This window comes from Nocardiopsis sp. CC223A, assembly GCF_030766825.1.
Classification (GTDB): domain Bacteria; phylum Actinomycetota; class Actinomycetes; order Streptosporangiales; family Streptosporangiaceae; genus Nocardiopsis.
On sequence record NZ_JASFDV010000054.1, the window covers coordinates 1 to 48,824 of the forward strand.

Sequence of the window (48,824 nt, forward strand, 5' to 3'; positions counted from 1 at the left end):
GAGGATCGCGTTGGCCCGCTTGAGCTCGCGGTTCTCGCGTTCGAGCTCGGCGATCCTGTGGGCCTGGTCGGTGGTGGTGCCGGGCCGGGTCCCCTGGTCGATCTCGGCCTGGGTGACCCAGTTGCGCAGCGTTTCGCGGTTGACGCCCAGCTGGTCGGCCACCCGGGCGATGGCCCCATCGCGGGTGGTCGGGTTACGGCGGGCGTCCACGGCCATCCGGATCGCTCGTTCGCGCAGCTCAGGCGGGTACTTCCTCGGTGCTGGCATGACTCTCATCCTTCCCAGGTTTGAGAGCCTCCATCACACCCGGCACGAAACACCAAAAGCGCCGGAACCCGCGGGAAGTCGGAAGTGGATTTTGGTGCTTCAGGGCAGAGCGGGAACCCCGTTCAGACTCGACCATGCCAGGCCATCCGCTCACCCACCGGGTCGCGGGCTCAGACGGACAGTGGCCACCACAGGGACGCGCACGCCCTGCTCGATCGCGGCCTCGCAGACGAAGGCCATCAGCCACCCGATCGCTTCATAGGACCACTCCGCCAGGTGTCCCTCGAAGGTCGCACGGTGCCCCTCCGGCTCCGCAGCAGTGAAGTCGGGAACCCTTGGAGTCAGTCCACGGGCCGCGTCCGGTCCGGGCACGGCGGTGATGTCGGTGAAGACCCGTTGGTGAATCTGGAGCAGTCGGTTCGCCATCGCCGGTGCGGCATCGGCGACCTCTGCGCTGGCGCCGGAGTCCAGGCTCACCACCACCGCGGTACGGGACTGGGCGGGTATCTCGGCGAACCAGGGAAGTGCGCTCACGAGGTCGCCGTAGGCGCCCTCGTCAGGACCGGGAGGCAGGTCCTGCAACGGAACGAGCAGTTGGGCGGCCTCCAGGTCGAGCCGCCCCACGCGGTCGGCGACCGCCCCGGCGCAGTCCAGCATCTGCTGGGCGGGCACCGCCCGGCGAGGTCGGGCGAGCGACTGCTGGGAGACCTGGAACCACAGCCTCCGGCTGCCCTCGCCGAGGGGGTCCAGGCCGGCGTCGTTCATGCCCCACAAACCCGCTTCGGGCCTCCCGTCGTCGGGAGCAGCCAGCCATCGACAGGTCTGGGACCGTGCGTGGAACAGGATGTAGGGGTCGGCGTCGACGGTGGCGGGGTCGTACCAGGGGTGGAGCTCCAGGGTGCCGTGCAGCGCGCAGAACAGCGTCCCGTCGGCCATCGTGCCTCCTCGGCGTCAGTTCCGGCAGGTGAGGGGGATCTCCGTTTCGATGTATCTGCGGAAGGGGTCGTCGAAGATACCCACCAGGTCGACGTCGACGACCGTGCGTCACCGGGTTCGTGTGCTGGCGTTGCAGTCGGCCCGGGCCACAGCGCGGTTGGCCGATCCCCCGCCGGAGTAGACGGTCTTCTTGCCGGTCGAGCCCGCATACGTCCAGGATCCGCCCACGTATTGCTGGAGGCGAACGGTCACCACGGCCTGGTTGGTATCGCAGTCGATGTTCTCCCACCAGGCATGGCCGGAAGCCTGGCCTGAAGACCGGTGGACCCTGTCGGCCAAGGTGTTGAACCTGCAGATGAGCTCACCTTGGGCCTGGCCGGTGGAGGCATGGCGGGCAGTGGAGGGGACCGACCGGACGTCAGGTGCAGGGTCGGTTCGGGCATGGGCCGGTACGGTTAGAGACAGGGTGAGGGAGACGGCCGTGGCCAGGACGATCAGTGCGCTCGCGGGCTTAGGCACGGTCCGGTCCTTTCTGATACGCGACAGGGGGCATGACGCAACGGTCAGAGCCTCGTGGCCGGGGCAGATGTTCTTTGAGTCGCGGAACGACCAGAGAGGTCGATCTCTCTCTGTGATGGATGAGCTACACAAACATATACAGGCTTTCGTCGACCCGAAGGTGACACGCCCAGCGTCGGATCCGGCGCTCGTTCCAACCGTTGGATGCGTATGAATCACCAGACGGGGCAGATCCCCCTTCGCCGGTTCAGGATGGGAGCATCCCTCGACGGTCTTGCGGACTCGGTGCGCCTCGGCGTCGAACATCGAGGCGTCGGGCACTGACGAAACCGGCGACCAGGGGGTGTATTCGCTTCGCGACAAGCTCGCGAGGTGCCATCGGACGCTGTCGGCCACCGGTTCGTGCTCCGTTCGTGCTCCGCGGTTTTGAAACGGGGCGGCACGACATGGCACTGGACGGCACGGTGGATCGGATGGGGTGGCGCGAAACGGTACGTAGCGACACACGACAGCACGCGACCAGGGCACTTCTCATCCGATGGCCGCAGGTTCGAATCCTGCCGGGTGCGCCACAAAACCCCAGTTCAGAGGGGGTACACGAGGACCTCGCAAGAGGTCCTCACCGCGTTCCGGGGCCTGAGGTGCTCCATGTGTGCTCCCCAGTACAAGGTGAGTGCAAGTAGGGGCCGACCTCACGGAGCATTTTGCCGTTCCGTGACCCCGTGGGCCCCGCCCGGGACGTCCCCGTGCCTGCCCACCAGCGCCCCATCGCCGCGCCGGGTCGAACGCCCCGAACCCGCGACGCCGCAGGCCGAACAGCGGCGGCAACGCCCCTGAGACGGCCCGGTGTGGGCCCGTCCGGGCGCGTCAGCGGCCCGCCCCGGACACCCGCCCTGCGCAACAACACCACCGTCATCATCCTGCCAGCGTGCACAGCCGACCCGGTGCCGCGCTCCCCGACCGGGAACACAGCCACCCACGGCGGCGTGACCGGTTCCGGTCAGTGAGGAACACCACCCACCCACCGGCCCGGAACCGACCGCAGCCTCTCTACCGGCGGGAACCCGATCCCGCAGCGCCGCTCTCACCCCATGGGGGGCAATAGAGTCGTTCGCCCCACTTATGCCATGATGCGATCACGCAACGTCAGCGCACGAACCCGCTGCGTCCCCCACACCACCCCGGGAGGCTCCCCGTGTCCGCGTGGAACATCCGTCCCTCCGAGGTCGGCACGATCCTGAGCACCGTTTCCGGACACGTCGGAGACGAAGAAGGAACCGAAGGACTCACCGGCCACCTGACCTCCCTGGAAGGGCACCTGGCCGACGCCGCCTCCGGGGCCCACAGCCCCCCGATCGAGATGGCGCTGGGAGAGTTCGCCGAACACTTCTTCGGCGAGGTCGGCGACATGATCGCCATCACCTCCAGCGCGGTCACCGGAGCAGGCGAGGCCACCACGCACTACGTCAACGGCAACCTCGACATGGCCGCCGACGCCCAGGCCAACGCCGGGAAGGTCGTCACCCCCGTGGACGGCAACGGCAACGGCGGACAGCTCCCCACCGCCTTCTGACCTACCCCCAGCCCCTCTTTCACCGACCCCGTGTGGAGACACCCCCTGTGAGCGACGGCCTCATCGACCCGGAAGCCATCCCCATCCCCGAGGCGAACGTCTACGAACTCCAGACCGCCGCCGCCGGAATGAAGACCGACGGCGACGACATCTCCCAAGCCGGAGCCGACATCTCCACGGCATGGGCCGGCCTCCAAGGGGTCTACAGCGCCCCGGAGGCCGAGACGCTCTTCGCCGCCACAAACCCGGTCCCCACCAAGGGCGAGGACACCGACCAGGCCCTGAACACCGCCGCCCGCGCGCTGGAGGACTTCGCCGAGACCGCCCAGCGCATCCGCGGAGAACTGACCGCCCTGCGGGCCGAGGCCCGCGACCTGGTCACCGAGATCAGAAGCGACGAGGACTGGAACAGCAGCGAGCACCCCTTCGACTTCGTCAGCGAGAAGGGGCAGGAGCACGACGCCCTGCTCGGCAAGGTCAACGCCTTGGTCCAGGAGTACCAGCAGGCCGAACGGGACTGCGCCAACACGATCACCCGGACCTTCGGCGGCACCACCTTCATCGGAGGCGACCCCGCGGGCACCACCCGGCCCGGCCCCGGCGAGGTCGTCTACGGTCTCGACGAGCCGTTGGAGAACGTCGCGACCCCGTGGGGGACCCCGCAGGGCACCGACTACTACTGGACCATGGACGCCGCCCTGGCCGCATGGGACACGGTACGCGGCGGCGCCGAAGATGTCGGCGGTATGGTCGGGGCGTTCGGGGAGCCCGGCTGGTTCACCGACAACTGGGGGGCCAACGCCGAGGCCTATTGGGGTGACGCCCTGGTCGGCATGGGCGCCTGGGCCGGTGTCTACAACCCCGAGACCGGTGACTGGGTGGGTAGTTTCGGTGAGGGTTTCGAGGTCTATACGAACGCCCGTCTGGACGCGGTGCACGGCTTCTTCCCGTGGACGGAGCTGGAGGAACGCCCCGGATACGCCTTCGGCACCTTGGGTACGAACCTGGCCATCATCGGAGCCGGGGTGGCCCTGACCGCCACCGGCGGCGGCGCGGTGGTGGGCGTCCCCCTGACGGTCAGCCGTGTGGTGCGAATCTTCGGCGGCGTCGGTGCCGGGGACGGACCCCATCTATCGGCTGGCGACGGCTCCGACACCGAGGGCGGACACGACCGCAACGGCGCCGGCTCCGGTGCTCACGGCAACGGTGCGTACTCCTCTTCTCCCTCACCCTCCTCCCCCGGGGAGGGGGCCTTCTCCTCCGACGGGGAGTGGAAGCCCTCCGATATCGAGGACATGAACACCGTCCTGTCCGATCTGGAGACAGCGCAGAACCCGTCCCCGGCACCAGAGCCCGCACCGGCCCCACGTCCTGAGAGTCCGACCCCAGAGCCCCGGTCCGAGCCCGTGGTACCGGAGCGTGCCCCGGACACGGCCACCAGCGACGCCCCGCAGCAGCACACCGATCAGCACGGGCGGGAAGCGGATCCGACTGCTCAGGATGTCGACCAGGCCTTCGCGGAGATCGCTCAGAACAACGAGGACCTCGCCGACCGGATGGACCGCCAGGACGGCGGACGGATGGCCGAACTCGACCCGGACACGGCCTGGACCATCAACCCCACCCAGACCACCACGGAAGGCGGTGACGGCCCCGGAGACGGATCCCGTGTGCCCGTCACCCCCGACGGCGCCGAACTGCGGGAGGGCAACGAGGCCACCAACAACACCGACAACGAAGGGCCCGCACGACAACCCGGCCGTGACGACAACCCCATCACCATCCACGAAACCGAGGAACAAGACCTCGGTGGGTCGTCTTTTGGTGGCCCGAACGACCCGCCCGATATCCCCAACTCTGGGAGCTCTTCAAGTGAGCATTTCCCAGAACCAGGTGTTCCAACGAGGGAGAACCCGACAGGCCCCATGTCGGATGCCCAAGAAAGCGGAATCAGAGATCTACTTGAATCAACAGGACTTAACAAGCAGAAGATCAACGATATCATCGCGACATTGAAGGATGACGACACAAAACTTGGAGGCCAAATCGCCGACATCCTGCTGGATAACCAAGTAAGCAGCGTCAAAAGGTTTGATGAATTCGTCTCTGACTTCTCAAACCAGAACATGGTTCCAGCCGCAGGAACAGAGCTCAGGTTCGTCGACAATCTCATAAGCTCGGGCTATCCGATCGAGCGACTCGAGTTCGCAGAAAAGAAAGACCAAGAAGCAACTTCGAATAGTTCTCAAAATTTCGACATCGATACACTTATAAGATCCGACGGAACCTCAGGGAACTACGCCTACCAGATCAAGCGACTCGAAGTTACAGATGGCGCGATCCGAGAGAGTGCCCTCGTTAACAATACCCAGAAAATCGGCAAGCAGCTAAGGAATATACCCCTCGAAATGGGGGAAACCCATACCGTGGGCATCCTTGAGGTCAACGCGCCCATGATCGAGATATCCGACAAGGCAATGGAAAAAATCCTTGCCAACGCCCGGCGCTACAATACTTCGTTCAAGGTATACTTCTCAGACGGAGAAATGACCTTCCCTGAAGGCTCACGAGTGTACCCATAAGCGCAAACCATCACAGAGGAAAAATGCCATTTCTTATGCGAGCACCCGTACCCGTTGCATCCTGGTCGTGGACCCTCGAAGGACCCGAGGGGACCGACGGCCTCACAGCGGGAGCCCCCGCAGCTCTTAAGGTGTCGGATGTCCTGCAGTCTCACGACCTTCTGTACCTGCAAAAAATCGAAGTGGACTGGTTCGAGTTCGGTATCGGTAACACCGGCTTCCGATCCACCATACTCCACTGCCAGAATATGACGACTGAAAAAATCAAAGAGAAAACCCTAGAATCACGACCCCATTCTTGCCCAAATTCCTACCCAGAAACCCTAAGAATCATTGGACCGGGAAATTGGATCACACCAGAGGGGCAAAAAAGAGGCGAGCCAGAACTGCTAGTCGCCTCAATCGATATAGCAACAGAAGACACGCAGATAGAGGTGTCAGTATACCACGACATCTGGGCCTCGAACGATTTCTTTGGGAACCCCCACCGAGAAACATATGATGCCAATGCCCCCCGTTTGGAGAGAGCACTGAAGAGCATTGAAAAAATTCTTGGAGTCGAAACAGAGACGGGAGATCCGACCTACTTTGGAACCTCCCTAAGGTACGGAGTTGAATCCCCCAGGGGAGGAGTTTCTAAAATTGGGCTCGATGTAACGGATCGCCTTTGAGGGGAAAATTTACGCATGACGAAGTCGCTCGGCCCTCCAGAGACCACCTCATCATGGACCTGGGAAATCGAGACGGAAAGCGACGACGAAAACGGAAATCTTGAGCGTGGCGCCCGTACAGCGCTCCCCACGGCAGCAATTCTCAAAAAAACACGGGCTGCTGGCTCTGTCTCAGATGATGGTCTCATGGTATCGATCAGGAGTCGGACCCATTGGATTTCGATCTCTCATCTCGATGCACAAAGGTGCGAGCACCTCTCCGAATGATCTGGTGCAGATGATTTCAGCAAGCCAACCGGTCGGGCACACGGATGCTCGCGCTGGCCAACTCGAACTCCTGAGCCCCGGAGTATGGATAAACAACGAAGGCCATACCAAGCGCGAGCAAAAGCTGATTAGCGCCTTCTTGTCCATGGACAAGTTCGGAGTCTGGGGCATGCTTTGGGTGATGCACGACATCTGGTCCTACTATGATTTCTCCGGACAGCCGCACCCTGAGGTCTACAACAACAACGCGTCACGCCTGGCCTCCGTTCTCAAGAAAATCGAAACATCTCTGGACGTTGAGATTGAGGAGGGTGAACCCACCTACTTCGCAACACCGGAAAAATATGGGATTCTGACGCCCACCACTGAAGCAGAAGGCCTCGGTTTCGATGCGACAGACCGGTTCTGAATCACGTGACAGCAAAAGGTGCGCGCGACGTGAAAGCTCACCGCAACGGATCGCGTGACGTGGGTCTCGCCGTGACCGATTGCCGTTGGCACGAGGACGCAAATGACACACGACGTGGTCGCTCTGCTCGACAGGGCCCCCACCCTGCGCGGTATGACACAAGCCCTGGTCCACGCAGGCCCAGAGCTACGGGTACGCGCGGTCGCGGACGGGGCGCTCGTCCAGCTCCGGGACGATGCCGGCCGGATGATCGCCGCGGTCCAGGCCGCGCAGCGGCTCTCCTGCACCACCGAGATCGACCGGCTCCTGACTCCCGGCCTCGGCCGCGCCCTGGCCGAACGGCCCTACTGGGTGGAGGCCAGAGGCGCCCGCACCGGTGCCCAAGGGCCGGACACCCGAGCCATCGTGCGCAGGTTCGCCGATGCCCTGGTCGAGCAGTGCGGCGGCACCGTCTGGTCGCCCGACCCCGCCCCGGGGTGGGACGACCCCGTGTTGACCGGCGTCACCGACCACCCGACCGTCACCGTCACCACCCCCAAGGTGGCCGTGGCCGTCCAGGACCGCCCTGTGGTGGCCATGGACCCCTGGATGGTCGACGCCCTGCACACGCACGCCCACGCCCGGCTCGCCTTGCAGCTGGTCACCCCCTCCGCCTCGCGGTTGACCCACATCCTGCGGTCGGCCCTGACCGGGCCCTTCACCCGTTGGGTGGTGCGCACTCCGCGGGGCGACTACCGGGACGGATTCTCCGGAGCACCGTTGACCTGGCATGAGGAACTGGGCTTCGTGCGCGCGGAGAGACCACCGGACGACGAGCAGGCCACCGAGCGGGAGAGCAACGTGGACACGCGGTCCCTCCTGCTGGTGGATCTGAGCGTGATCCACCCCCCGGAACGGGACCTGCGGTTGGGCACCTGCGTGGAGACCCTGACCCTGGGCCTGACCGGTTCCCTTCCCGCCCTGTGGGGCACCAGCGAGCCCGCGCCCCTGGTATGGAGCCCTGACGACCTCACCGGCCTGGCCCGTCGCAGAGCCCCCAAAGCGACCTGGACGGTCTTCAACGGCCCCACCGACCACGACGATGACTCCCCGGTGTTCACCGGCACCCTGCGCGTCACCCGTGTGCCCGAAGGGGTCCGCGAGGACGTCACCCTGGCCATCGGCGGTCCCGCGGACACCACTTTCGCCCCGGACACCCTCACTCCTCTGGTCAAGGAACTCACCGGAGAAGACGGTTTCCACCGCATCGCCGTGCACCGTACCCGGGGCAGGGCGGACTTGGCCTACGCTCCGGATCCCCCCATGCCGGTCATCCCGATCGGGTTGGGGATCGGCCCCGCCGCAACGACCGGTCTGGGCGTGGATCACGCCCAGGCGGCCCCGGTGAGGGGCGTACCCTTCGGACCGCCGATGACCCCTTGCATCTGGTACGCCATCGGCGACGGAACCGATCCAGCCGATCTGGAACTCCACCGGAGTCTGCTCGCCCACCTGCGCCCCGGAAGCACCAAGCCCACAGACCAGTAGGAGAGGAATAGCGGAGGCACATACGGCCGCTCCTCACACAGGAAACCGCCACCAAGCCGTGCTCGCACAACGGAACGTCCGATGTAAGAAAGCCCCTGATTCCAGGGGACCTTTGATCCGGTGGGCGACCACCTCCACCCCAGGGCTGTTTCATTCTCGGTGAGCGGTGACGTTCCTGCTGGTCAGCGAAGACCGATCACGTCCAGCGGGCGAGAGAACGCCTCATACGACACCCACCGGATCGCGTCGGGCACCGTGTCCTGACCCAACCGGCCCAGGAACACCAAAGCGAGGGCGCGTAGCGCGACCAGGTTGTCGGGGCCGTGCCCGCAGCGGACCGTGCAGGCGTCCTCGCCCAACGACACGTCCTTGACGTGGTGCCAGGCCTCGATGCCCCCATGCCCGCGCACCAGAGCACCGCCCCGGGCCGCGTCCGCTTGCCCGACCTCCAGCGAGGTCACCGCATACGCGCAGGTCCACGACACGTCCCCGGTGCGTAGGTCCTTCACGTGGCGGCGCACCCGCACGGCCTGGACCGCATGCGGAAAGGTGGTCCTGCCCGCGAGGTCGATGGCCTTGACGGTACGGGTCTCGGCCCGCCCGTGGCCGCGGTCCCGGGCGGTGCCCAGTGTGGGGGCCTGAGCCCAGGGCAGGGCCTTGACCTGGTCGAACAGCGTCCTCTGGTTGCGTTTGACGGTCAGAACGTAGTCGGCGTGCAACTCCTCGACCAGGTGGGTGGCGGTGTCGGCCTGGGTGTGCAGGGCATCGGCGGTGACCACGACGCCGGCCAGGTCCACACCGTCCAGCAACACGGCCAGGGCGTCGATCTCGCTGGTGCCCGCCGGCACCCGCACCTGCGCGACCAGACGCCGGTCCGGGGTCAGGGCGGCGAGCAGGTGCACCGCCGCCTCGACGGCCGTGGCCGATCCGCGCAACGTTTTGCCGTCCACCGCCACCACCTCAAGGACATCGGGCCGGGTCAGGGCGGCCAGGGCCTCGGGGTCCAGGGCGAGCAGGACCCGGCGGGGGCGAGCAGGACCCGGCGGATGGTCGCCGGAGACGGAGCAGAGCGCACCCCCAAGGCCGGACAGGAGATCCGACAGCCCAACCGGATGAGGGTGTGCCGGGGTGCGCTGTCGGTCCATCGGCCGATCGCCCGCAGGTGGCGGGCCCCGGCCAGCATCGCGCACAAGGCGCACAGCACGACGCTGGCCAGGCTGTGGCGGCGGCCTCTCGGTGAGCGGGGATCGGCCAGACGGGCGAGCTTGCCGAGAAGGTCAACAGGAGCAACGGCGGGCGTGGCAGACTCGGAGTGCAACGGAGTCCCTTGGAAGTCAGAGATGTGGAAGTCCCTGATCTTCTAGCGGGCTCCGTTGCTCGTTGGTGGGGCTTCGACCGGATCGCTACAGGGCTTTGATCAGCACCGATGGCTCACGATCCCGACTTTGAAACAGCCCTGCCTCCACCCCACGGCGAAACCCCAGGCCGGACGGGGTGAACCCGCCGCACGGCCCGGGGCCCGGGGTGTTCAATCGCTCCTGGTGTGCTCCCCTGTCCCGCTACCCGGCCGACACCGGTTCCCCGCGCAGCAGCGCGGCGGTCGCCTCCGCGGCGGCCTTGGCCACGTCGGGGAACACCGATTGGTAGACGGTATGTAGTGAGGGTTCGCGAGAGGGCCGGGACCCCGCTCACACGTTGCCGTGGGTTGCCGACCAGGCAGAACCTGGACGGTAGTGCCTACATGTGGGGGAGGTCCCGGTGTCCACCGAGCCTACGACCGTCGGGCTGGACGTGCACGCCCGCGCCGAACTGATGCGCGCCCGGCACCGCCTGTCCGAGCTCCTGCTGCGCCAGGGCCTGCTCTGGGAAGGCGAGAACACCTGGACCCGGGCCCACCACGACCGGATCGGCCGTCGGCGCTTCACATAACCGGCCCCGCAGGCGGCCGTCAGCCGCGCACGAACAGGTCCCGCTCACCCGGGACCGCCGGAACCGGCTGGACGCGGCCGTCATCACCGCGGCCGCGGAACCGGAGCGGGAGGCGGTGGTGGCCCGGCTGCGCCGGGGTCACCGGGTGAGGAACGATCCCCGAAGCACCTATCGAGCGGCCGGTTCGTTTGCGGCCGCGCCCGTCCACCGGACCGTGGTCCCGTTGCCGACGAACGGTCCGTCCTGCGGTATCCGAACCCGCGCGTACCGGTCCGGCCACGCGTCGTGCCCGACACGCGAACCGGGTCGCGCTCTTCCGCCGGCTCCCCTGCCGGACCGGCGGGGCCTTCTCGTCACGCCCCGACCGGTGGTCGAGGTCGTTCGTCCCCCGCCGGGGCCCGGGGCGCTCCGCCTTGGCTTCCGGCTCGGCGTGACGGGGGTGGCGGCCATCGAACAAGGCCGGGGAGGGCCCCGGCGGACATCAGCGGCGCCGGGCCACCGCCCATCTCCGCTGTTCGGGACCGCTCTCGTGACCGGCACCCCCTACGTATCAGGTGATCGGCCCCCGGACACCCGCCCAGCTCCGGAAACATCGTTGGCGCTAACATGGGCCACGCTTCGTACTCGGGCAATGACGTCGAATTGTGCTTGGCAGAGGGGTTGACGAGCAAAATGTTAGCGCTCACTATATTGGCCATGTGACCCCAATCACCACCCCACCCTCAGCGGGTCACGGCCGATACGAAGGGCACCCCCCAATGAAGAGGTTCACCACGGTCACGGCGGCGCTCGTTCTCGTGACGGCGACCGCCTGCGGCTCGGGCGGCTCGGGCGAGACGGACGACGGAACGATCACCATGGGCTTCGCCCAGGTCGGGGCCGAGAGCGGCTGGCGGACCGCCAACACCGAGTCCATCCGACAGGCCGCCGAGGACGCGGGCATCGACCTGCAGTTCTCCGACGCCCAGCAGAAGCAGGAGAACCAGATCAGGGCCATCCGGTCCTACATCCAACAGGACGTCGACGTCATCGCCTTCAGTCCGGTCGTCGAGACGGGTTGGGACGCGGTCCTCCTGGAGGCCCAGCGCGCCGACATCCCCGTCATCCTCACCGACCGGGCCATCGACTCCGACGACACCTCCCTCTACGAGACCTTCCTCGGCTCCGACTTCGTCGAGGAGGGCCGCAAGGCCGGGCAGTGGCTGGTCGAGAACGCCGAGGGCGAGACGAACGTGGTGGAGCTACAGGGCACCACCGGCGCCGCGCCCGCCATCGACCGCAAGGAGGGCTTCGAGGAGGTCATCGCCGGCAACCCCGACATCGAGATCATCGCCACCCAGACCGGCGACTTCACCCGGGCGGGCGGCAAGGAGGTCATGGAGGCCTTCCTGCGCTCGCACGACGACATCGACGTCGTCTACGCGCACAACGACGACATGGGTCTGGGCGCCATCGAGGCGATCCGCGCCGCCGGAATGGAGCCGGGCGAGGACATCCGGATCATCACGGTGGACGCCGTCGAGGCGGGCATGCAGGCCCTGGCCGCGGGCGAGATCAACTTCATCGTCGAGTGCAACCCCCTGCTGGGCGAGCAGTTGATGGAGCTCGCCGAAAAGGTCGTGGCGGGCGAGGAGGTCCCCGAACGCGTGGTGGTGGAGGAGACCACCTTCACGCAGGAGGAGGCCGAGGCCGCCCTCCCGGACCGCCGGTACTAGGGCGTGTTCGGCGGATGCCTTCGAGCGGCTCGACGCTCGCGCCGGGTGCCGGGAACGGCCGCGGGGCGATCCCCCGCAGGACGACGAGCGCGGGTCGGCCGCCCGAGCTAAGGCGGCGCCGCGCGAGGCGGCCCCACGGCCCCGTGGCGGTACCGCGCCGAAGGAGTCCGTTGAGGGTGGTGGCGGGCGACGGGCGGGCCCGGAATGTTCCGCCGAACACCCCCAGCCCTGTTCTCTTCGGGCCTCCGCTGCGCTTCGGCCCCAGCGGTACAGGTCTGCGTTCCAGCCCCGGCGCCCCCGTCAGAGGGGGCGCCGGGACCGTCCACGACGACGAAAGCCCTGGCCATGACCGATTCATCAGCGCAGTCGACCGACCCGGTGGTCGACATGCGCGGTATCACCGTCGACTTCCCCGGGGTACGCGCCCTGTCCGGCGTCGACTTCCGGCTGCTCCCGGGCGAGGTGCACGCCCTGATGGGCGAGAACGGAGCGGGCAAGTCCACCCTGATCAAGGCCCTGACGGGAGTGCACCGCCCGACCTGGGGCGAGATCCTGCTGCACGGTGAGCCGGTGGAGTTCGCCGTCCCCGCTCAGGCCCAGAACGCCGGGATCAGCACCGTCTACCAGGAGGTCAACCTCTGCCCCAACCTGTCGGTGGCGGAGAACATCCTGCTGGGCCGCGAACCGCGCCGCCTGGGCGCCATCGACGGCCGGGCCTGCCGGGCCCGGGCCGCGGGCCTGTTGGAGCGCATCGGCCTGTCCATCGACCCGGGCTCCGCCCTGGACAGCCACCCCATCGCCGTGCAGCAGCTGGTGGCCATCGCCCGGGCCCTGGCCGTGGACGCGCGCGTCCTGGTCCTGGACGAGCCGACCTCCAGCCTCGACACCGACGAGGTCGCCGAGCTCTTCCGGATCATGCGCGTACTGCGCGAGGAGGGGGTGGCGATCCTGTTCGTCTCCCACTTCCTGGAACAGGTCTACGAGATCGCCGACCGGATGACCGTGCTGCGCAACGGCTCCCTGGTCGGCGAGTACCTGCCGGAGCGCACCGACCGCCTGGAGCTGGTCTCGCTGATGCTCGGCCGCGAACTGGGCACCCTGGAGGACGTCGAGCGCCGCTCCGAGGAGCGCAAGCCGGGTACCGCGCCGGTCCTGACCGCGTCCGGGCTCGGCCGGGCGGGCGCGATCGCCCCGTTCGACCTGGAGATCCACGCAGGCGAGGTGGTGGGTCTGGCGGGTCTGCTGGGCTCCGGGCGCACCGAGATGGCCCGGCTGCTGTTCGGCGCGGACCGCGCGGACACCGGGACGCTCAGCACCGACGGCCGGGCCGTGCGCCCCCGCGGCCCGCGGTCGATGATCGCCCGGGGTGTGGCCCTGTGCTCGGAGGACCGCAAGGCGGAGGGGCTCATCGCGGACCTGACCGTGCGCGACAACCTCGTCCTGGCGCTTCAGGCCGCACGCGGATGGATGCGCCCGGTGCCCCGGCGCATGGCCGACGCGCTGGTGGACGAGTACATCGAGATGCTCGACATCCGCCCCGCCGATCCGGGCGCCGTCATGAGCACCCTCTCCGGCGGCAACCAGCAGAAGGTCCTGCTGGCACGGTGGCTGGTCACCCGGCCCCGGCTGCTCATCCTCGACGAGCCCACGCGCGGCATCGACGTCGGCGCCAAGGCCCAGATCCAGAAGGTGGTGGCCGATCTGGCCGCGGACGGCATGGCGGTGCTGTTCATCAGCGCCGAACTGGAGGAGGTGGTCCGTGTGTCCGACCGGGTGGTGGTCCTGCGCGACCGGCGCAAGACGGCCGAACTCGACGGCGACGGGATCACCGTGGACGACGTGATGTCGGCCATCGCCGCGCACGACGAGCAGGGGACGGCGGTGGCCTCGTGATCCGACACCGGCTCTTCTGGCCGATCGTCGCGCTGGTCGCGCTGCTCGCGCTCAACACCGCGGTCAACCCCTCGTTCCTGGAGATCAGGTTCCAGGACGGGCACCTCTACGGCAGTGTCGTCGACATCCTGCGCAACGGAGCGCCGACCCTGCTCATCGCCGTGGGCATGACCCTGGTGATCGCCACCCGCGGCATCGACCTGTCGGTGGGCGCGATCGCGGCGATCGCCGGAGCCATCGCCTGCACCTGGATCGTCTCGGGCGGTGGTGCGCTCACCGGCATGCTGCTGGCGCTGTGCGTGTGCGTCCTGCTCGGCCTGTGGAACGGCTTCCTCGTCTCGGTCCTGGGGATCCAGCCCATCATCGCGACCCTGGTGCTGATGACCGCCGGGCGCGGCGGCGCGATGCTCATCACCGAGGGCCAGATCATCACCGTGGACGACCCGCTCTACAGCAGGATCGGTGCGGGCTTCCTGGTCCTGCCGATCGCGATCCTGATCAGCCTGGGCGTGCTGCTGGCCGTGGCCGCGCTGACCCGCGGCACCGCCCTGGGCATGCTCGTGGAGTCGGTCGGGACCAACCCGAGGGCCAGCCGGCTGGCGGGGGTGCGCTCGCGCACCATCGTCTGGACGGTGTACGTGTTCTCCGGGCTGTGCGCCGGCCTGGCCGGGCTGATGATCAGCTCGAACGTCAACGCGGCCGACGCCAACAGCGCGGGCCTGTGGATCGAGATGGACGCGATCCTGGCCGTGGTCATCGGCGGCACCCTGCTGGCCGGCGGGCGGTACTCGCTCTCCGGCACCCTGGTGGGCGCCCTGGTGATCCAGTCGCTGACGACCACCGTCTACAGCATCGGCGTCCCGCCCAACGCCATCCTGGTGTTCAAGGCGGTCGTGGTGATCGCCGTGTGCCTGTTGCAGTCCCCTCGCACGTCCGCGCTGTTGCGGCCCCGCCGTAGAGCCGGGACCACCGACCCCCGCACCCCGGAGGTGACCGCGGCATGAACGTTCTGGACCTCGCACGCGTGAGGAACCGCGTGGAACGCGTGCCCCGGCGCTTCCTACCGGTCATCGCCACGTTCCTGGTGTTCGTCCTGACCTTCGGCACCGGCGCGGTGCGCTACGACGGCTTCGCCTCGCCCCAGGTGATGACGAACCTGTTCGTGGACAACGCCTTCCTCATCGTGCTCGCGGTGGGGATGACCTTCGTGATCCTGACCGGCGGGATCGACCTGTCGGTGGGCGCCGTGGCGGCGCTGTCCACCATGATCGCCGCGGCCACGTTGGAGGCGGGTTGGCCTCCGCTCGCCTCGGTGTCGGCCGTGCTCGTCTCGGGTACCGCGCTCGGCCTGCTGATGGGGCTGGTCATCCACTTCTTCGACGTGCAGCCCTTCATCGTCACCCTCGCGGGCATGTTCCTGGCGCGCGGCCTGTGCTTCCTCATCAGTGTCGAGTCGGTCTCCATCACCGACCCCGTCTTCCGGACCATGGCGACCGGGACCATCACCCCGGTGGAGGGGGTGACCCTGACCTACAGCGTCCTGATCGCCCTGGCCGTGGTCCTGGTCGCGGTGTACGTCCTGCACCTGACCCGGTTCGGGCGCACCGTGTACGCGGTGGGCGGCAGCGAGTCCTCGGCCCGCCTGATGGGCCTGCCCGCCGGCCGGGTCCAGGTGGGGGTCTACGCGGTGAGCGGGTTCTGCTCGGCCCTGGGCGGGCTGCTGTTCAGCCTGTACATGCTCTCCGGCTACGGCCTGCACGCGGTCGGCATGGAGCTGGACGTGATCGCCGCCGTGGTGATCGGCGGGACCCTGCTGACCGGCGGGACGGGCTACGTCGTCGGCTCCGTGACGGGTGTGCTGGTGCTCGGCACCGTGCAGACCCTGATCTCGTTCGAGGGCACCCTGAGCTCCTGGTGGACCAAGATCGTCATCGGCGTGCTGCTGCTGGTCTTCGTCATCTTCCAACGGCTGATGATGCGCCGAGCCACCTAGCGCCGTGGCCGGAAACGTTCGCCGGGGTGAGTGACCGGCCCCAGGGCCGACGGCGACAGCGGTCGGCCCTGGGAGCCGCGGGTGTCCACCCCCGTCAAAGCCCGCGGACCCACCGGCCCTGAAGGCCGGCGGCTGCAACGCGTCGCCCGCCGGGGCGGCACCGACACCATGCGCTGCCGGCGGGCGATGATCGTCCCGCCCCCTCTGGCGGCGGCACCGTCCCGGTCACCGTCCGCGCGGTCGCCGCCGACGGGAAACCCGTCGCGAGGTCGTCCACGCCTTCGACACCCGAGGGCCGAGCCGCCTGGACCCTGAGATCGGCGGGTCCTGCGTTTTTCGGAGTCGTCGATGCCCGGTAGCGTCATGACAACGGTGACGCGACCGTTGCAGGGCCGTGTCCCACCGGCGCGGAGGTCGGCTTTGAGGAGCTAACGGAGATGTTCCAAGGGCTGGCGCGCTATGTGCCCACGGTGAACGACGCGACGGTGCGCGGCATGGTCTACCCCCGGCGGTCGCTGGTCCTGGTCACAGGGGTACCCGGAGCCGGGAAGAGCACCCTGCTGCGGCGGCTGTTCGGGCTCCGCGGAGACGAGGAGCGGACCGTGCTCACCGCGGAGGGTGTGCGGGTGATCGACTCTCTACAGTCGCGGCTCCGGCTGGGGCCGTTGCTCGGTCCGATCCCCTACCCGCTCTGGCGTTGGGTAGTGCACGTACTGCACCTGGTCCGGATGGCCGCGGCGCTGCGGGGCGGCCCGGTGGTGCTGCACGAGTGCGGGACCCGGAGCCCGGTCCGCCTGCTGCTCGCCCTGCTCTGCCGGCTCCGCCGGTACGAGATGCACGTGTTGATGATCGACGCCACTCCGCAGGAGGCCCGGAACGGGCAGAACGCCCGGGGGCGGCGGGTGACCGAGCACAGCCACCGGGCGCATTCGCGGCGCTGGCGGCGGCTGCGCACGGCCACCCGGCACGGGCCGGCGGCATTCGCGCCGGGCGTGCGCAGTCTGCTCGCACTCGACCGGCATCGGGCGCAGGAGCTGTCCTGGATCCGTTTCGGCCCCTGAGCGACCGCCCGCGGTCCCGTGCACACCGCGACGGGGCAGCCCTCCATCCGGCTTGAACCCGTGATGTCCGATGCCTGGGTGGCACCGGCCGGTCGAACTCGAACGGTTCGGGTCCCGGGCCTTCACCCGGCGGGCCGATACGCGACCGGGGCGCTTCTCCTGCGATGGCCGAAGGCTCGCGTCGTGTCGGTCCGGGTGCGCCGCGAAACCCCGGGGCGAGCGGGATACCCGACGGCCTCGCCCGTTTCGGGGCGGGGTGTGCTCCGCAGGCCGGTCAGCGGCCCGGGAGGCCGGGCGCGGATGGTGTCCCATCGAGTGGTGTGACTTTTCCGGCCCTGTTCCCACGGATGAGCGTCAGCGGTGCCGGGCGGATCGGTGCACCGCCGCCTCCGGCGGCTTCTTCATCCCGGTCAGCGGGCCGCCGGTACGCGCTGGCCCGCCCGGCTTCGGCCGACCATCGCGATGACCCGCAAGGACGCACCCGCGCGAAAATCACACCACTCCCGGGGACGTGACCGGGCGCGGCTGATGCGTGCCCGCTCCGAGCGGCTTCCGAGGGACGGTCGCCCGGCACGGGTGAGGGTCCGCCGCGCAGGACGCCGGAAACGACGGGGCGGCTTTCGGCGGCCGGTCCGCGAAGGGCGTGGGCGCCTGTTGCCCCGCGGTCGAGAGGAGGCGCGCGGGGGCGCGGGAGCGGCCTGCGCCCGGGAGGCGACGCCGCTTCCGGGCCGAGGGGCGGGGCTCCGAGGTCTTGTGCGCCGGACGTGCGACCATTAATCTGAACCATGTTCATTATTAGGTATGGTTAACCTAATACATCCAGGGTGCCCCGACGGTTCCCCCTCCGAGGAAGAACATGACGATGACCGAAACCCCGGCGGCAGGGCCGCCTTCGGACGGGTCCCCCGATGACATGAGGGCCCGGCACAAGGCCGACGCGCGGGCACTCAAGAACCTGATGCGCCCGGTGGCCCCGAGCCTGACGATCGGCCGGCTGCTCGCCGTGGTCTCGGGGATCCTCGCGGTCGTGCCCTACGTCGCCCTGGTGCACATCGGCGAGGCCCTGCTGGACGCGGCCCGCGACGGAGGCGCCGTCGACGGAGCGGGCGTGCACCTGTGGCTGCGGATCCTGCTGATCGCGTTCGCCCTTCGGCTCCTCGTCTACTTCGTCGCGCTGCTCATCACGCACCTGGCCGATATCAGGCTCGGCCACGTCATCCGCCGACGTATGGTCCACCGGTTCTCGACGACGCCGCTGAACTGGTTCACCTCGACCAACTCCGGTCGGGTGCGCAAGGCGTTGCAGGACGACATCGGCACCATCCACCACCTGATCGCACATCAGCCGGTCGACGGCACGGTCGCCGTCGTCATGCCGCTGACCCTGATGGTCTATGCCTTCACCGTCGACTGGCGTCTGGGGCTGCTCGCCGTCGCGACCGTCCCGTTGTACGGCGCGGCCATGGGCATGAGCATGCGCGGCATGGGCGAGAAGACGGTCCAGATGGATCAGAAGCTCTCGGCCGTCTCCGCCCGCATGGTCGAGTTCGTCACCGGCATCACCGTGGTCAAGGCGTTCGGCCGGGTCGGTCGCGCCCACCGCGCCTACCAGGCCTCGGCAGAGGAGTTCCAGAGCTTCTACTACGCCTGGGTACGCCCCCTCATCCGGGTGAGCTCGCTGGGAACGTCGCTGCTGGCGGTGCCGCTGATCCTGCTCATCAACATCGGCGGAGGCGCCCGGCTCGTGCAGACGGGTGCGGTCACGGTCGCCGATGTGCTCGCCACCTCGCTGATCGCGCTCCTCGTCCCGTACGGCATCGAGGTGCTCATGAACTCGATGTGGTCGTCACAGCTCGCCGGCGCGGCGGCCCGTCGGCTCACCGACCTCATCGAGACGCCGGTCCTCGCCGATACCGGGGTGCGCGCCGAGCCGAACGGGCACGACGTCGTCTTCGACCGTGTCGGCTACTCGTACGGCGAAGGAGACGACGCGGAACTCGCGCTCGACGACGTCTCCTTCACACTCCCCGAGGGAACCGTCACCGCTCTGATCGGACCGTCCGGCTCCGGGAAGTCGACCATCGCCAGGCTCCTGGCCCGGTTCGACGACCCGCGCTCCGGTGAGATCCGGCTCGGCGGGGTCCCGGTCGGCGAGATCGACGACCTGTACCGGCACGTCGGATTCGTCCTCCAGGACCCGCAGCTGCCGTCGATCAGCATCCGCGACAACATCGCGCTCGGCCGTCCCGACGCCACGGACGAGCAGGTCCGGGCGGCGGCGCGGGCCGCCCGGGTGCTCGACGAGATCGAGGCGCTGCCGAACGGCTTCGACACGGTCTACGGCGCCGGCAGCGGACTGTCCGGAGGCCAGGCGCAGCGCATCTCGATCGCCCGGGCCGTCCTGGTCGACGCCCCGGTGCTGATCCTCGACGAGGCCACCGCCCTCACCGACCCGGAGTCGCAGCACCAGATCCAGCAGGCGCTCTCCGAGCTGGTCCGGGGCAGGACGGTGCTGCTCATCGCGCACCGGCCCGAGGCCGTCAAGGGCGTCGACCAGATCGTCCTGGTGGACCGGGGGTCGGTGGTCGCGAAGGGGACCCACGACGAGCTGCTGTCCGAGCCGGGTTACGCCCGCCTCTGGGAATCCGCCACCGCGACCTTCGAAGGAGCGCACGAATGAACCTTCCCCTGATCGACATCGTCCCGCGCATGAAGCGCATGGTGTCCGAGCCCGAGAAGATCGGCCCGGCGATGATCATCGCCGCCGTGGGCGGCATCGTCGAGGGCCTCGCCCTGGCAGCACTGCTGCCGGCGATCAGTTCGCTGGCCTCGGGTGAGCCGGTCTGGGGCCTGGGCCTGGGCGCCTGGCTGGTGGTGTTCGCCGTGCTGGCCGCCCTCGGCTTCGGCGTCAACTACCGGCAGAGCCAGAGCGCCTACGGCACCGCCCTCGACTTCCTCCACAGCATCCACCGGCTGGTCGGGGACCAGGTCTCCAAACAGCCGCTGGGGTGGTTCGCGCGTCCCCTGGCCGGCCGTCTGTCACGGATGGTCTCCACGGAGCTGATGCAGGCCGGCGAGATCTACGCGCACATGTTCGGCCCGATGGTCTCGCGGATCTCCTCCGCGGTCGTGGTCGTGACCGCGGCGTGGTTCTGGAACCCGCTGCTGGGTCTGGTCCTGACGGTCTCGGCTCCCGTCTTCGTGGTGATCACACTGGTCTCCACCGCGTTCATGCGCCGCGGTCGCGCTGTGCACGAGCCCGAGGAGGTGAACCTGGCCGACCGTATCGTCGAGTACGCGCAGTGTCAGGGCGCCCTGCGGTCCTGCGGGCAGAGCGACGGCTTCGCCCCGCTGGACGACGCGCTGGAGAACACCTACCGGGCGAAGAACAGGGCGCAGTGGATCGAGACGGTCGGCATGCTCCTCAGCGGCATGGTGACCCAGGGTGTGATCGTCGCGCTGATCACCGTCACCGGCTCGCTGGCCGTGGCGGGCTCGCTCCAGCCCATCCCGGCGCTGGCCTTCATCGGGCTCGCCCTGCGGTTCACCTCGACCCTGTCGGCCATCACCGAGAGCGCGATGGGCCTGGAGTCGAGGCGCCCACTGCTCGACGCCATCGACGAGGTGCTCACCGCCGAGCCCCTCCCCGAGCCTTCGTCTCCGAGCGGGCTGCCGGCTCCGGGGACCATCGAGCTCGACGGGGTCACCTTCGCGTACGCCCCCGGCACCGAACCGGTCCTCAAGGACGTGTCCCTGTCCGTGCCGGCCGGCTCCATGGTCGCTCTCGTCGGGCCGTCCGGCAGCGGCAAGACCACGATCGCCCGCCTGATCTGCCGCTTCCACGACGCCGACGCGGGCACCGTCAGGGTCGGCGGCACGCCCGTGACCGAGCAGACCACCGAGCAGTTGATGGGCCAGCTCTCGATGGTCTTCCAGGACGTCTACCTGTTCGACGACACACTGGAGGCCAACGTCGCCGTCGGCCGCGAGAACGCGAGCCGAGAGGAGATCCGCGAGGCGGCCGACCTGGCCGGTGTCACCGAGATCGCCGAACGGCTGCCCGACGGCTGGGAATCGCGGGTCGGCGAGGGGGGCCGCGCGCTGTCCGGCGGCGAGCGGCAGCGGGTCGCGATCGCCCGCGCGCTGCTCAAACGGTCGCCGATCGTGCTGCTCGACGAGGCCACCTCCGCGCTCGATCTGGAGAACGAGGCGAACATCGTCGCAGCCGTCGAGCGGCTCCGCAGGCAGGCCACTATCCTGATCATCGCGCACCGGCTCGACACCATCGCCGCAGCCGACCGGATCATCGCGCTCGACGACCGCGGTGGGGTCGAGGCGCAGGGCACCCACGACGAACTGCTCGCGGCCGGAGGCACCTATGCCCGTTTCTGGGACCGCCTGCACCGCGCGCAGGGCTGGCGGCTCACCGACGCCTGACGGGAGGGCGGGACATCGTGCGTGACCACTCGTCGGCGCCGCGCGGCGGCGGCGTTCCCGGCAGCCGGAAGGTCGGCCGCAAACCGGCCTTCACCGCTGCCGACGTCGTGGCCGCGGCGGTCGCCGAAGGCATCGACCGCTTCACCCTCTCAGCGGTCGCCGACCGGCTCGGGGTGGTCACCACGGCGATCTACCGCCTCTTCCCCTCGCGAGAGGACCTGGTCATCGCCTGCCTGGACGCCGCCGGCGCGACGATCGCCCTCCCCGAACCGGGAACGCACTGGCGCGCCGCCCTGCGGCTCTGGGCCGATGAGTGCTGGCGCCTGTGCGAGGAGTACCCGGGTCTGAACCGCGCGGTCTACATCCATCCGGCGGCGCCCACCCGGATCGAGCGGGTCTTCCGCGCCTACGCGGAGAACCTCTGCGTACAGGGCAGGACCCGGCGACAGGCGATGTTCGCCCTCGACTTCATCGGCGACACGGTCTTCGCCTCCCACCTCGGGGTCGAGGCCATGCGAAGGGTGGACGAGAACGGCAGGTCCGGATTGGACGCCGTCCGTGACGCGGTCGACGACGCGAACGCGGTCCTCCGCCCGGAGGACTCGTGGACCGGGCGCAAGGCGATGGACACGAAGGTCGAGTTCATCCTCACCGGCCTGGAGGAGCACTGGCCCGAGATCTGACCGGCCCCGGACGGCCTCCCCGGACGTCGGCCCATCGGGTGTGCCGGGGGCACAGGATCCCCGAAAACCCTGTGCCCGGCGGACAAGAGGCCGCGTGTTCGGGAACCGTAGGCTGTGGCCATTCGAACCGAGCCGAGGAATCGCGCCATGGCCTATGCCCCCATCCCCGGAGGGGAGATCTACTACGAGACCTCCGGGAATCCCTCCGACCCGCCCCTCGTCCTGGTCGAGGGGGGGTTCACCCAGATGGTGGGCTGGGCGCCGGACTTCGTCGAACGGCTCGTCGGGGCGGGGTTCCTCGTCATCGCCTTCGACAACCGGGACGCCGGCCTGTCCACGCACTTCGGCGGGCCGGAGGACCTCGACGGCGGCTACGGGCTGGAGGACCTCGCCGACGACGTCATCGCCGTCCTCGACCACGCGGGGATCGGCTCGGCCCATATCGCCGGGCGCTCGATGGGCGGGATGATCGCGCAGATGCTCGCCATCCGGGCCCCCGAACGGGTCCGCAGTCTGGGCCTTTTCTACTCCATTCCGGGTCGCGACAAGCGCTACGTCCTCCACGGGGAACGCGAGGAGCTGAACGCCCCCCAGCCGCGGTTCCCCCTCGACGAACTGCTGGCGAACGCCCTGGCCGCCCACCGGGCCTTCATGCCCCACGGCGACGCCTGGGGTGAGAGCCGGTGGTACGAGGACGAGACACGGCGCTACATCACGCGGTCCTACGAGCGGCGCTACTCCCCCGACGGCGCCCCCCGCCAGTGGAGCGCGCTCAAGCGCGCGCCCGAGCGGTTGGAGCGGCTGAGGGGCGTCGACGTGCCCACGGCGGTGATCCACGGGCGCGACGACCACGTGCTGCACTGGTGCGCCGCCGTGGACATCGCCGAGGCCATGCCCCGGGCGGAGCTGCACGTCCACCCGGGTATGGGCCACTTCTTCCCGCCCGCCCTCATCCCGGACTTCGTACGGGTCCTGCGACGGACGGCCCTACTGGCGGAGCCCCGATGAACCCCGGTGGTGGGCAGGCCCGTCCCCTGCTCACCACCGGACGGTGGCCTCGGCGGCCAGGCGTCCGTCCTCTGCCACCGCCACCGCCCGGGCCCCGTCGGCGCCGTCCGTCACCGCGACCGTGATCTCCCGGTCGACGAAGAGCGGCGCGGTCGCGGTGAACGAGCAGCGGGCGGGGGTCCGCCGCGGCCCCGGGCCGTCCCCGGACAGGATGGCGTCCAGCATCAGCAGCCGGGTGAGCGGGCCGTGCACCAGGAGGTCCTCCAGCCCCTCCACCTGCCGTGCCCAGCACCGGTCGTAGTGCACGCGGTGGGTGTTGAAGGTGATCGCGGAGAACCGGAAGAGGTGCCGGGGGTCCGGGGTGAGCCGGTGGCACCGGTCCCCCGCCGGGTCGGCCCGGCGGGCCGGCGGCGGTGGCGCGCCCTCCTCCAGGAACACGTCGTGCCAGGTGCTCTGGACGGCGGGCTCCCCGTCCACGAGGTACTCGCGTTCGAGGTCGGCGAAGACCAGCCGTCCGCTCCTGCCGTTCTTCTCCGTGACCCGGCCCTGGCGCACCCGTTGTTCGACGGTGTCCCCGAAGCGGATCGGACGGTGGAAGACGGTGTCCTCACCGGCGTACATCCTGCGCGGCAGGTCGATCCCGGGCGGCGCGTCGCCCAGGGGTGTACCGTCCGGGCGCAGCCCGTCCATGCCGGCGGCGAACGGGAAGTACAGCCCCTCCCACCCCGGGGGCAGCGGGTCCCCCGGGGACGGTTCCGGGAGCCACGGGGCGAAGGTCCCCCGGTAGTCGTTCGCCGGGGCGGGGTCGATGCGCTGGACGCGTGACACGGCGGTGCCCATCAGACCGTCCCCTTCCGCTTCAGCTCGGCGATCGCCTCGGGTGAGTAGCCCGCGATGTCGGCCAGCACCCGGTCGGTGTGCTCCCCCACGCGGTTGGCCCTCCTGGCCGGGTCGGCGGGGGTCCCGCTCAGCTTGACGGGCTGGCCGAACATCCGCAGCCGGCCCAGTTCCCCGTAGTCGGCCTCCACGACCATGTCGCGTTCGGCCGTGCCGGGGTCCTCGACCACGTCGGCGATGGTGCGCAGCGCCGTCAGGGGGACGACGTCCCCGGCCAGGTCCTCCAGCTCGGCCCGGGTGCGGTCGCGGAACCAGGAGGCGATCAGGGGTCTGACCTTCTTCTCGTAGACGGCCTTGTCGAAGCGCTTGCGCATGGTGTCGATCTCGGGGTCCGCGGCGGCCTCGGGGGTGCCGAACAGCTCGCAGCCGACCCGCCAGAGCTTGTCGGTGTACCCGCCGAAGAACACCTGCCCGTCGGCGCAGTCGAAGAGCTCGTAGGGGCGCACCCACGCGTGCTCGTTGCCCGCGGGCCGGGCGGTCCTGCCGTCGACCGTGTAGTCGACCACGGCCGTCTCGGTGAGCGCGATGATGCTGTCCACCTGGGCGACGTCGACCTTCTGCCCGTCGCCGCCGTGTTCGACGTGCCGGATGGCGGCCAGGGTGCCGATGACGGAGAAGAGCGAGGCCGACAGGTCGCCGATGGTGACCCCCACCCGGACCGGGGGCATGCCGGGGAACCCGTTCATGGACCACAGGCCGCCCGCCGCCTGGGCGGTGCTGTCGAACGCCGGGCGGCGGCTCCGGGAGCCGGTGTGGCCGTAGCCGGAGATGGCGGTGTACACGAGTTTGGGGTTGATCCCCCTGAGCGCGTCGTAGCCGACGCCGAGCTTCTCCATGGTGCCGGGCCGGAAGTTCTCCACCAGCACGTCCGCCTCGGCCACGAGGTCCTTGAGGACCTGTTTGCCCTCCGCGTGGGTGAGGTCGACGGTCAGCCCCAGCTTGCCCCGGTTGTACTGCCCGTAGTAGCCGCTGAACTCCCGTGCGGTGCCGTCCTCGGCGTCCGACGTCAGGTACGGGGGGAAGCCGCGGGAGACGTCGGGGTCCCGGGGGTTCTCGATCTTGATGACCGTGGCCCCCATGTCGGCGAGGATCTGGGCGGCGTAGGGTCCGGCCAGCACCCGGGAGAGGTCCAGCACGAGGATCCCGTCGAGCGCTCCGCCCCCGGGCCGCCCCGGGGTCTGCGGCGTGGTGTTCATCGAGGTGTTCGACTCCTGTCGTCGGGCGGTGGGGGCCGGGGGTCAGGCGGAGGCTCCCCGCAGTTCACCGAGGACCCGGCGGGCGTACTCCTCGCGGATGCGCCCCGCCGTCACCATCCGGGCGGCCACCTCCGAGATCTCCGGTCCCACCGCGCCGGCGGAGACCGCGAGGGTGCGGGCGTGCAGGGCCATGTGTCCGCGCTGGATGCCCTCCGCGGCCAGGGCCCGGCAGGCGGCCAGGTTCTGCACGAGCCCCACCGCGGCGATGACCTCGCCGAGTTCGAGGGCCGTGCTCACGCCCAGGAGTCCGATCGCGGCCCGGGCGGTGGGGTGGGCCCGGGTGGCGCCGCCCACCAGGCCGACGGCCATGGGCACCTCCAGCGTTCCCACCAGGTTCCCGGCCGTGTTCTTCTCGAAGCGGGAGAGGGCCGTGTAGCGGCCGTCCCTGGCGGCGTGGGAGTGGCAGCCGGCCTCGACGGCCCGGGTGTCGTTGCCGGTGGCGAGCACGACGGCGGAGATGCCGTTCATGATCCCCTTGTTGTGCGTGGCGGCCCGGTAGGGGTCGGCGGCGGCGAAGTCACCGGCCAGGACGATGTCGTCCACCACTCGGGGCCCGCCCAGCAGCTCGGCGTCGAACTCGCCGCGGACCCGCACGAGCCGCCGGTCCGCCTTGTTGCTGAGGATGCGCAGCAGCGACCGGCCGCCGGCGAGCCCGGCCAGTTCGGGGGCCAGTGCCTCGGCCATCGTGTTGACGGCGTTGGCGCCCATGGCGTCGCGGACGTCCACGATCAGGTGCACGACGAGGTGGGTCCCCGAGGCCGTGGGCACCGCGCGCACCTCCACCGCCCGGGCACCGCCGCCCAGTTCCACCAGCACGGGGTCCTGTTCGTTCGCCCGGGCGAGGATCTCCGCCTCGGCCTCCAGGATCCGGAAGCGGGCGGCCTCGGGGGCGGGGACGTCCACCAGCTGGATCTGGGCGATCATCACCGGTCCCGTGGTGGAGGCCCGCAGCCCACCGAGCCCGCGGGCCATCCGTGCCGCGTTGGACGCGGCCGCCACCACGCTCGGCTCCTCGATGGCCATGGGGACGAGGTAGTCGCGGCCGTTGACGGTCAGGTTGGTGGCGATCCCCAGCGGGACGCCGAAGACCCCGACGGCGTTCTCGATCATCTGGTCGGCCTGCTCGGCGCCGATGCCGTTCCGCGGGTCGAAGGCCGCGGTGTCCGCCCCGGCGTGCTCGGCGATCCTGGTGCGGCGGTCCCCGACACCGAGCTCCCGGAGTCCGGGGATACGACTGTTGACCGGCAAGGATCCACCTCCTGGTACACGGTGACCGGCCCGGGGCCGGACATCGTTCTGGTGCTCGGTGGCGAGCCTACGACCGGTATGTGACTCGGCGCACGGTGCGAGAACACAGCAAAAGCGCGCTTCACTGTGCTGTGGTCCCAAATCACCGTGGGGAGTACGCCGCCTCCACGGACACCACCGGCGCCCCGGACCGGTGAGCCTTGTCGGAGACGGGGGCTCCGAGCCGGGCGAAGGCCCAGGAGTGCGATGCGGCCCGTCGGGGCTCGCGTCGCCGTACCCGTGCGCGAATCCCCATCCGGCCTTCCAGGGAGATCCCGCATCCGGTGCGTTCGACCCCGGCCACGATGCGCCTCGACGCGGCCCGTCGGGGCTCGCGACGCCGTACCCGTGCGCGAATCCCCATCCGGCCTTCCAGGGAGATCCCGCATCCGGTGCGTTCGACCCCGGCCACGATGCGCCTCGACATCGCATGGTCGGCGTCCCGCGCACGGCGGGACTCCTTACGGCGCTGCCGCTTCAGGACGCGCTCGGCACTCTTGGCACCCTTGGCCTGCAACTTCCGCCGCAACCGCACCTGGCGTGCGCGGTACCGGTTCGGCCTGAGCCCGGCCAGCGGCGCCGTCACGACGCCGGTGACCTCCGCGGCCCGACCGGCGGCCCGCCCCTCTCCCCCGCTCACGGGGGCCCGGCCCGGAAGGGCGGGTACCCGGCCCGGTCGCGGGCCGCAAGCCAGAGCTGGAGCAGGAACCGGTCGCCGCCGTCGTCCAGCGACAGCCCCGTCTCCTTCTCGAACAGGCGCAGCCGGTAGTAGACGGTGGTGCGGTGCAGGTGGAGGGCTTGTGCGGTCCGGGCCACGCTGCCGGCCCGGTCGAGGAAGCACGCCACCGTCCGCAGCGACTCCTCCGGCTGGGACTGGACGGTCTCGGTGATCAGGTCCGGGATCAGGGCGGCGTCGATCTCGGGCCGCAGCGCCGCCTCCAGCAGGATCTCCCGGGGGTGGTCCTCCCAGAGTGCGACGGGGCGCTCTGCCCGGACCGCGGCGCGGGCGGCCGCCCGCGCCCGCTCGTAGGACCGCGGGGCGTCGGCGAGCGGGACGGCGGGCCCCACCCCCAGTCGGAGCCGTTCCGCGAGCCCGGTGTCCGTCCGGGCCGCCTCGGTGATGACGCGCTCCGCGGTCTTGGCGTACTCCGACCGCGCGGTGCCGCCGCGGCCCCCGATGAGCAGGAGGGCGTGGTCCTCGGCCACGGCGAAGGCCGTCGAGCGGTCCCGCCTCGACCGGACCGCCTGCCGCAGGGCCCCGCGCAGCACGTCCGCCCGTTCGTCCGCGCCCCGGGCGGGCCGGGGTTCGGCGCCGGCCACCACCAGGGCGGTGGCCTCGGTCGCGTCCTCGAAGTACCCGAGGCCGGACAGGTCCCGTGCCGCCCCCGCCCGGTCCCGCTCCTCCCCGGAGAGCAGGGTGAGCAGCAGGCCCTCGACCTCCGGGTCGGAGTCCGGTTCGTCCCGCTGCCGCCGTGCCAGCACACGCTCCATGTCGCGGGCCGTGTCCAGGCACAGCCGTGTCTCCTCCTCGGACAGTTCGTCCTCGCCGGGGAGGATGACCCACATCACCCCCAGCGGGCCGTACCGGGAGCGCAGGGGGAAGGCCATCCGGTCGTGCTCGTGCCCGTCGACCCCCAGGGCCTTGCCGCGCCGCGGCGCGTGCCAGTGCGGGAACCCGGCGGCGAAGGTCGCCTCCCGGACCGGGCCCTCGATGCGCCGGTTCGCCAGAGAGACCAGTCGCAGGGGGTCGGCGTCTCCGAAATGGGTGCTGGACCCCAGAAGACGCAGGTCGGTGTCGTCGACGGCCACACTCCTCCTGAGCTTCTGGGCGAGCCGCTCGGCGAGGTCCGTGATGGCGTCCATCTCGCGATCGTACAGATCCACAGGTCCGGGACCGGCTTCCCCGTGATGCTCCGCGAGACGCAGGGGCGCATGCAGGCGGTGAAGGTCCGGGGCGGGCCTTCCTACACCTGTCGAACGGACTCCGGGGAACCTTCGATGTCCGAAGGTCGAAAAACCCTCTCCGGCGCGCCGAACATGGGTTCCGGTCCACCCGTGTGAACAGTGCAGACAGGAGACCGTCATGCCGAAGGGCTATTCCCATATCGTCGTCGGCGCCGGGACCGTGGGCTCGGCCGCCGCCTATTGGCTCAGCCGGCGGGGCGCCGAGCGGGTCCTCGTCCTGGAGCAGTTCGACCTGCTCCACCCCTTCGGGGCCTTCGGCGACCATTCCAGGATCATCCGCCGGGTCTACCCCTCCGCCGCGTACTCGGGCCTGACCGATGCGATGTTCGCGGCGTGGGCCCGCGTGGAACGGGAGAGCGGGCTCGCGTTGATCACCACCACCGGTGGGCTGGACCTCGCCGAGGAGGGGACCGACGGGCACGCCTACGTCGAGAACAGCGCGCGCGTCCTGGCGGAGCTCGGCTTCGCCCACGACCGGCTCACCGCGGACGACATCCGGCGGCGGTTCCCGCAGTGGCGGGTCTCCGACGCGACCGTCGGCATCTACCAGCCCGACGCCGGCGTCCTGGACGTGCGCCGCTCGGTGAGCGCGCACGTCTCCCTCGCGCGGGCGGCCGGCGTGGAGTTCCGCACCGGGGCGGTGGCGGGCATCGACCTCTCCGCGAACGGCGTCGGCGTCCGCGTCGCCGCACCGGAGGGGACCACCGAGACGGTCCACGCGGACCGGCTCATCGTGGCGGCCGGTTCCTGGCTGGGGCCGCTGATGGCCGACCTCGGGCTGAGGTTCACCCTCACCCTGTCCCAGGAGCAGGTCGGCTACTTCGGCAGCCCCCACCTGGCCGCCTTCACCCCGGACCGGCACCCCGTCTGGATCCACCACGGTCCGCAGGACACCTACTACGGCTTCCCCGTCTACGGCGAGGCCGCCACCAAGCTCGGCCGTGACATGCGCGGCCGCTTCATCACGGACGGGGAACGGGTCTTCGAGGGCGACGCCGCCGAGGAAGAGCTCCTCGCCGCGTTCCTGCGCGAGCACCTGCCCGCGGCCGCGGGACCGGCCCTGACCAGCCGGACCTGCGTCTACGACATGACACCCGACCGCGGCTTCGTGCTGGACACGCTGCCGGAGCACCCGCACGTCGCCGTCTTCAACGGGGCGGGGCACGCGGCGAAGTTCGCCGGCCTCATGGGGCAGATCCTGGCCGACCTCCAGACGCAGGGCACGACCCCGCACCCGATCGGGGCCTTCGGCCTGGACCGGCCGGCCGTCGCCGACCCCGACCACCCGCTCACCTTCAGGCTGGAGACCCCGGCGCACGGCGAGGGGTGAACCCGTGCACACGACCGACCGATGAGGACCCACGGGTTCGGCGCGGGGTGGAAGGTCCCGGCCTCCCGGGCGTGTCCTGCACGGGGTCGGGGGACGGCCGCTCCATGATCGACTCCATGAGGGACGAGCCGCTGGACGGCGATGACGTGACGGTGCATCTGGTGGGCGGCCCGCCCCAGTGGGACGGGGTGGAGGTCAAGGGCGTCTTCGACCGGTGGGAGATCCACGAGGTACCGGCCTCGGAGCTGGGGGCGCTCCTGCCCGTTCCGGGGCAGGCGTTCCGGCGAGCGGTGTACGAACCCCGCCCCGACGGCGAGCGCAACGTCTGGCACTTCCTCGGCTGGGAGGGCTGAGCGGCCCCTGACGACAGGGCCCCGCGGACGGCTGCGGTCCGGGGTACGGCGAGGGGCGGAGACGGGCCGTGTCCCGTCGAGTGGTGTGAGAACACCGGCTGTTCGGACAAGGACGAGTCGCCGACCGGAGCATTGCCGCCCTTGGTACCCGGGGGTCGAACGAAGTCACACCACTCGGCGGGACACCACCCGGCGACGGGCGTCCGGGACGCGCCGGAGCCGGGTGCGGGCACGGCGTGCTCCGGGGTGGGCGGACACGTCCCGGTGCGGGTCGGGCGGGCGGGTGGTCGTCCGTTTCGTGGAGACGGCCGGAGGCGGACGGAGGCGGCCGGGCGAGAACTTCCCGAAAAACTTTGAACCGGATCCGGAGGGCGTCCGTGTACCCGATTGACCGTGAAACTTCGGGCCGGAACTCAGCAGCCGCGGATCTGATCGCCGCCCGGGACAGGAAACGATGGAGAGGACTCGGAGCATGCGTGCGAAGAAGTTCCACCCCCTGGCCGCCGGAGTGCTCGGGTTGGCACTGCTCACCGGATGCGGGAACGCCGACCCCTACGCCGCTGCCGCCCCCGCGCAGGATCTGTACGGCACGGAGGGCGAGGCGGAGGAACCCGGCGAGGACGCCGGTGGGGAATCCGGCGCCGCCGAGGACGTACTGGACCTGTCCCTGCGGGGGGACGGAACGCTCGGCGAGATCGTCACCGACCCCGACGGCTTCACCCTGTACCGCTTCGAGGAGGACTCCCCCGGCTCGGGGGCCTCGGAGTGTTACGACGAGTGCGCCGAGAACTGGCCCCCGGTCCCCGCGGCCCAGGAGATGACGCTCCCCGGGGGCGACGAACTGCTGGGCACCATCGAGCGTGAGGACGGCACCGAGCAGGTGACCCTGGACGGATGGCCGCTGTACCGCTACGCGGCCGACGCCGCCCCCGGCGACACCGACGGCGAGGGCGCCCAGGACGTCTGGTACGCCGTGAGCCCGGTGGGCACCAGGGCCGCGGACGAGCCCTGGACCGAGGGCTACTGCCCGCAGGGCTTCCAGGTGGCCCAGGACCCGGAGCTGGGCGAGATCCTGGTCGACGACGAGGGCTTCACCCTGTACCGCTTCGAGGAGGACTCCGCCGACCCGCCCGCGGCGACCTGCGTCGACGACTGCGCCGAGGCCTGGCCCCCGGTCCTGGCCATGGCGGAGTTCGACTTCTCCGCCGGTCTCGACCCCTCCCTGTTCGGCTCGGTCGGGCGAGAGGGCCGACTGGACCAGGCGACCCTGAACGGCTGGGCGCTGTACCGCTACGCCGAGGACGACGCCCCCGGTGACGTCGGCGGCCACGGCGTGAACGGCGTCTGGTTCGCGGTCACCCCGACCGGCGCGATCGCCGGGGGCGGGGCCGGCGGCACCGGCGACGGCAGCGCCGACGGCGGCGGCACCGACAACGGCGGCGGCTATGGCGAATCCGACGGCGGCGGATACTGACCTCGCGCACGGCGCGACCCCGGGGCCTCCGGGCGGGGACCGACTCCCTTCCCCGCCCGGAGGCCCCTCTCCCGCACCCGGCCCTGCGGGGGGATTGCGTCCGGAACCGGTGTCCGCAAGGCTGATGCCCCGGACACCGCCGAGGGAGGAGGGACGGATGGCGCTGTGGGGCTCGCGTCGCCGGCGCGACGCCGAGGACGAGGCGCTGATCCGTTCGCTGTACAACGAACACGGCCGGGCGCTGCTCGCCTACGCCACCCGCCTCACCGGGGACCGGGCCGCGGCGGAGGACATCGTCCAGGAGACCTTCATCCGGGCCTGGCGCAACCCCGACGTGCTCGCGAACTCCAGGGGCTCGGTGCGCGGCTGGCTGTTGACCGTGGCGCGCAACCTCGTCATCGACCGGGCCCGGGCCCGCCGGGCGCGGCCCGCGGAGGTGGCCCCCGCCCCCGGCACCGAGCCCTCGCAGAGCGACCACGCCGACGCCGTGGTGGACTCGATAACGGTGATGGACGCGCTGGACGGCCTCTCCGACGACCACCGCGCGGTCCTGGTCGAGGTATATTTCCGCAGGCGCAGCGTGGCGGAGGCCGCCGAAGTGCTGGGGATCCCACCGGGAACGGTCAAGTCGCGTTCCTATCACGCACTCCAGGCGCTGCGCCGCCGCTTCGGCGGCCGTGCGTCGCAGGGGAAGGGGGTGGCCCGATGACGTCGGGGACCCATGACCCGCAGCTGTTGGGCGCCTACGTCCTGGGGGCGCTGGACGCGGAGGAGGCCGTCGCGCTGGAGGCCCACCTGGCGGGCTGCGAGCCGTGCCGGGCGGAGCTTCGCGAGCTGGCCGCCGTCCGCGACGCCCTGGGCGAGCCGCCCCCGGAGGCCTTCCTGGACGGCCCGCCGCCCGCCGGGAGCCAGGCCCTGCTGCGCGCCACGGTGCGGCGTGCGGGGGCCGAGCGCGCGGTGCGGCGGCGCCGCCGCACCCTGCGTCTGGCCCTGGCCGCCGTCCTGGCCGGAGTGGTGCTCGCCGGGGCCGGGGGCGTCGCCGGACGGTTCCTGTCGCCCGCGGCGCCGCAGGCGGAGGTGACCCGGCTGGCGTCGGGCACCGTGATCGCCGTGCAGGAGGACCCGGGCACCGGGGCGGCCGCCACGGTGAGCCTGGTACCCGAGTCCGCGGGTCTGCGACTGGAGTCGTTCATCACCGGCATCCCGGAGGGCGAGGAGTGCGAGGTGGTCGTCCTCACAGCGGACGGCCGGGTCGAGGTCGCCGCCGTGTGGACGGTCTCCGCCGAGGCCGCGGCCCAGGGCAGCCGTCCCGGCGGGGTCGCCGACGTCGCCCCGCAGGACGTGGCCTCGGTGGTGGTGCGCAACACGGCCGACACGGAGTTCGTGACCATCGATTTCTGAACCGGCCGGCCGCCCGTCCCCATGGATCGGACAGGGGCACGGCCGCGTTCCGGCACCGGTCGCCCCCGCGCGGGAACCCGGACCGCCCCGGCGACGACCATAGGGGGAGAGAACACCTGCCGCCGGGACACGACACCCGGTGGACCGCTCCGAGGAGAACGACCACGTGGACCCACGACCGGACGCCCCCGCACCGGACCGGCCCGACGGGCGCCGCGGCGCCTGGGCCGCACTGCGCCCGCTGATCCTGCGCCTGCACTTCTACGCCGGGGTGTTCGTCGCCCCGTTCATCCTGGTGGCCGCCGTCTCCGGGCTGCTGTACGTGTGGACGCCGCAGCTCGAACAGGCGGTGCACGCCGAGCAGCTCTACGTCGAACCGGACGGGGAGCACCTGCCCCTGCACGAGCAGGTGCGCATCGCCCGCGCGGAGCTGCCGGGCGCCGAACCCGACGCGGTGCGCCCGGCCACCGGGGAACAGGACTCCACCCGGGTGCTCTTCGACCTGCCCGGATCGGCCGAGAGCCACCGGATGACGGTGTTCGTCGACCCCTACGGCGGCGAGGTGCTGGGGGTGATGGAGACCTACGGCACCAGCGGCGCGCTGCCGGCCCGGACCTGGGTGGACACCCTGCACCGCAACCTGCACCTGGGCGACGCCGGCCGCCTGTACAGCGAACTGGCGGCGAGCTGGCTGTGGGCGGTCGCCCTGGGCGGGGCCGTTCTGTGGGTGTCGGCGGCGCTGCGGCGGCGCGGGAGCGGACGGGCGCGCCGTCTGTTGGTGCCCGGTGCGGGCACCTCGCCGGGACGTTCCCGGTCGGTGTCCGTGCACGGGGCGACCGGCCTGTGGCTGCTGGCGGGTCTGCTGTTCCTGTCCGCAACGGGCATGACCTGGTCGCAGTACGCCGGGGCGAACATCGCCGACCTGCGTGAACGGCTGGCCTGGACCACCCCCGCCGTCTCGGCGGAGACCCCGGACGCGACACCCGGCGTGGACGTCGGCGTCGACACGGTGCTGGCGAGCGCCCGGGAGGCCGGTCTGGACGGGCTCGTCGAGGTGTCCTTCCCGAAGGACCCCGCCGCGCCCTACACGGTGACCCAGATCGACCGGTCCTGGCCGACGAGCGTGGACGCCGCGGCGATCGCCGCCGACACCGGGGAGGTGGTGGACGTGGTCCGCTTCTCCGACTACCCGCTCATGGCCAAGCTGAGCCGGTGGGGCATCGACGCGCACATGGGCGTGCTGTTCGGGGTGCCCAACCAGCTCGTGCTCACCGCCGTCACCGGGGGGCTGATCGCGGTCGTCGTCTGGGGGTACCGGATGTGGTGGCAGCGGCGGCCGACACGGGGCCGGGCCCTGGGGGTGGGCCGTTCCTACCCTCGCGGGTCCTTCCGGGCCCTGTCGTGGCCGTGGCGGGTCGGGGTGGCCGCCGTCCTGGCGGTGACCGGCTGGGCGGTGCCGCTGCTGGGGGTGTCCCTGGCGGTGTTCCTGGCGGTGGACGTCCTCCTGGGGTGGCGTGCGCGCCGGAACCGCCCGGCCCCCGCGCGCCCCGACGAGGCGGGGCGGGAGGCTTCGGTGGTCGGGACGGGAGCCCGGTGAACGGCCGCACGGGCGCGGTCACCGCGCTGCTGACACTGGTCATGGCCTGGTCCATGCTCCCGCTGTTCGCGGTGGCCGCGCTGGCCCCGTGGATCGGCCCGGCCCTGGGCGCCGGGCCCGCCCTGCTCGGGGCGGCGGTCGGCGGCGGCTTCGCGATCGCGGCGGTGCTGTCGCCGGTGGCCGGGCGGCTGACCGACCGCTGGGGGCCGCGCCGGTGCACGGTCGCGTCGCTGCTCCTGACGGCGGCGGCCCTGGGGCTGCTGGCGGCCGCCCGGGACACGGTCGGCCTGGCGGTCGCTCTGGCCCTGGGCGGGCTGCCGCAGGCGTTCGCCAACCCGGCCACCAACAAGGTGATCCTGCGGTCGGTGCCCGCCGACCGCAGGGGCGCGGTGACCGGCTGGAAGCAGTCCGGTGTGCAGGTGGGCGCCCTCGTGGCGGGTGTGCCGCTGACCGTGTCGGCCGCGGTGGCGGACTGGCGCGCGGCCGTCGCCGCGGCCGCGGTGACGGCGGCGCTGTCGGCCCCGTGGGCGTGGTGGCTGCTGCCCGCCGACGGCTCCGCGCCCCCGCCGGCGAGCGCACCCGTGCGGCCGGCCGTGGGGAGGTTGGCCCTCTACTCGTTCTTCCTGGGGGTGGGCGTGTCCTCGGTCAACGCCCACGTGGGACTGTTCGCGGACACCGGTCTGGGCTGGGGGCCGGTGTCGGCGGGGCTGCTCGTCGCGGTTCTGGGGGCTTCGGGTGTGGCGGGCCGGGTGCTGTGGGCGGCGCGGGCCGGGCGGAGCGGCGCCTTCGGGCTGTTGACGCCCCTGGTCCTGGGCGCCGTGGCCGGGCCCGTCCTCTTGGCCGCGTCGGTCTGGGCGCCTCCGTTGGCGTGGCCCGCCGTCGTGGCCGTGGGCGCGCTGGCGGTGTCGGCGAACGCGGTGTCGATGATCGCGGTCATGTCCCGGGCGCCGGGCCCGGCCGCCGGCCGGGCGACCGGTCTGGTGTCGGCGGGGTTCTTCGCCGGTTTCGCGGTGGGGCCGGGCTCTCTGGGGCTGCTGGCCGAGGCGGTGGGGTACCACTGGGCCTGGGCGCTGTCGGGTGCGGCGTTCGTCCTGGCCGGGGCCGTCATGGCGGCCCGGACCCGTGAGACGGAGGGGGCGGCCGGTGTCCGCTGAGGCCGTGGTGCGCACCGCGCGCGGGGTGCTGGACGGCCTGCTGGAGCGCACCGGGCGGCTCCACGTCCGCTGCGCGGGGAGGTACCCGCTGTACCGCCCCGCGGGCGGGGATTGGGTCACGAGCCGCCGCGGGTCGTGGACGGGAGGGCTGTGGGCGGGTCTGCTGTGGCTGCGGGCCCTGGAGTCCGGACGCGGGGAGCACCTGGAGCATGCCGTGCGGGCCACGACGGGGCTGGACGGGTGGACGGGGGCCGACACCGCGACCCGGGGCCTGATCTTCTGGTACCCGCTCGCCCTCTCCCGCCTGGCGGTGCCCGGCGGCGTCCCGGAGGTCGAGGCCGCCGCCGGGCGCTGCGCGCACTCCCTGGCCGCGCGGTCCCGCCCCGCCCACGGGGTGGTCCCCTGGGGAACGGCGTTCGGCGGCGAGGGGGACCTGGTGCGCGTGGACGGGGCGCCCGGGGTGGCGCCGCTGCTGCGCGGCGCCACCGGCGCCACGGAGGCGACCGCCCGGGCGGGGACCTCCCACCTGCTGCGCCACCTGGAGCTGTGCGCGGCCGGGGACGCGGTGGCCCCGGTGTGGCTGCTGCGCCCGGACGGCGCGCCGCCGGTCCGGTCCCCCGAGCCCCTCCACCTGTGGTCGCGGGGGCGGGCGTGGCTGTCGGCCGCCCTCGCCGACGCGCTGTCCGTCGGGGCCGTGGAGTGGGACGACCCGGTCGTCGCCACCGCCCTCGCCGGGCACGGGGAGCCGCTCGTGCCGCCCGCCGACGCCCGCGATCCGCAGGGGCCGGGCGACACCGGGGCGAGCGCCATCGAGGCCGCGGCGCTGCTGCGCGCGACCGCGCACGCCGCTCCCGGTGACCCCCGGGCGGAACGGGCCCGGCTGCGGGCGCACCTGCTCGTGGCACACCTGGCCGCGCACCACCTCGGAGCGGACGGGGGCCTGTCCGGCGGCTCCTACGAGGTGCGCGGCCGCCTCCTGACCGGGCTGGAGACCGTGTGGGGGGACTTCTTCCTGGCCCTGGCCGCCGCCCTGGTCACCGGGGCCGTCCCGGCCGACCGCGTCTGAGCCCGGCTCAGGACCGGAGCAGGCGCCGGGCCACGGCCGACACGTGCGTTTCGTCGGGACCGTCGAGGATGCGCGCCTGCCGGGCCAGTCGCTGGAGGCGGGGCAGCGGGGTGTCGGGGCCCAGCCCCTCGGCCCCGTGCACCTGGGCCGCGGCGTCGGCGACGGTGGACAGGGCGCGGGCGGCCGCGACCTTGGCGGTGGCGACGGCGGTGCGCGCGGGGTCGGCGGCCGGCTCCTCCACGGCGCGGACGGCCTCCTCCACCAGGGAACGGGCTCCGGCCAGGGCGAGGTGGGACTCGAAGACCAGGCCCTGCACCAGTTGGTGTTCGCCCAGGGCCGGGGTCCCGCGTGTGGTGTCGCGGGCTCGTTCCAGGAGCAGGTCGAAGGCCCGCTGCGCCTGGCCGAGCCAGCGCAGCGAACGCAGGGTGCGGCCCAGGGCGATACGGGAGGCGGCCACCCGCAGCCCGTCCCCCACCCCGCCCAGGACATGGTCGGCGGGCACCCGGACCCGGTCGAAGCGCAGCTCGTACTGGCCGCCCGTCCCCCACACGGGCAGTTCGCGGACGACGCGCACCCGCGGGTCGTCAAGTGGGACCAGGACCACGGTCAGGCCGTCGCGTCCCGCGGGCCCGGGCGGCCCGGTGCGCACCACCACCAGGGCGAGATCGGCCTCACGGGCCCCGGTGACGAACCACTTGGCGCCCTCGACCACCAGGTCGCCGCCGTCCCGGCGGGCGGTGGCGGCCAGGGTGGCGGGGTCCGACCCGCGGGCCCCGGGCTCGGTCATGGCGAAGCAGGCGCGCACGGTCCCCCGCACCAACCGGGGCAGGTAACGCTCCCGCACCTCGGGCGCCGCGTGCGCGGACAGGGTGCGCACGTCGAGCAGGGCGGCCGACCCCAGAGCGGCCGGGCCGTGGTCACTGCGCCCCTCGGCCTGGGCGACCCGGGCGTAGCGGGCCAGGCCGATCCCGCCGCCGCCCCACTCGCAGGGCAGTGGCAGCGCCCACAGCCCGGCGTCGGCGGCACGCTCCCGGAGCCGCCGCATCCGGGCCGCCGCACGGTCGTCGAACCGGTCCAGGACGTCTTCGGCGGGTTCGACCTCGCCGACCACGAAGGTGCGCACCCGGTCGACCAGGTCGTCGTGCCCCTCCGTCGGTGTCCGCTCCGCTGCGGCCACGCTCCCACCTCCGCTCCTCACCGCGGCCGGGAACCAGGGGTGCCCGTGCCACGACTGCATGTACGACAGATGGGTCGGAACGGACACACGTCGAGTTCCCGGACGTGTCACCCGTTTTCCGCATCCTTGGGACGGAAACCGCGAAGGACTCCCATGACCTCCACCGTTCCCCTCACCCCGGTGCCCCTGGCCGGTGTGGAACCGATCTCCGAAGGCGGCGGCGCCCTGCACCGCCGCACCCTCGACCACCTGCGCCTGCTGGGCGCCTCCCCCACCGGCGCCGGGTCCGCCCCGGACACCGATCACTCCCGGCTCTCCTCCCCCCGGGGCACCGGGGCGGTGCTCGCCTGGACGGGCCCTGACACCGGCGGGCACGGCACGGAGACCGGCCTCCAGGCCGCAGCCGGGCTCATGGCGGTGCACGGACGGCGCCGCGGGAGACCCGAGGCCCTGCCCGTCGACCTCGTCGGCACCGTCGCGGCGACCGCCCACGTCACCGGGTTCCTGGCCGCGGAACTGCTGCGGCTGCGCACCGGTCGGGCACGGACGGTCCGCACCCGGGCGGACGCCTGCGCACTGGTGTCGGTCTCCCAGTACCTGGCCGCCGCCGCGGCCGACGACGGGGAGGCGGTGCCCCTGTCCCCCGGGACCGCCACCCTGACCACCGCGGACGGCGCGGACTTCGAGATCGAGGCGCTCACCCCCGAGCCGTGGGCGCGTTTCTGGGCCGACCTGGGCGCACCGGAGCGGGCGGCGGGCGCGGGCTGGACCCCCTTCCAGTTCCGCTACGCGACCGCCTGCTGCCCCCTGCCCCGGGAGCTGCGCGGGGCGGCCGCCCGGGCCCCGTGGGAACGGGTCCGGGCGGCCGCCGGACGCCACGGCCTCGGCCTGGTACGGCTGGGCCCCCCGTCCACCGGTTCCCCGGACGGCGTCCCGGTGCGGACCTCGCGTCCCACCGGTCCCGGCCGGGGGACCGCGCCCGCGGCCGACGGCGATCCGCCGCTGCACGGGGTGCGGGTGCTGGAGGCCGGGCGCCGCATCCAGGCACCGCTGGCCGCCCACCTGCTGCGGCTCCTGGGGGCGGAGGTGGTGCGGATCGAGCCCCCGGGCGGTGATCCGCTGCGCGGGATGCCGCCGACCTGCGGTGACCTGTCCGCCCGGTGGCTGGCGCTCAACGATGGCAAGGACGCGGTGGAGGCGGACATCAAGAGCGCGTCGGGCCGCGCCGACCTGCTCGGCCTCGTCCGTGACGCCGACGTGTTCCTGCACAACTGGGCACCGGGCACCGCCGAGCGGCTCGGACTGGACGCGGACGCCATGGCCGCGGTACGCCCCGGCCTGGTGTACGTCCACACCTCGGGCTGGGGCGGTCCGGGAGAGGACCTGCCGCCGGGGACCGACTTCATGGTCCAGGCCCGCACCGGCCTGACCGCGCCCGGTGAGGACACCGCCACCACAGTGGCCTCGCTGATGACGGTGCTGGACGTCCTGGGCGGTTTCCTGGGTGCCCAGACCGCGGTGGCCGCGCTCCTGGAGGGTGGGCGGCTCGGTGCCGGGGTGGCCGCCGAGAGCTCGCTGCGCGGGGCGGCCCGCCTGCTGGCCGGGGCCCGGCGCCCCGGCGCGCCCGCCGTGGGCGAGGGGGAACGGGGGCCGGTGGTCGAGGACCCGGACACCGGCGCGGCCCACCCGGTCACCACCGACCTGACCGCGCTGGAGCACGACCCGCGTTTCACCGGGCTGCTGTCGCGGACCGCCGACGGCCTGCTGTCCGCCGCCTCCCCCTGGGAGGTCCTGTGAGCACGCGCTTCCCCGACCGGGTGCCCGCACGGCTCCGGAGGCGGTGGTCCGAGGAGGGCCACTACCTCGACCTGAGCGTCTACCGGCTGTTCCGCTACGCCGCGCTGGCCCACCCCGAACGGGCCGCGGTGATCGACGATCACGGGACGGTCACCTACGCGGGCCTGCACGCCGAGGTCCTGCGCCTGGCCAGGGGCCTGATGGATCTGGGGGTGCGGCCCGGTGAGGTGGTCGCGATCCAGCTCGCCAACGGCGCCGCGGCCGTGGCCGCCGAACTCGCGGTGGCGGCCGCCGGCGCCGTCGCCCTGCCCTTCCCCGTGGGGCGCGGGGCGGCCGAGGCGGAGTCCCTGCTGCGGCGCGGCGGAGCTGTGATGCTCATCGCCGCCACCGAACACCGGGGCCGCAGCCCCCTGAGGCAGGCGGAGGGGCTGCGGCCGCGCCTGCCCGACCTGCGCCTGCTGGTGGGGGCCGACGACAGCTCCGGGATCATGGCCGCCTACGGTGCGCGGGCGGCCGAGTCGGAGCTGCCCGAGGTCGACCCGAACAGCGCCGCCCGCATCCTGGTCTCCTCCGGTTCGGAGGCCGAACCCAAGATGGTCGCCTACTCGCACAACGCGCTGGCCGGGGGGCGCGGCAACTTCGTGGCATCCCTGCGCCGGGGCCACGATCCGATCCGCGCCCAGTTCCTGGTGCCGTTGGGTTCGGCGTTCGGCAGCAACGCCGCGTCGGTGGTCCTGGCCCGGCACGCCGGAACGCTGGTCGTGAACGGGCACTTCGAGGCCGCGGCCGCGTCGGCGGCGCTGGCCCGGCACCGCCCCACCCATGTGCTGGGGGTGCCGACGATGGTCCGGATGATGCTCGACCACGGCGGACCCGTCGACCGGGGCGCCGGGACCGTGCTGGTCCTGGGCGGAGCGCCGCTGGACGCCGAGACCGCGCGGCGGGCCCGGGAGGCGTTCGGCGGCCCGGTGGTCAACCTGTACGGGTCGGCCGACGGGGTGAACTGCCACACCGGGCTGGACGGCGACCCCTGTGACGAGTCCGGCCCCGGCCGCCCGGCGGGCCGCCCCGACCCCGGGGTGGTGTCGGTGCGGATCGTGGACGCCGACCTGCGAGAGCTCCCCTCGGGAGAGGTCGGCGAGATCACCGCTCTGGGGCCGATGAGCCCGCTGTGTTACGTGAGCGCCCCGGAGCTGGACGAGCGGTACCGCACCCCGGACGGCTGGGTGCGCACCGGAGACCTCGGGGTGCTGGACTCCCGGGGCCGGTTGCGTGTGGTCGGCCGGCTGAAGGACGTGGTGATCCGGGGCGGCGCCAACATCAGCCCCGCCGAGGTGGAGGCCGCGGTGCGCACGCACGGGGCGGTGTCCGACGTGTGCTGCTTCGGTGTGCCCGACCCGCTGATGGGCGAACGCCTGGCCGCCGCCGTGGTCCCGCACCCGGGGCACGCGGCCCCCGCCGCGGAGGAGTTGGCGACGCACCTGAAGGAGCGGGGGCTGGACGCCTTCAAGTGCCCCGAACACATCGTGCGCGTCGATGCGCTGCCCCTGACCCCGGCGGGGAAGGTGGACCGCGCGGCGCTGCGGTCGCTGGTCGGCTGACCGGTCCCGGTGGGGCGGCGGTGCCCGCCCCACCGGACGGGCTCAGTGGGAGGACTCCTCCTCGTCCCCGTGGCCGCCGTCCCCGTGGTCGCCGCCCTCCTCGCCGCCGTGACCGTGGCCTCCGCCCTGCGGCTCGGCCTCCTCACCGGCGAACGCGGCGGCGATGGCGTGGGCGTTGGTCTCGTACAGGGCGATGAGGTCCAGGTCCTCGCCGGGGTAGTTGACGACGCCGACCTGGAGTGCGTCGGAGTCGGGGAGGACGCGGCCGGTGGACATGTGGACGTTGTCGAACACGAAGGCGGGTTCCAGTCCGGCCAGCTCGGCGATGTCGCCCGCGGTGGGCTGGTCGGGGCCGTAGGTGGCGGCCGGCTCGATCCCGGCCAGCTCGGTCGCCCAGGTGGCGTAGACCTGGGCGACGGCGGTCGGCGCCTCGCCCCCGGGCCACTGCCCGGCCAGTTCCCCGGCGAGGCGGGCTCGCTCGGCTTCGAAGGTCTCCAGCCATTCCCCGGCGGCGTCGGAGGTGCCGAAGAGCCCGCCCAGCCGGGTGACCTCGGAGGTGATCACGGCCGCGGAGTTGTCGAGTTCGACCTCCACCGTCTCGGCGTCCCCTCCGGCGGCCTCGGTGATCTGCTCGGCGAACGGCTCGAAGGGGCTGTACAGCACGAAGTCGGCGTCGGCGACCGCGGCCAGGTCGGAGGGGGAGGGCTCGTACTCGGGGGCGTGCTGGACGTCGGCGGGCACGATGACGGTCACGTCCTCGGCTCCGGCCGCGGTGGCGAAGGCGCCCTGCCAGGTGGTGGTGGCCACCACCACCGGCCCCGCCCCCGCGGCGTCCGCCGCGGCCGGGGCGTCGGTCTCCTGCCCCGACGAACACCCGGCCAGTGCCAGTGGGAGGGAGATCAGTGCGAGGAACCGGATCGGGGCGCGGTGTGCTGCCATGGACGTTTCCTTTCGGGGATGAGATGGACGGCGACGGCGATGAGGCCCGCCGTCAGGACCAGGACCGGTCCGGGGGGAAGGTCCGAGAGCAGGGCGAGGGCGAAGCCGGCCGCCGTACCGAGCAGCCCGAACGCCACCGCCCACAGGGAGATCGAGGTCAGCGAGGTGCCGACCCGGCGGGCGGCCAGGGCGGGCAGCAGGGTGAGGGCGTCCACCAGCAGGGCACCGGTGAGGCGGATCGCCCCGGCGACGGAGACCGCGACCAGGACCAGCAGCACCAGGGTGAAAAGGCGTACCGGGACCCCGGAGACCAGGGCGAGTTCGCGGTCGTGCAGCAGCAGCGCCAGCCGCCGGTGGAAGACGAGGAAGAGCGCGGGAACGATCACGGCGAGCGCGCCCAGGATGGCCAGGTCGGTGGTGCGCACCGACAGGATCGAGCCCCACAGCAGGGCGAAGGCGCTGGCGGCGTTGACCCCGGAGACGGCGATGAGCAGCAGGGCCGCCGCCATCGCCAGGCTCATGAGCAGGCCCATGCCCCCGGACAGGCCGCCGGGCCGGTCGGCCAACGGGCTGACCGCGGCCCCGGCCGCGGCGCAGGCGACCAGGGCGCACAGGGTGGGGTCGGCCCCGGTGAGCAGACCCACGGCGATGCCCAGCAGGGCGACGTGCATCATCGCGAACCGGACCGGCATGATGTCCAGCCCCACGATGATCACACCGACCAGGGGCAGACCGACCGCGCCCGCCAGCAGGCCCAGCGCGGCGCGCTGGACGGCGGGCATGGCCAGCAGGTCCGCCAGGGTGGCGAGGTCGTTCACACGACCTCCCGCAGGTGTCCGGCGGCCATCTCCAGGCGGCGGTCGCAGGCGGCCGCCAGCTCCGGGTCGTGGGTGACGACCAGGACGGTGGCCCCGAGGCCCAGCAGGCGGGCCGCCGCCTCGCGGCGGGCGCCGAAGTCCAGGGCCGCGGTGGGCTCGTCGGCCAGGACGAGTGCGGCACCGGCGGCCACGCGGCCGATGACGCGGGCCAGGTGCGCCCGCTGGAGCTGCCCGCCGGAGAGCGTGGAGACGGGGCGGGAGAGCAGGTCGCCGATGCCGAGGTCGGCCGCGGCGGTGCGGGCGGCCGCGGGATCGCCTCCGGTGTCGAGGAGTTCGCGCACCAGCAGGGGGAAGGCTCCGGCGGCCTGGCGCTGCGGGATCCAGGCGCAGGTGCGTCTTCGGCGGTTCAGGTCGCGGCCGGTGCGGGCGACGTGCCCGTCGACGGCGACCGTGCCGCCGGAGGGCCGGTGCAGCCCGATGACGGCCCGCAGCAGGGTGGACTTACCCGAGCCGTTGGTCCCGGTCAGGGCGACCCGGGCCCCGGGCCCGATGTCCAGGTCCACACCGTGCACTGCCCGGACCGGCCCGTGGTCGCAGGTCAGGGCCTCGATACGGACAGCGGCTCCGCTGGTCGCCATGGGCATCGCCTTCCACACGCTCGTTCCCCGTCCCCACAGGGGTCGTCGAGAGGGTGCGGTGAGTTCCCGTCGTTCCGGGGCGGGCCGGCCCCGCCCCGGTGGACGGCCGGGGCTCAGTGGTGTGCGCCGTGGTCGGCCTCGGGTGCGCCCCCGGCGGTCATGGGCTCCACCGGGGCGGTGAACACCGCTTCGCGGCCGCCGTCGAAGGTGAGGGTGACCTCCACGTCGTCCCCCGCGGCCAACGGCGCGGGGATGTCGTTGAGCATGATGTGGTAGCCGCCGTCCACCAGGGCGGTGGCCCCTCCGGCCGCCACGGGGATCTCCTCCACCACCCGCATCCCGGACGCACCGGACTCCGTGGTCTCGGTGCTGCACAGGTCGGCGTCGGGCGAGGCGTCGGTGGCCACGTCCGTGATCGCCGTGTCCCGGGCCGCGGCGTTGGCCACCTCCAGGTACAGCACCGCGACCTCCGGGTTGGCGGGCTCGGGCACCCACGCGCCCGAGACCTCCAGGTCCCCCGCCACGGCGTGGCCGCGCGCCGCCTCCGGGGAGGCCTCGGCGGCCGGGGGTGTGTCGGCGGCCCCGCAGGCCGTGGCGAACAGCAGGGTGGCGACCAGTGCGGCGGGGGCGCTGGAAGAACGCAGGGCGTGTGGGGACGGCATGGTGTTCGTGGTCTCCTCGTGGTCATGGTCGGGTGGTCGGGCCGGGCGCGCGCGTCCGTCCCGGGAGTCGTCCCCGGGGCCGCCCGGGTTCCCGCGGGTGAGCGCCCTCACCCGCCGAGCAGGTCGTGTGCGGTCCACGGAGCGTCCTCCCGCACCGGCGGGACCGCGAACAGGGCACTGCCCTCGTGCCGGATGAACGGGCCGAGGGCGTCGGCCCCCTCGTCCAGAGCCCGCTGCACGGGGGTGAACCCCGTGCGGGGATCGGCCTGCCAGGCCGTGAAGACCAGCCCCGCCTGCCGGTTCCCCTCCGCGTCCCAGCCCAGGTCGTAGGAGAAGCCGCGGCGCAGCATCCGGGCGCCCAGCGTGTTCTCCGGGGCGGCCAGCCTGATGTGGGCGTCGCGGGGGATGACGGGGGAACCGTCGTCCCCCACCGCGGCGAGGTCGGGGCGGTCGTCCTCTGCGGTGCCGCCCAGCGGCGCACCGGTGGCCAGGCGGCGGCCGATGACGGCCTCCCGGTCGCGCGGGTCCAGGGTGGACCAGTCGTCGAGGAGCATCCGGATGCGGCGGACGACGAGGTAGGTGCCGCCGTCCATCCACGCCAGGGCGGTCTCGGGGTGCGCGGCCAGGACCTGGGAGCCGAACAGGGCGTCGGACGGGCGCGGGTTGACGGTGCCGTCGATCTGTCCCATGAGGTTGCGCGGGGTGGCCGCCGGGTCGTCGGCCGCCGCGGCGGAGCGCTGGAACCCGGGCAGGGACCAGCGCACCCGCACCTCGGCCGCGACCGCGCCGAGCAGGTGTCCCACGGCGGAGGACAGCACGACCGGGTCCTCGGCCCCGACGTGGAGCAGCAGGTCCCCGCCGCACCAGGCCGGTTCCAGGTGGTCGGCGGCGAAGGCGGGCAGGTCCTCCAGGTGCGGCGGCACCCGGTCGGCCAGCCCCGCCGCGGCGAGCAGGGAGGCGCCCAGGCCCAGGGTCACGCCGAGCGAGGCCGGACGGAGCCCCTGGGAGGGGGCGCCCTCGACCAGGGCCGCCAGCCCGTGCTCGTGCAGGGCGGCGGCCTCCCGGCTCCAGATCCGCAGCACCCGGCGCGCGGCCTCGCGCGCCGGGGCCCCGGGGGCGGCCCGCAGGTCCACCGCGACCAGGTGGACCTGTGACGGTGTGGGTGTCAGCAGTGCCGGGGGCAGGCCGTCGCCGGCCCCCGCCCGGGAGCGGGCGGGGGCGAGTGCGGGGTCGGGCTCCCCGGTGGCCCGGGCACCGGTGACGGCGTGCCCGGCCGCCGCTCCGGTGGCCAGGCCGGCGAACCCGGCCGCCGCCGCGGCCGTGAACAGGTCGCGCCGGGCGAGCCCGCCGCCGGTGTCGGTGCGGCGTTTCACAGCAGGGTGTCCGCGAGGGTCGGGAGCAGGGCGGCGATCCCGTCGGCCTCGGTGCCCTCGTCGAACATGCCCGCCGCCTCGCCGCCGGGCAGCAGGACCGCGATGCGCCCGCCGTGGGTGACCAGGTACTGGCCCTCGGTCTCCTGTGGTGGGTCGATGGGGATCCCGTAGTCGCGGGCGGCCTCGACGGTGGCGTCGATGTCCCCGCGCACCCCCTGGAAGGCGGGGTCGAACCGGTCCAGCCAGGAGCGCAGCTGCTCGTCGGTGTCGCGTCCGGGGTCGGTGCTGACCATGACGACGTCGTAGGAGCCGGCGGCGCCCTGCGCCCGGTCCAGGGCCAGGTCGATCTCGGCCATGGTCATGGGGCACACGTCGGGGCAGCTGGTGTAGCCGAAGAAGAGCAGGGTCAGCCGGTCGTCGGCGACGTCGGTGAACCCCCAGGGGGTGCCGTCGACGGTCGCCAGTTCGACGTCCGAGGCCGCCATGGGGTCGTCGGACAGGTCGAGGTAGTACTCGGCCTCCGCGACGGGGTCGGCCGGGGCGCAGCCAGCGGCCGCGGCCGGTACGGCGGCGCAGAGCAGCGCCGCCAGGGCGCGCGTCGGGTGTGGGCGGAAGATCATCGTTCTCGTTCCATGGTCGGGGCCCGGCCGTCGGACGACCGGGACCGTACGGAGGCGGGGCGGGACCGCGGCGCGGTCCCGCCCCGGACCCGGGTCAGGCCGCCTGGCGCAGCATCCGGAGCAGGTCGCGGCGGCCGCGCGCCACCCGGGAGCGCACCGTGCCGATGGGGGCGCCGATGGCCTCGGCCGCCTCGGCGTAGGGCATCCCCTGGAGCTGGGTCAGCACGAAGGCCGTTCTGCGGTCCTCGGGGAGGGCGTCCAACAGGTCCAGCAGGGCGAGGTACTCGTCGAACCGGCCCGGCTCGGCGAGCGCCCCGGTCTCGGCCCATTCGTCCACGGCGCTGTGGCGCGGGGTCCGGCCCTGGACGCGGTAGCGGTCGGCCACGGTGTGGCGCGCCACGGAGAACAGCCAGGAGCGCACCGGGGCGCGTCCCGCGTAGTGGGTCAGGCCGCGCATGGCTCGCGAGAAGGTCTCCTGGGTCAGGTCGTCCACCCACGAGGGGTCGACCCGGCGGGCGATGAAGCGCGTCACGTCGTCGCGGGTGAGCGCGAAGAGGGTGTCCAACGCCTCGCGGGTGCCTGCTTTGGCGCGCATGGCCAGCACGGTCAGTTCGCCGTGATCGCCCCCGTCGGGGCGGGTGCGGTCGTCGGAGCGTCCGGACCCGTCGAAGGGCACCGGGGAGGCGGCCTCACAGAGGGAGAGCATGTCCGTTCTTTCTGTCGCCGTCCGCACGCGTCCGGGGCGGGAGCCGGACCGGATGCGCGCGTACTCGTGGAAGGGGCGGCCGCTCGGGCGGCGCACCCCGGAGAGGGAGGATCGAAGGCGGCCCGGACGGCGCGTTCGACGGTCCTCCCGACACGGCGGAGAAAGCGGTGCGGGATGTCGGGACGGCACGGCGGAGGGCGGGTCACGGCACGGGCGGCCGCGCTCCGGCGTTCCGGTGCACGGGGCGAACGCGGGGTCTCAGGCGACGGACGGGGCCGGGGGCCCGCGCAGGATGAGGCTGTGCCGCAGGTAGGGCAGGCGGATGCGGGCGGGCGCGTCGGCGCTCCGCAGACGGGGGACGACCGGTCCGCGCGGTGCGGGCAGGCCGCCCAGCGCCAGCAGCAGCGGGAGGAACGAGAGCGCCATGAAGCGCAGGAAGGCGAACAGCGCGCTCTCCCCCTGGCGCAGCCACCAGGCGCTGACCAGCGCGGAGAGCACGTGCATCCCGATCATGGTCCAGGCGGGCATCGCCGCCTCGGCGACGACCCGGCCGGTGTGCGACACGGTGTGCGACGCACCGAACGATCCGACGTAGCTGAACGTCACGTGCAGGGCGAACTGGCCCCAGAGCATCCACCCGGCCAGGGCCGCCCACCCCTGGCGCCGGTTCGTGGCCGCCCAGGCCATGGCGAAGACGACGACCATGCCCAGGAGCAGGCCCAGCAGCGGGACGTCGTGACCGGAGCTGAGCGCGTGCCCGTGCGCGGACAGGCTCGCGCACACCAGGGTGAACACCCCGGCGCGCAACGGGCGGCACGCTCTGTTCTCGGTCATCTCCCCGATATCGTCTCACCGCCGTCAAGGGGGGCAACGGCGGGTCCGGGTCCGCGCCCCGCAGCGCGCGCCGCCGGGACTTTCGGGACATAGGGGGCGGGTGTCGGCGTTCGCCGGGTGGACCCGCACCGGTTTCCCTAGGCTCGCTCGGAAAGATCCCCGAGGAGCCCCCATGCCCACTCCCCCGGCGCGCCCCCTCCCCCGCGACCCGTACCGCAACCTCGTCCTGCTGGCCCTGCTGACGCTGTCGGGGCGCCCGCCCGCACGCGACCTGCTGCCGTGCGCGCACCGGTTGGTGTCCCGGGCGCTGCCGTGGGGGCGGCGCAACCCCCGGGCGCAGGAGTACCCGCGGGTGCGCCTGCGGGTGCTGCGCCGGGCACTGCGGGGCGGGCGGCCGCGGGCGCGGTGG

43 protein-coding genes and 2 pseudogenes are annotated in these 48,824 nt (G+C 72.2%); 27 read left to right on the top strand and 18 right to left on the bottom strand.

Translation table 11 applies throughout. The features are described 5' to 3' along the window. From QJS33_RS20220 to QJS33_RS20230, 3 genes are all read right to left on the bottom strand, one after another. Nucleotides 1-276: transposase (locus QJS33_RS20220; RefSeq protein ID WP_372339689.1), on the bottom strand; the 276-nt coding region annotated here is incomplete at its 3' end. Nucleotides 277-417: 141 nt separating this feature from the next. Continuing rightward, on the bottom strand, nucleotides 418-1,203 hold the full coding sequence (locus QJS33_RS20225) for a hypothetical protein (RefSeq protein ID WP_306369597.1): 786 nt from the start codon (nucleotides 1,201-1,203) through the stop codon (nucleotides 418-420). Between the two features lie 108 nt (nucleotides 1,204-1,311). Then, entirely contained in the window at nucleotides 1,312-1,458 is a 147-nt protein-coding gene (locus QJS33_RS20230; RefSeq protein WP_306369598.1) for a hypothetical protein, read from the bottom strand. A gap of 1,459 nt (nucleotides 1,459-2,917) precedes the next feature. Between QJS33_RS20230 and QJS33_RS20235 the strand changes: the two genes are divergently transcribed. The 6 genes from QJS33_RS20235 to QJS33_RS20260 all read left to right on the top strand — a co-directional run bounded on the left by QJS33_RS20235 (nucleotide 2,918) and on the right by QJS33_RS20260 (nucleotide 8,751). Continuing rightward, complete coding sequence (locus QJS33_RS20235) at nucleotides 2,918-3,295, top strand: DUF6507 family protein (RefSeq protein WP_306369599.1); 378 nt, start codon at nucleotides 2,918-2,920, stop codon at nucleotides 3,293-3,295. Nucleotides 3,296-3,342: 47 nt separating this feature from the next. Then, nucleotides 3,343-5,877 carry a hypothetical protein gene (locus tag QJS33_RS20240; protein WP_306369600.1) on the top strand — a complete coding sequence of 845 codons (2,535 nt, stop codon included), beginning with the start codon at nucleotides 3,343-3,345 and terminating at the stop codon, nucleotides 5,875-5,877. Nucleotides 5,878-6,059: 182 nt separating this feature from the next. Further along, nucleotides 6,060-6,548, top strand: coding sequence for a hypothetical protein (locus QJS33_RS20245; RefSeq protein WP_306369601.1), 489 nt, complete (start codon nucleotides 6,060-6,062; stop codon nucleotides 6,546-6,548). 15 nt (nucleotides 6,549-6,563) lie between these two features. Next, on the top strand, nucleotides 6,564-6,815 hold the full coding sequence (locus QJS33_RS20250) for a hypothetical protein (protein WP_306369602.1): 252 nt from the start codon (nucleotides 6,564-6,566) through the stop codon (nucleotides 6,813-6,815). Between the two features lie 4 nt (nucleotides 6,816-6,819). Next, entirely contained in the window at nucleotides 6,820-7,224 is a 405-nt protein-coding gene (locus tag QJS33_RS20255) for a hypothetical protein (RefSeq protein WP_306369603.1), read from the top strand. Nucleotides 7,225-7,326: 102 nt separating this feature from the next. Continuing rightward, nucleotides 7,327-8,751, top strand: coding sequence for a DUF6177 family protein (locus tag QJS33_RS20260; protein WP_306369604.1), 1,425 nt, complete (start codon nucleotides 7,327-7,329; stop codon nucleotides 8,749-8,751). 182 nt (nucleotides 8,752-8,933) lie between these two features. Here the strand turns inward: QJS33_RS20260 and QJS33_RS20265 are convergent, their stop codons facing one another. Together QJS33_RS20265 and QJS33_RS20270 are read right to left on the bottom strand one after the other, a co-directional pair. After that, nucleotides 8,934-9,701 carry an ISAs1 family transposase gene (locus QJS33_RS20265; RefSeq protein WP_306369605.1) on the bottom strand — a complete coding sequence of 256 codons (768 nt, stop codon included), beginning with the start codon at nucleotides 9,699-9,701 and terminating at the stop codon, nucleotides 8,934-8,936. 29 nt (nucleotides 9,702-9,730) lie between these two features. Further along, nucleotides 9,731-10,069 (bottom strand): transposase family protein, encoded by a 339-nt coding sequence (locus QJS33_RS20270; RefSeq protein ID WP_306369606.1) that lies wholly within the window; start codon nucleotides 10,067-10,069, stop codon nucleotides 9,731-9,733. A gap of 440 nt (nucleotides 10,070-10,509) precedes the next feature. Here QJS33_RS20270 and QJS33_RS20275 point away from each other — a divergent pair, with 440 nt between their 5' ends. From QJS33_RS20275 to QJS33_RS20320, 10 genes and pseudogenes are all read left to right on the top strand, one after another. Then, complete coding sequence (locus QJS33_RS20275) at nucleotides 10,510-10,680, top strand: hypothetical protein (protein WP_306369607.1); 171 nt, start codon at nucleotides 10,510-10,512, stop codon at nucleotides 10,678-10,680. Between the two features lie 758 nt (nucleotides 10,681-11,438). After that, nucleotides 11,439-12,395, top strand: coding sequence for an ABC transporter substrate-binding protein (locus tag QJS33_RS20280; RefSeq protein ID WP_306369608.1), 957 nt, complete (start codon nucleotides 11,439-11,441; stop codon nucleotides 12,393-12,395). A gap of 345 nt (nucleotides 12,396-12,740) precedes the next feature. Then, entirely contained in the window at nucleotides 12,741-14,288 is a 1,548-nt protein-coding gene (locus QJS33_RS20285; RefSeq protein ID WP_306369609.1) for a sugar ABC transporter ATP-binding protein, read from the top strand. Next, nucleotides 14,285-15,292, top strand: a complete 1,008-nt coding sequence (locus QJS33_RS20290) for an ABC transporter permease (RefSeq protein ID WP_306369610.1) — start codon at nucleotides 14,285-14,287, stop codon at nucleotides 15,290-15,292. Before QJS33_RS20285 ends, QJS33_RS20290 begins: the two co-directional genes overlap by 4 nt. Next, entirely contained in the window at nucleotides 15,289-16,281 is a 993-nt protein-coding gene (yjfF, locus tag QJS33_RS20295; protein ID WP_306369611.1) for a galactofuranose ABC transporter, permease protein YjfF, read from the top strand. Before QJS33_RS20290 ends, yjfF begins: the two co-directional genes overlap by 4 nt. 437 nt (nucleotides 16,282-16,718) lie before the next feature. After that, nucleotides 16,719-17,339 (top strand): annotated as a pseudogene (locus QJS33_RS20300) (AAA family ATPase); the annotation flags it as partial. A gap of 859 nt (nucleotides 17,340-18,198) precedes the next feature. Next, on the top strand, nucleotides 18,199-20,022 hold the full coding sequence (locus QJS33_RS20305; protein ID WP_306369612.1) for an ABC transporter ATP-binding protein: 1,824 nt from the start codon (nucleotides 18,199-18,201) through the stop codon (nucleotides 20,020-20,022). Next, entirely contained in the window at nucleotides 20,019-21,779 is a 1,761-nt protein-coding gene (locus tag QJS33_RS20310) for an ABC transporter ATP-binding protein (RefSeq protein WP_306369613.1), read from the top strand. The genes QJS33_RS20305 and QJS33_RS20310 overlap by 4 nt, the downstream gene beginning before the upstream one ends. Nucleotides 21,780-21,796: 17 nt before the next feature. Further along, entirely contained in the window at nucleotides 21,797-22,462 is a 666-nt protein-coding gene (locus QJS33_RS20315) for a TetR/AcrR family transcriptional regulator (RefSeq protein WP_306369614.1), read from the top strand. A gap of 147 nt (nucleotides 22,463-22,609) precedes the next feature. Beyond that, on the top strand, nucleotides 22,610-23,470 hold the full coding sequence (locus QJS33_RS20320; RefSeq protein WP_306369615.1) for an alpha/beta fold hydrolase: 861 nt from the start codon (nucleotides 22,610-22,612) through the stop codon (nucleotides 23,468-23,470). 30 nt (nucleotides 23,471-23,500) lie between these two features. Here the strand turns inward: QJS33_RS20320 and QJS33_RS20325 are convergent, their stop codons facing one another. From QJS33_RS20325 to QJS33_RS20340, 4 genes are all read right to left on the bottom strand, one after another. After that, complete coding sequence (locus QJS33_RS20325) at nucleotides 23,501-24,310, bottom strand: MaoC family dehydratase N-terminal domain-containing protein (protein WP_306369616.1); 810 nt, start codon at nucleotides 24,308-24,310, stop codon at nucleotides 23,501-23,503. Beyond that, nucleotides 24,310-25,563, bottom strand: coding sequence for a CaiB/BaiF CoA-transferase family protein (locus QJS33_RS20330; RefSeq protein WP_306369617.1), 1,254 nt, complete (start codon nucleotides 25,561-25,563; stop codon nucleotides 24,310-24,312). Before QJS33_RS20330 ends, QJS33_RS20325 begins: the two co-directional genes overlap by 1 nt. 42 nt (nucleotides 25,564-25,605) lie before the next feature. Continuing rightward, nucleotides 25,606-26,871, bottom strand: a complete 1,266-nt coding sequence (locus tag QJS33_RS20335; protein WP_306369618.1) for a hydroxymethylglutaryl-CoA reductase, degradative — start codon at nucleotides 26,869-26,871, stop codon at nucleotides 25,606-25,608. A gap of 675 nt (nucleotides 26,872-27,546) precedes the next feature. Continuing rightward, nucleotides 27,547-28,773 (bottom strand): CdaR family transcriptional regulator, encoded by a 1,227-nt coding sequence (locus QJS33_RS20340; protein ID WP_306369619.1) that lies wholly within the window; start codon nucleotides 28,771-28,773, stop codon nucleotides 27,547-27,549. Nucleotides 28,774-28,993: 220 nt separating this feature from the next. Here QJS33_RS20340 and solA point away from each other — a divergent pair, with 220 nt between their 5' ends. From solA to QJS33_RS20380, 8 genes are all read left to right on the top strand, one after another. Continuing rightward, nucleotides 28,994-30,205 (top strand): N-methyl-L-tryptophan oxidase, encoded by a 1,212-nt coding sequence (solA, locus tag QJS33_RS20345; protein ID WP_306369620.1) that lies wholly within the window; start codon nucleotides 28,994-28,996, stop codon nucleotides 30,203-30,205. Nucleotides 30,206-30,321: 116 nt separating this feature from the next. Then, nucleotides 30,322-30,558: a hypothetical protein gene (locus tag QJS33_RS20350; RefSeq protein WP_306369621.1), complete on the top strand. Its 237-nt coding sequence runs from the start codon at nucleotides 30,322-30,324 to the stop codon at nucleotides 30,556-30,558. A 472-nt stretch (nucleotides 30,559-31,030) separates the two neighbouring features. Then, nucleotides 31,031-32,032, top strand: a complete 1,002-nt coding sequence (locus tag QJS33_RS20355) for a hypothetical protein (RefSeq protein WP_306369622.1) — start codon at nucleotides 31,031-31,033, stop codon at nucleotides 32,030-32,032. Between the two features lie 157 nt (nucleotides 32,033-32,189). Beyond that, on the top strand, nucleotides 32,190-32,741 hold the full coding sequence (locus QJS33_RS20360) for a sigma-70 family RNA polymerase sigma factor (RefSeq protein WP_306369623.1): 552 nt from the start codon (nucleotides 32,190-32,192) through the stop codon (nucleotides 32,739-32,741). After that, nucleotides 32,738-33,433, top strand: a complete 696-nt coding sequence (locus QJS33_RS20365; protein ID WP_306369624.1) for a zf-HC2 domain-containing protein — start codon at nucleotides 32,738-32,740, stop codon at nucleotides 33,431-33,433. The genes QJS33_RS20360 and QJS33_RS20365 overlap by 4 nt, the downstream gene beginning before the upstream one ends. Nucleotides 33,434-33,599: 166 nt before the next feature. Continuing rightward, entirely contained in the window at nucleotides 33,600-35,030 is a 1,431-nt protein-coding gene (locus QJS33_RS20370) for a PepSY domain-containing protein (RefSeq protein ID WP_306369625.1), read from the top strand. After that, nucleotides 35,027-36,184, top strand: a complete 1,158-nt coding sequence (locus QJS33_RS20375; protein ID WP_306369626.1) for an MFS transporter — start codon at nucleotides 35,027-35,029, stop codon at nucleotides 36,182-36,184. Before QJS33_RS20370 ends, QJS33_RS20375 begins: the two co-directional genes overlap by 4 nt. Continuing rightward, nucleotides 36,174-37,250, top strand: coding sequence for a hypothetical protein (locus QJS33_RS20380; protein WP_306369627.1), 1,077 nt, complete (start codon nucleotides 36,174-36,176; stop codon nucleotides 37,248-37,250). The genes QJS33_RS20375 and QJS33_RS20380 overlap by 11 nt, the downstream gene beginning before the upstream one ends. 7 nt (nucleotides 37,251-37,257) lie before the next feature. Here QJS33_RS20380 and QJS33_RS20385 read toward each other — a convergent pair whose 3' ends face one another. Further along, nucleotides 37,258-38,427 (bottom strand): acyl-CoA dehydrogenase family protein, encoded by a 1,170-nt coding sequence (locus QJS33_RS20385; protein WP_306369628.1) that lies wholly within the window; start codon nucleotides 38,425-38,427, stop codon nucleotides 37,258-37,260. Nucleotides 38,428-38,580: 153 nt separating this feature from the next. Between QJS33_RS20385 and QJS33_RS20390 the strand changes: the two genes are divergently transcribed. Then, nucleotides 38,581-40,224 carry a CoA transferase gene (locus QJS33_RS20390; protein WP_306369629.1) on the top strand — a complete coding sequence of 548 codons (1,644 nt, stop codon included), beginning with the start codon at nucleotides 38,581-38,583 and terminating at the stop codon, nucleotides 40,222-40,224. Further along, nucleotides 40,221-41,825: a class I adenylate-forming enzyme family protein gene (locus QJS33_RS20395; RefSeq protein ID WP_306369630.1), complete on the top strand. Its 1,605-nt coding sequence runs from the start codon at nucleotides 40,221-40,223 to the stop codon at nucleotides 41,823-41,825. The genes QJS33_RS20390 and QJS33_RS20395 overlap by 4 nt, the downstream gene beginning before the upstream one ends. A 42-nt stretch (nucleotides 41,826-41,867) precedes the next feature. On the opposite strand, the gene QJS33_RS20400 is transcribed toward QJS33_RS20395, so the two are convergent. The 8 genes from QJS33_RS20400 to QJS33_RS20435 form a co-directional block, all read right to left on the bottom strand. Then, a complete protein-coding gene (locus QJS33_RS20400; protein ID WP_306369631.1) occupies nucleotides 41,868-42,764 on the bottom strand; it encodes a metal ABC transporter solute-binding protein, Zn/Mn family in 897 nt (298 codons plus the stop codon). Beyond that, on the bottom strand, nucleotides 42,725-43,582 hold the full coding sequence (locus QJS33_RS20405; protein WP_306369633.1) for a metal ABC transporter permease: 858 nt from the start codon (nucleotides 43,580-43,582) through the stop codon (nucleotides 42,725-42,727). Before QJS33_RS20405 ends, QJS33_RS20400 begins: the two co-directional genes overlap by 40 nt. Continuing rightward, nucleotides 43,579-44,220, bottom strand: a complete 642-nt coding sequence (locus QJS33_RS20410) for an ATP-binding cassette domain-containing protein (protein WP_306369635.1) — start codon at nucleotides 44,218-44,220, stop codon at nucleotides 43,579-43,581. The genes QJS33_RS20405 and QJS33_RS20410 overlap by 4 nt, the downstream gene beginning before the upstream one ends. A 113-nt stretch (nucleotides 44,221-44,333) precedes the next feature. After that, nucleotides 44,334-44,882, bottom strand: coding sequence for a copper chaperone PCu(A)C (locus tag QJS33_RS20415; protein WP_306369636.1), 549 nt, complete (start codon nucleotides 44,880-44,882; stop codon nucleotides 44,334-44,336). A gap of 107 nt (nucleotides 44,883-44,989) precedes the next feature. Next, nucleotides 44,990-46,255 carry a Dyp-type peroxidase gene (locus QJS33_RS20420; protein ID WP_306369637.1) on the bottom strand — a complete coding sequence of 422 codons (1,266 nt, stop codon included), beginning with the start codon at nucleotides 46,253-46,255 and terminating at the stop codon, nucleotides 44,990-44,992. Further along, nucleotides 46,252-46,875 carry an SCO family protein gene (locus QJS33_RS20425; protein ID WP_306369638.1) on the bottom strand — a complete coding sequence of 208 codons (624 nt, stop codon included), beginning with the start codon at nucleotides 46,873-46,875 and terminating at the stop codon, nucleotides 46,252-46,254. Before QJS33_RS20425 ends, QJS33_RS20420 begins: the two co-directional genes overlap by 4 nt. Before the next feature lie 94 nt (nucleotides 46,876-46,969). Continuing rightward, a complete protein-coding gene (locus QJS33_RS20430) occupies nucleotides 46,970-47,581 on the bottom strand; it encodes an RNA polymerase sigma factor (protein ID WP_372339690.1) in 612 nt (203 codons plus the stop codon). Nucleotides 47,582-47,839: 258 nt separating this feature from the next. Beyond that, entirely contained in the window at nucleotides 47,840-48,415 is a 576-nt protein-coding gene (locus QJS33_RS20435) for a hypothetical protein (protein WP_306369639.1), read from the bottom strand. 172 nt (nucleotides 48,416-48,587) lie between these two features. Here QJS33_RS20435 and QJS33_RS20440 point away from each other — a divergent pair. Next, nucleotides 48,588-48,824, top strand: a pseudogene (locus QJS33_RS20440) (hypothetical protein); the annotation flags it as partial.

What these genes read in the sequence shown, in the direction of transcription:
- QJS33_RS20225 (WP_306369597.1), bottom strand. Translation starts at nt 1,203, where the DNA reads ATGGCCGACGGGACGCTGTTCTGCGCGCTGCACGGCACCCTGGAGCTC.
- QJS33_RS20250 (WP_306369602.1), top strand. Translation starts at nt 6,564, where the DNA reads ATGACGAAGTCGCTCGGCCCTCCAGAGACCACCTCATCATGGACCTGG.
- QJS33_RS20260 (WP_306369604.1), top strand. Translation starts at nt 7,327, where the DNA reads ATGACACACGACGTGGTCGCTCTGCTCGACAGGGCCCCCACCCTGCGC.
- QJS33_RS20280 (WP_306369608.1), top strand. Translation starts at nt 11,439, where the DNA reads ATGAAGAGGTTCACCACGGTCACGGCGGCGCTCGTTCTCGTGACGGCG.
- QJS33_RS20285 (WP_306369609.1), top strand. Translation starts at nt 12,741, where the DNA reads ATGACCGATTCATCAGCGCAGTCGACCGACCCGGTGGTCGACATGCGC.
- yjfF (WP_306369611.1), top strand. Translation starts at nt 15,289, where the DNA reads ATGAACGTTCTGGACCTCGCACGCGTGAGGAACCGCGTGGAACGCGTG.
- QJS33_RS20305 (WP_306369612.1), top strand. Translation starts at nt 18,199, where the DNA reads ATGACGATGACCGAAACCCCGGCGGCAGGGCCGCCTTCGGACGGGTCC.
- QJS33_RS20310 (WP_306369613.1), top strand. Translation starts at nt 20,019, where the DNA reads ATGAACCTTCCCCTGATCGACATCGTCCCGCGCATGAAGCGCATGGTG.
- QJS33_RS20320 (WP_306369615.1), top strand. Translation starts at nt 22,610, where the DNA reads ATGGCCTATGCCCCCATCCCCGGAGGGGAGATCTACTACGAGACCTCC.
- QJS33_RS20325 (WP_306369616.1), bottom strand. Translation starts at nt 24,310, where the DNA reads ATGGGCACCGCCGTGTCACGCGTCCAGCGCATCGACCCCGCCCCGGCG.
- QJS33_RS20330 (WP_306369617.1), bottom strand. Translation starts at nt 25,563, where the DNA reads ATGAACACCACGCCGCAGACCCCGGGGCGGCCCGGGGGCGGAGCGCTC.
- QJS33_RS20340 (WP_306369619.1), bottom strand. Translation starts at nt 28,773, where the DNA reads ATGGACGCCATCACGGACCTCGCCGAGCGGCTCGCCCAGAAGCTCAGG.
- solA (WP_306369620.1), top strand. Translation starts at nt 28,994, where the DNA reads ATGCCGAAGGGCTATTCCCATATCGTCGTCGGCGCCGGGACCGTGGGC.
- QJS33_RS20350 (WP_306369621.1), top strand. Translation starts at nt 30,322, where the DNA reads ATGAGGGACGAGCCGCTGGACGGCGATGACGTGACGGTGCATCTGGTG.
- QJS33_RS20355 (WP_306369622.1), top strand. Translation starts at nt 31,031, where the DNA reads ATGCGTGCGAAGAAGTTCCACCCCCTGGCCGCCGGAGTGCTCGGGTTG.
- QJS33_RS20360 (WP_306369623.1), top strand. Translation starts at nt 32,190, where the DNA reads ATGGCGCTGTGGGGCTCGCGTCGCCGGCGCGACGCCGAGGACGAGGCG.
- QJS33_RS20365 (WP_306369624.1), top strand. Translation starts at nt 32,738, where the DNA reads ATGACGTCGGGGACCCATGACCCGCAGCTGTTGGGCGCCTACGTCCTG.
- QJS33_RS20390 (WP_306369629.1), top strand. Translation starts at nt 38,581, where the DNA reads ATGACCTCCACCGTTCCCCTCACCCCGGTGCCCCTGGCCGGTGTGGAA.
- QJS33_RS20400 (WP_306369631.1), bottom strand. Translation starts at nt 42,764, where the DNA reads ATGGCAGCACACCGCGCCCCGATCCGGTTCCTCGCACTGATCTCCCTC.
- QJS33_RS20410 (WP_306369635.1), bottom strand. Translation starts at nt 44,220, where the DNA reads ATGGCGACCAGCGGAGCCGCTGTCCGTATCGAGGCCCTGACCTGCGAC.
- QJS33_RS20415 (WP_306369636.1), bottom strand. Translation starts at nt 44,882, where the DNA reads ATGCCGTCCCCACACGCCCTGCGTTCTTCCAGCGCCCCCGCCGCACTG.
- QJS33_RS20425 (WP_306369638.1), bottom strand. Translation starts at nt 46,875, where the DNA reads ATGATCTTCCGCCCACACCCGACGCGCGCCCTGGCGGCGCTGCTCTGC.
- QJS33_RS20430 (WP_372339690.1), bottom strand. Translation starts at nt 47,581, where the DNA reads ATGCTCTCCCTCTGTGAGGCCGCCTCCCCGGTGCCCTTCGACGGGTCC.
- QJS33_RS20435 (WP_306369639.1), bottom strand. Translation starts at nt 48,415, where the DNA reads ATGACCGAGAACAGAGCGTGCCGCCCGTTGCGCGCCGGGGTGTTCACC.